A 57,671-nucleotide genomic window follows, 5' to 3' on the forward strand; every position below is an offset into this window, starting at 1 on the left:
GCCCTTTTTGTCCACTCGGAGTTTGTGGACAAAAAGGGCTACGCCCCCAATCTGTCTCAACGAGCTCAAGCCTCAAAGCACCTGCGCTTGGCTCTCGATGCCGCCGGGCGGGGATTTCGCGGAATGATAGTTGGACAGCCCCTTAACCTGTGGTATATTGCTATGGCTTCTTTATAAACAGCGGTTCATAGCGAACTGGCACTAATGAACCGATACGAATGAACGTAAATGGAGTTGATCAAGAATGTCCAAAGTATGCGAGATCTGCGGTAAGGCACCAAGCGCTGGTCGTAACGTCAGCCACTCTCACCGCGTCACCAACCGCACCTTCCGTCCTAACATCCAAAAGGTCACCATCAAGCTCAATGGCAAGGTCAAGCGTGCTAACGTTTGCGCAAAGTGCTTGAAGGCAGGTAACGTCGAGCGCGCATAATAGATAATCTTGTCTAGTTTACGAAGACCATCCCAAGGGATGGTCTTTTTTGTGTAAGATAGTCAAGGTAAACCTGGTGTTCAGTGCTGGCTTTGCGGCCAGCTTTTGGAAAGGAAAGCCATGAATACGGAAATCCCCGGAGATCTGATCGTTTCAGAAGATGTTCTGGCAGATATCGCTGGTCATGCAGCGCTTCAGTGCTACGGTGTCGTAGGCATGGCGGTTCCTTCGGCGAACACGGGCCTTGCTAAGTTGCTCCCGCGCTCTCCATTGCGCAAGGGGGTTGTTGTTTCCGCTGATGAAGACGGCGTCCTTATCAGCCTTTATGTTGTGCTCGAGCATGGAGTGAACATCAACGCTGTTTCAACTAACCTGGTGGACCAGGTCACCTTCGCACTCGAGGAATTCCTCCAAAGCCCGCTCAAGGGCATTGATGTGCATGTCCAAGGAATCAAGGTCAGGTAAGTTCGTCCCCGCGAATCAGTTCCCACAGGAGTCTGTTCCCATGAGTAATTATTCCGCCAACGATATCATGAACGCCCTCGCTTCAGCGGCGAAGACCTTGGACGCTCGCAAGGATGAGATCAACCGCTTGAACGTCTTTCCGGTGCCCGATGGCGATACGGGTACGAACATGTCGCTCACGCTTGCCATGGTCGTCGAGAACCTAGCTGCATTGCCCATCGGCTCTTCGCTCACCGAAGTTCGTCGCGCGGTCACCAATGGCGCGCTCATGGGTGCTCGTGGCAATTCTGGCGTCATCACCTCACAGATCCTGCGTGGCATCTGCGAAGGCTTCGAAGGCCATCGTGCCTTCGATATCGATGCATGCACCGATGCGCTCCAACGTGCGGTCGAAGTAGCGTTCAATGCCGTGCGCAAGCCAGTTGAAGGCACCATCCTCACGGTGTTACGCGATACCGCAGAGGCGGCCAAGATCCCTAAGAGGAATCGTCCTGAACTGGAAGAATATCTGCAGAATATCGTGAATGCAGCGTATGCTTCGGTCCAGCGCACCCCTGATTTGCTCCCAGTGCTCAAGGAGAACGGTGTGGTGGATGCAGGTGGCTATGGTCTTGCCATCTTCTTCGACGCGTTCGTGGCAGCGCTCACGGGTCGTGCCGAAGTGCTCAGCGACGAACTTTCATCTATGCGTGCGAGCGCTCCGAAGGTAGAGATCGAGCAGATCAACGACTGGGAAGGCTCTACTTACACCTACTGCAATGAATTCCTTGTTCATTCCGATGATCTTGATACCAACGAAGCACTGGATTTCCTGCAGACCATGGGCGACTGCGAACTATGCGTCGGTTCTGCGCCAGTCTTCAAGGTGCATGTACACTCCAACACTCCAAACGAAGTGCTCGCATACTTCCTTGACAAGGGCGCTATCTCCGAAGTGCATATCCACAACATGAAGCTGCAGAGCCAGGCCCGCACGGAATCGATCGAAAAAGAATTAGAGGCCGAAAAGAAGCCCATCGGGTTTGTAGCGGTTGCTGCAGGTGAAGGCAATGCTGCGATTCTTGAAAGCTTGGGCGTTGATGTGGTGGTCTCGGGCGGTCAGACCATGAATCCTTCCACGAAGGAACTGCTCGATGCGGTGAATAAGGTCAACGCTGACGCGGTCATCATCCTGCCGAACAACAAGAACATCATCCTGGCTTCTCAAAGCTGTGCGGATGTTTCCGAAAAGCCTTGCGCTGTGGTCCCTACCACCAGCGTACCAGAGGCTTTTTCGGCCATGTTCGTCTTCGATGAGAGCGCATCGCTCGAAGACAATGTCGAAGAGATGACCGAAGCTGCAAGCGAAGTAAAGACGGGCGAAGTGACGCACGCTATCAAGGATGCGAAGGATGCCCACGGTAATCCCATCAAGGATGGCGACACCATCGGTATTGCTGAAGGCGCTATCGAAGTGGTTGCGGATAACGTCGCAGATGCCACGCTCGGTGTGCTTGCTGCCTTGGAAGCTGAAGATGCCGACACGCTTACCATCTTAGCTGGCGAAGACTTGAACCAAGACGACTTTGACGCGCTGATCGAGCGTATCGAAGAAACATATGATGACCTTGAGATCGATCCTCATCGCGGCGAGCAACCGCTCTATCCCGTGGTACTCTCGCTCGAATAAGAAGGAAGCCCGGTGAGCGAATCATCCTCACATTCTCGAAAGGCGGATCAGGCGCACCAGTCTGACCGCCTTTCTGCTACCTTGCGCTTCGATGCTCCCGTGAGCATAGTGCCGCAGGTCAGCCCTCAGCGCGCTGCCGCCTTGAAGGCCCGCGGCATCGATCGCGTACGCGATCTGCTCAACCGTTTCCCCAATCGCTACCTCGATATGTCCCAGATCGTTACCATCGCTAGTGCGCCCATTGGATTCGCCTGCACGGTGGTGGGGCGCATCCATGAATGCAAGACTAAGAAAGCACGTCAGCGTCTGTCGATCCTTGAAGTGACCGTGGTCGATGGCACCAGCACGCTCATCGTTACGTGCTTCAACCAGCCCTGGCTCGCTCAAAAGCTGAAGGCGGGGGATACGGTCAGCGTGTCGGGTAAGATCGAGTTCAACTACGGTTTCAAACGCATGACCAATCCGTTCATCGCGGTGCTCGAACAGACGGATGAAGCGCACGGCTTCGTCCAGGCTTATCATGGCACTATCAATCAGATCTCTCCTGCGCTGGTCAAACGTATGATCACCAACGCGCTCAAGGCAGTGAGCGGCATGTATGATCCGCTGCCTTTGAGCTTGCGCAAGAAATATCGCCTTTGTTCGCGCTTCCAGGCGTATCGTGGCATCCATCTGCCTCGGTCGATGGAAGACGTGGCCATGGCGCGTCGCCGCCTGCTCTATGAAGAGCTCTTGTTCCTCGAGCTTCAGTTGGTCGAAGAAGAGCGCAAGCGCGCTGAACAGGATCAGCCTTTCGAGCAGCCCTGCAGCCAAGCGCTCAAGGACTCCATAGCGCAGGTCATCCCTTTTGAGCTCACCGATGAGCAAAGAGCTGCGGTAGGGGACATCCTGGGCGACATGGCAGCCCCGCGTTCGATGGATCGCATGCTCCTTGGTGATGTGGGTACCGGCAAGACCATCGTGTCGCTCTTTGCTTTGGCTACCGCAGTTAAGAACGGCCACCAGGCGGTCATGGTCGGTCCGACCGAGATCTTGGTTCGCCAATACGGGCGCGCGCTCGGGCCGCTGCTCGATGCTCTTGGTATCTCATGGGCGGTGCTCGCGGGTACCACGCCTGATCACGAACAAGCTGCTATCCAGGATGGGCTCGCTTCTGGACAGCTATCGGTCTGTTTCGGTACCCATGCGCTCTTCGAACCTGCCATCCAGTTCGCTTCGTGCTCCTTCGTCTGCTTTGACGAGCAACAGCGATTCGGCGTTGATCAGCGTGAACGGCTGCTTAGCAAGGCGCCTGGAGCTGATGTGCTCTCTATGACCGCAACTCCCATTCCGCGCTCGTTGGCGTTGGCGCTCTACGGCACTACTGCCCTTAGCTACCTCCATGTTGCTCCGCATCGCAAAGCAACACGCACTACCAAGGTGCTCCCCTTTACGGAGGAGGCGATCGCTTATGACGCGGTCCGCTCGGCGCTTGCGCGAGGCGAGCAGGCGTATGTGGTCTGTCCGCTCATTGGCATTCCCACCCAGAACCTCGAATCTGAAGACAAGAAGGATGAAGAGCAGATCGAATATGCTTTTGTGGAATTCAGCCTGGAATCTGATTCGTTCGCGGCAGAAGAGACAATCACGACGAATAAACCCTCGATGGTCTCAGCTGCTGAACAGCACGCCCAGATCCTGCAGAACCAGGTCTTTCCTGATGCGAAGGTCGCACTGCTCCATGGTCGTCTTCCAGCCGAAGAGAAGACCGCCATCATGGAGGCATTCGTCGCTGGTCAGATAGATATCTTGGTCTCTACTACTATCGTCGAGGTCGGTGTGGATGTGCCCAATGCAACGGTGATGATCATCGAAGATGCCGACCGTTTCGGCCTTGCGCAGCTCCATCAGTTGCGTGGTCGTGTCGGACGCGGTGAAAAGCCCGGGGAGGTGTTCTTGATCACGCGCTCTAAGGCGCCTGCAGCGCTCGAGCGATTACGCGCTATGGAAACCACCGAAGATGGCTTCCAGCTTTCTGAAATGGACCTTGCTCAGCGCAAAGAGGGCGACGTATTCGGTGCGCGTCAGCACGGGCGCTCTCCGCTTCGCCTGGTGAACGTGATCCGCGACAGCGCAGTGATCGAAGCAGCTTACAACGATGCGCGCGACATCGTCCTGAATGGATCGCTCACGCAGACCGAACGAGCGATCCTTGATCGAGAGTTGCTCATGGTAGAGCAAGACTGATCAAGCCTATGGCAAGGAGGGCCAGGGCCGTAGCAAGGAGGGCCAAGGCCGTGGCAAGGCGGGTCAAGTCGGATCAAGTCAAGCCGAGCCGAGCAAAGTCAAGCCGCATTAAGCTAAGTCAAGCTAAGCTAATGCTAACGAAGGCCCAATGATGCATCCTGGAAGAAGAGGGAAGGAGAGCCGAAGCAATGCGTGTTGTAGCTGGTCGATACAAAGGCCATAATCTAAAGACCCTGAAAGGCGAAGCCACGCGCCCCACCACTATGCGCGTGAAAGAATCGCTGTTCAGTAGCCTCACCAGCATGCTCGGTTCTTTTGAGGGGCTGAACGTGTTGGATGCGTTTGCAGGCTCAGGCGCGCTCGGGATCGAAGCGCTCTCGCGTGGCGCAGACCATGTGGTCTTCTTCGAGAAGTCGCGGCAAGCTGCTCAGGTGGTGAGCGAGAATCTGAAGAAGGTGAATGCTCCTCAGGATTCATATGTGATCGAGTTGGGTGACGCCTTGAGGTCGGCTGGGCGCTTTCATGCTATGAGCTTCGATCTGGTATTCCTCGATCCGCCCTATGCTATCGAACCAGCTTGCGTGCTCGAATATGTGGAGTCCCTTGCATCTGCATCAGCGCTGAACGCTGATGCGCTCATCTGTTACGAACTCGCCAAAAAGAACAAACCTGCGTGTCTGGAACAAGCCCATAGGTTAAAATGGGCTGCGGTGTCCGTCAAAGACTTCGGCGACACCTCATATGTCCTCTTAAGGAAAGGTGATTGAATGAAGCGTGCAGTAGTGCCCGGAACATTTGATCCTATCACCAACGGTCATGTTGATGTTATCGCTCGTGCCGCTCAGGTCTTCGACGAAGTCGTTGTTGCGGTTGCGGCATCCCAGAAGAAGGGTCCTATCTTCGAGCAGGAAACGCGTGTAGCTCTCGCGACGGAAGCGCTCAAGGACTATCCGAACGTGCGCGTGGAAGGCTTCAACTGTCTGCTCGTCGATTTCGTGCGTCAACAAGAAGCCCACATCGTGGTCAAGGGTTTGCGCGCTATCACTGACTTCGAATATGAATTCCAGCTCACCGCGCTCAATTACGAACTTTCCAAAGACCTTGAAACCTTCTTCATCATGTCGCCTCCGAAATATATGTATCTCTCAAGCTCTATCGTGCGTGAGATGGCATCTATGGGCGGAGATGTGAAGCGCTTCGTTCCTGAATGTGTCGAAGCAGCCTTGAAGGAATACTTCAGCCACATGTATTAGGCTCGGGCAGACTCGAGCAGACCCGAGCCGTTAACTTGGGTGTTGACGTGAGCGCAAAGCTTACAAGGGCTGCTGCTCATCCGCCTCTGCGCGGGAGCTTTTGCCGAGTCATTAGCTCGGACGAGCGGGATATTGCCGCATTTTTTATTGTGTAAGTTAACCTTATGCACTAATATAAGAACGATTATTTCGTGTGCCCGCGCACGTTTGGAAGGATATTTATGGACGAAATCGGAGTAATGAACCTTATCGAAGAGCTTTCCGTGCTCATCGAAGATTCCAAACCAGTCTTTGGCAAGAACACCATGCGTCAAGTCGACGTTCAGGCTGCGTTCGAGATCCTCGATGAGATCCGTGACACTTTTCCAAGTGAATTTGCTCAGGCTCGTCAGATCATCCGCGAGCGTCAGGCGCTGCTCGATGAAGCTGAAGCTCAGGCCTCTCGCCTTATCGAAGATGCCCGCAGCCAGGCTATCACCATCGCAAGCGAGCAAGAGATCGTTCGTATCTCCCAGCAGCAGGCAGACACCATCATGGCTGAAGCCCGTGAACTCGAGCGCGAGACTCGCGCTGGCGCTGAAGACTTCGCTGACGAGGTCTTCTCTCATGTCGAGCAAAGCCTCGACACCGCACTCAACAGCGTTCGCCGTTGTCGCGATCGCTTGAATGCGAACTCCCTGAACGCAGGACGATAAATGGAACATCAATACCTTTCGCTGCCGGAGTCTCTCTTCGAGACCTCGGCAGTTGGTGATTTTAGGGGCGAGATTCCTCTTCCAGACATCACGATGACCCCTGATGTCTATCACTTCGCAAGACCCGTCCGTTACGATCTTTTCATCACGAACACGGGTGGCGCGCTTCTCGTAACAGGCACGGTCTCTGCTGCAGCGGAAACTTCCTGCGCACGCTGCCTTGACCCTGTTACGCTCGACATGGATGCCGAAGTGGAAGCTTATTACCTCATCCCGGGCAAGGATGAGCCCATCACCGAAGATGAAGAGATCGAATACGATCAGCTCGTTGAAGGCAAGAAGATCGATCTGACCGAACTCTGTCAAGCAAGCCTTGCTTTGGCTTTTCCCTATATCACGCTTTGCAGCGACGATTGCAAGGGTCTGTGTCCGCAATGCGGCAAGAATCTTAACCACGAAACCTGTGACTGTGCGGTCGAAGAGGCCGATGACTCTACCAACCCCTTTGCTGTTCTAAAGGATCTCAAATTCGATTAGCCTGATGATCTTCTGAGCAAGCGGTGAAGCTAGAGGAGGGTAAGGGTCTCGGATTCATCCGTTCCGCTGTTCGCCTTCGGCTCATGCGCTGCACTGCCTCATGCATTCGTACACGAAAGCAACCTCAAGGGTTGCTTTCTGTATCTGAAGTTAGTGTTCAGAATGAATCTACGACCCTCACCCTCTTCTAGCTTCGCTTCTGCACCCCTTTCAACCGCTAAAGCCGCTCGTAAGCCGCGTGCGAATATGTGATTGAATTTACAAACGAGGTTTGTTAGAGTATTTTTTCGCGTCAAACGTAAGTTTCAGGTTTCACCTGTTTTTTTGTAGAAGGAGATTTCGATGGCAGTACCTAAGCGTAAGACTGGCCGTGCTCGCACCCATGCACGCCGTAGCGAAAATGATAAGATCGCAGCACCTTCTCGCTCGCTGTGCCCTCAGTGCGGCGAAGTGAAGCTGCCTCATCGCGTATGCCCTAACTGTGGTCACTATCGCGATCGCGAAGTTATCCAAACTGCGTAAACAACGCATTTCTGGCTTTATGGATCCCTCGGTCTTTGACCGAGGGATTTTTTTGTCTACGGACCTGTTCTCGCTCCGTTCAGGTTTTCTTTTAGAATGGTGATAAGACCAAGTAACGAGGTGAGATCGTGAGTGAAATGATAACCATTGCCGTAGATGCTATCGGTGGAGACTTCGGCGCGCCTGTGGTGCTCGAAGGCGTAGCCCAGGCACTAGCTGAAGACCCGAACCTTCAGGTGATCGTTTGCGGCCCTGAAGATTCTGTGGTGCCCTTCGCCAAGGATCACGACCGTTGTATCGCGCAGGTGTGCACTGAAGAGATCGCAATGGATGAACATCCAGCCCAGGCCGTTCGCAAGAAGAAGGATTCTAGCATCGTGGTGGGTTGTCGCCTCGTGAAGGAAGGCACTGCCCAAGGCTTTTTCTCGGCTGGCTCCACTGGCGCCTGCCTTACTGCTGCTACATTGGTCATGGGCCGCATCAAGGGCGTCATGCGCCCTGCTATCGCAACCATCATCCCGTCTCCTGCTAAACCAGTGGTCATGTGCGATGTGGGCGCCAACGCTGATTGCAAGCCGGCCTATCTGGTGCAGTTTGCTCAAATGGCATCGGTCTATGCTGAACAGGTCATCGGTATCGATGATCCTTCGGTAGCGCTGCTCAATATCGGCAGCGAAGACACCAAGGGCTCGCAATTCTCGCAGGAAAGCTTCGCACTGCTCAAAGAATCCGTGCCGAACTTCATCGGTAACAAGGAAGGGTGCGACATCCTTCCTGCTGGGGCAGATGTGTTCGTTACCGACGGCTTCACGGGAAATGTTTGCCTGAAGACCATCGAAGGCACTTCGAGGACGCTGCTCGCTGAACTCAAGAAGATCATGATGAAGGATCTGAAGACCAAGCTTGCTGCACTTTGCCTCAAGAGTGGTCTGGCCAACCTGAAGGAATCGATCGACCCCGACACGTACGGTGGTGCACCGCTGCTCGGTGTGGATGGCGCATGTCTCATCGGCCATGGCTCTTCAAGCTCGACCGCTATCAAGAACGGTATCGCCATGACCGCAAAGACGGTTCGTTTGGATGTTTCAGGAATAATTGCCCGCACTGTTAAAAAAGACGAGCAGCTCGGGTAAACTTAATCTGTTTGTCCACATGAGCATGAATAAGGAATGCGCTTGAGCAATGTTGAGGAACATAGGGAGCTCTTGACTCGTGTCGAGCAGTCGCTCGGCTATGAATTCAAGGACCCCACGCTCTTGCTGGCAGCGCTCACGCATCCTTCAGCAGCTGAAGGTCGCTCGCTCTCAGATTCGTATGAGCGCCTTGAATTTTTAGGCGATAGCATCCTTGGAGCTATCGTGGCTGACCGTGCTTTTCATGCGTTCCAAAACGTTGACGAAGGTGGTCTCACGCGTATCAAGGTGGCGCTCGTTTCGGGTGCATCCCTGTCCAAGACCGCTGACGAACTTGGTTTCGCTGATTTCATCATCTTCGGTTCTTCTGAGACCGGTACGGGCAAACGAGGGCTCCACTCAGCGCTTGAGAACGTCTATGAATCCATCGTTGCGGCACTCTATCTTGATGGTGGTTGGCAGGCAGCATGCGATTTCGTCGATCGCACGCTCGTTGTGAAGATGAATATCGACATGGCACGCGAACCGGAGAACCCCAAGAGCGTGCTGCAGGAAAAACTGCAAGAAGACGGCATCACGCCAACGTATCGCTTGGTCGAGACCCAGGGCCCGCCCCATAATCGCACCTTCATCACGCAGGTGTTCGTAGGGGTGAATTCGCTTGCAAAGGGCGTGGGTCGAACCAAGAAGGAATCAGAGAGCAATGCCGCCGAATCGGCTCTGAAAGCGCTCACGTCGTTCTTCGATGCGAAGGATTCGAAGGACAAGAAGCGTCAGGCCGATGCTAAGGCAGCAGTGAAGGCTGCCAAAGCGGAAGAGAAGGCTCGTCGTAGGGCTGAAAACGCGCGAAAGAAAAAGCAATAAGGGGCTTTGAGTGTATCTTAAGTCGTTGAATTTGAAAGGATTCAAGTCCTTTGCTGACCGTACGGTCATGCGCTTCGAACCAGGACTTGCTGCTATCGTCGGTCCGAACGGGTCGGGCAAATCGAATATCTCTGACGCGGTCTTGTGGGTGCTGGGCGAGCGCAATGCGAAGAGCTTGCGCGGTCAGTCCATGGAAGATGTCATCTTCTCGGGCTCTTCGGCGCGAAAGCCCGTGGGCGTGGCAGAAGTTGAGCTGGTGTTGGACAATTCCGATGGCACGCTCCCTGTTGATTTCTCTGAAGTTTCCATTGGCCGCCGCATGTATCGCAACGGTGAGAGCGAATACCTCATCAATGGCGCGTTGGTGCGCCGTATGGACGTGCTCGATATCCTGCATGATAGCGGTCTGGGTTCTGGCACGAATTCTATCATCTCTCAGGGTAACCTCGATTCAATCCTGTCTTCACGCCCCGAAGATCGTCGTGAATTGATCGAGGAAGCTGCAGGCATTCTGAAGCACAAGGAACGTCGCAAGAAGAGCGAGCGCAAGCTTGCCCAGATGGATGCTCATCTGGCACGCGTGAACGACATCACTGCTGAAGTCGAGCGTCAACTGAAGCCGCTCGAACGCAAGGCGAAGAAGGCGATCACGTACAAGCAGCTCAACGAAGAATATCAGAAATACCGTCTGGACCTTGCTGTCGATGACTTGCGCACGCTCCAGGGTAGATGGAACAACATCCTCGAACGCGAGACCGAAAGTCAGAAACAGGCGAATGCGGCACTGGCTACGCTCACCGAAGCTGAGAAGCAGCATGATGAACTGCAGAACCAGTTGCGTGTTCGCGGCGAGAGCGAATCAGCACTTGGTCAGGACTATCAACGTGCTCGCAAGGTCTCTGAGGACATCAACTCCCAGTGCTTGGTGTTGCGCGAACGACGTAAGGCCTATGAGCAGGAGCTTGACCGCGGCGTGCGCTCCTTCGAGAATGAGAAGATCCAAGCTGGTCGTGCCCGCCAAGGACTGGTCGAGCTCACCGAACAGTTCGAAGAAGTAGAGAAGAACTACAAGGCTGCTGTTTCGCGTCTTCAGAACGTGGAAGAGAATTACAACCGCCAGGTTAGCGAACGCAACGACATGAGCAAGCAGCTCGATACGGTCTTGGCCGAGCAGCGCTCGCTCACGTATCGTACTGAGACCATCCAGGGTACGCTCGATTCCTTGAAGGAAGAGCTTCACGATGCTCAGGTGAATTCTCAGGTGGCCGATGCGCAGGTGGCCGACTCGCAGAGTCGCCTGACCGCGCTCGAGCAGAAGTGCACGAACTTGCAGCTGCAAGTCGATAATCTTGATGGTGCGCTGCTTGAAGCTGAGCAGGCAGAGCAAGAAGCTCGCGAGGCACTGAACACGGCGCTGCGCAACCGAGAGACCACGCGTGAGGAAATGGATGAGGTTCGTGAAACGCTCACGCAGGTGAGCGCTCAGCGTAAGGCCCTTGAAGAACTAGAGCGTGCGAACGAGGCGTCGAATCCTGTGCTCTCTTGGCTCATGGATGACGAACGTGACCTTGGTTCGTGGCGTGCGCTCACTCACGAGATCACCGTTCCGGGAGATCTGGATATGGTGGTTGAAGAGCTGCTCGGGTCGAACATGCATGGCTTGTTCGTTGAGGACATGGAGAGCGTGAAGCACTTCTTCGCACAGCTGGATGCCAGTGGCGAAACAGGTGATGTGGTCCTGTTGCCCGAAAAGGCCATGATCAACATCCCCACCGATGAAGCCTTCGATAGGGAAGAGCACGCCCATCGCTTGCTCGACCAGATCGAATTCTCGCCCACTTATCGCCAGGGTTTCGAAACCCTGCTCGGACGTGTGTATCTATACGACTCCAGCAACGAACTGTTCGAAGTATGGAATCGCGCCCCAAAGGGTATCACGTTGGTCAGTCGTGATGGCTGTATCGTGGATACGAACGGTCGTGCGCGCTTCTTCCGCAAGTCCGAAGAAGATCGCGCCAACAGTGCGCTCATGCGTCGCCGCAATCTTACCGACCTTCGCAAGCAGGAATCCAAGCTCACCGATCAGCTTGCCTCTATTCGCGAATCCTATGATGCGCTGGAGAATTCCCTGAAAGAACTCCAGGTCACTTCATTGCAGTCTTCTGAAAAGACCGCGACCGTCCGTGGTCAGCGCGAGTCCACTTCGAAGGACCTTGAGAGTGAACGCTCAACGCTTGCGATGCTGCGCGAGAGCCACGAGAAGCTCATCGCAGAACAGCAGCGATATCATACCTACCTCGATCAGGCTCAACCCGATTCGGATAAGCTCAAGGAAGAGCTCGCTGAAGTGCAAGTTCAGCTCCAGGATAACAAGAAGCAGGTCGATGAGATGCGCAAGCGTCTTGGTCCTGTGCAGAATCAAGTCATCACGCTTGGTGAAGAGCTCTCCGATGCGCGTTTGGAGAAAGCAAGGCTTCAGGAAGCGTATGCTTATAACGAACGCATGGTCGCATCGCGTAAGCAAGAGATTCACAACCTAGAGGTGCGTTCGCGCACTTCAGAGGCGCGTTTCAATACGCTCAAAGGGGCATCGGCGCGTGTCGAACCACTGGTGAAGACCTTGGAGCTACTCCATGAATCCATCCAGCATCGTGTCACCGATCTTGAGCTGAAGACGCGCAAGACCCAGGAATCGTCCCAAGAGCTGCATCAGCAGATCTCGGCAGCAACTCAGCGTGTGCGCGAGCTGCGCCAAGCGGTCGATGGGTACAATGCGGCTTCGAGCGAGATCCGCGTGGAGAAGAGCCGCTTGGAGATCATGGTCGATGCTGCTATCCAAGCCATCATCGAAGAATGCGATACGCCGCTCGAAACAGCCTTGGCGCTTCCCAAGATCGAAGATCGCGCAACCTGCGAGCAAGAGGCCGAACGTCTAGCCCGTCGCATCAAGAACTTGGGTACGGTGAACCCTGATGCTGCGATCGAGTTCGAACAGGTCAACGAGCGCTATAATTATCTGCTCTCGCAGCTGCAAGATATGCGCACCGCCCGCGGCGCACTCAGCCGCATCGTCTCGTTGATCGATGAACGCATGAAGGACGACTTCGTGAAGACCTTCGAACAGGTGAACGCCAATTTCTCAGAGATCTTCGCTACCTTATTCCCGGGTGGTCAGGCGCATCTCTCGCTCGTCGATCCTGATGATCTTGAGAACACGGGCGTGGATGTGAACGCGCAGCCAGTAGGCAAGACGGTCAAGAAGATGTCGCTGCTCTCAGGTGGCGAGAAATCGATGACGGCAATGGCGCTGCTCTTCGCGGTCTATCGCATCCGTCAGACTCCGTTCTATATCCTCGACGAGATCGAGGCTGCGCTCGACGACTCGAATCTGCGCCGCCTTATGAATTATCTTGCTACCGTGCGCAACGACGCACAATTCATCATGATCACGCATCAACGCCGTACCATGGAATCAGCCGACATCCTCTATGGTGTGTCCATGCAGGCTGACGGCGTTACGAAGGTCTTGAGCCAGCGCATCGATCAAGCGCGCTCCAAGGAGGACGAATAATGGGTTTCTTTTCCAAGATCTCAGATGGCCTCAATCGCTCCCGCGACAAGTTCAAGGAGTCGATGAATGTCCTGCTCGACCGCGGGCCGGATGTTGACGAGGAATTTTGGGATGAGCTCGAAGAGACGCTCATCCTGAGCGACTTCGGAGCACCCGCGGCCGATGCCATCGTTGAAGAGCTGCGCGATGAAGCTACGCGCAAGGCGCTTCCTGATGCGTATGCGGTGCTCGATCTTTTGGCAGAGAAGATCGCAGACCAGTTCATCGAGGTGGATGGTTCGATCTTCGATGATGAAGCAGTGGTGTTGTTCGTGGGCGTTAATGGCTCTGGCAAGACCACCACGGTGGGCAAGCTCGCTGCTGAAGCTCACAGCAAGGGGCGAAAGGTGCTCTTGGGCAGTGCTGATACGTTTCGTGCGGCTGCTATCGAACAGCTGGAAGTGTGGGCGGATCGCGCCGATGTCGAGATCGTGAGCCGCGAGCGCGGTGCCGATCCAGCCAGCGTCTGCTATGAGACGCTCGAGCGTGCTGAAAAGAATGGCTCCGATCTGGTCCTGATCGATACAGCGGGCCGTCTGCATACTTCTGATGATCTTATGCGCGAGCTGAAGAAGGTCGTTGATGTAGTGCGCAAGCGCTCGGAATTGCCAGTCTATACGCTGCTCGTCATCGATGCCACCACAGGCCAGAACGGCCTACAGCAGGCACGCGAATTCAACAAGGCACTCGACTTGGACGGCATCATCGTTACCAAGCTCGATGGCACTGCTAAAGGTGGCATCTCGGTCGCTATCGCCCATGAATTGGAACTGCCGCTCTATAAGATCGGAGTAGGAGAGAGCGTGGATGACCTGCAAGATTTCGATGCCCTCGATTTCGCAAACGCACTGATCGGAGAATTACGCGATGCTGGATAGTCTTTCAGATAAACTACAATCCATCTTCTCGGGCCTGCGCTCGAAAGGTCGCCTTACCGAAGAAGATATCAATTCCGCTATGCGTGAGATCCGCATGGCTCTGCTCGAAGCGGACGTCAACTTCAAAGTGGTCAAGCAATTCATCAAGACCACCAAGGAACGCTGTCTTGATGCAGAGATCCTCGATTCGCTCACACCTGGCCAAAATGTTGTCAAGGTGGTGCTCGAAGAACTGACCGTGCTGCTGGGCGGGGAAGACTCCGAGCTCAAGCTCTCTTCGCGCATCCCTAACGTCATCATGCTGGTTGGCTTGCAGGGCTCTGGTAAGACCACTGCTGCTGCGAAGCTCGCTTACTTGCTGAAGAAGCAGAATCACAATCCGCTCCTTGTTGCCTGCGACGTGTATCGTCCCGCTGCGGCTGATCAGCTCCAAACGCTTGGTGAAGAGATCGGCGTGCGTGTTTATCGCGGCGAAGGCAAGGATCCTGTGAAGATCGCGAAAGAAGGCGTTCGCGATGCGGTCGATTCTTTGCGCGATGTGGTCATCATCGACACGGCGGGTCGTTTGCATGTCGACGAAGAGATGATGGATGAAGCCAAGAACATTCGCGATGCGGTGAACCCCGATGAGATCTTGATGGTCGTCGATGCGATGACCGGTCAGGATGTGGTGAATGTGGCATCGGCCTTTGCTGAACAGGTCGATTTCGATGGTGTCATCATGTCCAAGATGGACGGCGATGCTCGTGGTGGTGGTGCGCTTTCCATCAAGCAGGTCACTGGCAAGCCCATCAAGTTCATCTCCATGGGCGAAAAACCTGACTCGCTCGAAGAATTCCATCCCGACCGCATGGCTAAGCGCATCCTTGGCATGGGTGACGTGGTCAGCCTTATCGAGGCGGCTTCCCAGATCCACGCCGAAGAGCTCGAGGCTGAAGAGACCGAGCGCATGCTGCGCGCAGACTTGAACTTGAACGACTTCCTTACCATCAACAAGCAGGTGCGCAAGATCGGCGGTGTGCAGAAGCTGGTGGCGGCGCTCCCTGGTGGCGACAAGGCCCTGAAAGAGGGCACCGTGAATGAGAATGCGCTTGACGATATGGAAGTGATCATCAATTCCATGACCAAAGAAGAGCGCGAGCGCCCGCAGGTGCTCAACGGTTCACGCCGCGCACGTGTCGCGGCTGGTGCTGGTGTTTCGGTCACGCAGGTCAATCAGATGATGAAGCGCTACAACGATACGCGCAAGATGATGAAGCAGGTCATGGCCCAACAAGAGCTCGATGCGGTCTCGCGCAAGGGCAAGAAGGGCAAGAAGAAGCGCAAGCGTCGCGGCGGCATCCCTGGTATGGGCGGGCTCGGCATGGGAGACCTCAAGCGCCTTCAAGAGATGATCGACCAATAACGGGGACGGGTTCAAATCTGTCCCGGACACTTTGGGGACAGGTTCAGGCGTCCGAACAGACGATCGCGCAAAAGCAAGCAACCCCAGTGGTTTCTCTTTGCCAGCCGTTCGGGTTTTTCGCTGCTTGCAAAAGCGCACGCTTCACCCTATTATTGGTAATTGCTGTTTTCTCAGGCAACTGAGTTGAGTATAAAATGTAAAAAGGAGTTCACCTTCATGGCAGTAAAAATTCGTCTCGCACGTCATGGCGCACACAAGGCACCTTACTACCGTATCGTCGTTGCAGATTCTCGCGCACGTCGCGATGGTCGTTATATCGAGCAGGTTGGCACCTACAACCCACTCACCGATCCTAAGCAGGTCACCATGGATCTTGAGAAGATCGATCAGTGGATCGCTCAGGGTGCAAAGCCCACTGAGACTGTCGAGCGTCTTATCAAAGATCAGCGTCAGAACGGCTAAACATGTCTGATTCCAATACCAACATCGCTGGTCTTGTTGAAGAATTGGTCACACCACTGGTCGAGTTTCCTGATGAAGTGGTAACCACCACTACGGAGACCGAAGACGGCTCTACCCTCATCGAGGTCCAGGTCAATCCTGAAGACGTGGGTCGTGTCATCGGTCGCCAGGGTCGCGTGATCAAATCCATCCGCACGCTGTGTCGCGCTGCGGGTTCCCGCCATGGAATGAACATCGAAGTCGAGCTCATCGACTAATGAGCGCTTGGGCTAATGTAGCCACCATCGGCAAAGCCAAGAACCTCAAAGGAGGACTTCTCGCCTACGCACGCGAGGGTCTTCCTTTTTTATTGGAAGAAGGCTTGGAGGTGGTCTTCGTCCCGCCTGTGCTGAAGGTGCCTCGCATGGGTCGCGTTGTTTCGGCAGTGCCACAAGGAGGGGGCGCTTACCTGGTCCACTTCGACACCATCGATTCGATCGATCTTGCTGAAAAGCTTCAGGATCATAGCTGCTTGGTACGTCGTGCTGACGTAGACGAAGAAGCACTCGAAGGTGCTGCTGACCTGGTAGGATTCGCAGTGCAGCAGATCAGGGGAGAGGTGGTCGGCAAAGTGATCGCCTTGGAGGAGAATCCTGCACATGCCTTGTTAGTGGTCGAACTTGATACAGCGGAAAGCGAACCAGACGATGAACGATCGCACCGAACCTCGCATCAGCCTATGAGCCAACCCGCGAACGATCCCGCAGGCAAACCTTCAAGCGAATCTGGATCAGATTCCAGAGTAGCCCGCATCCCACTGGTCGATGCCTTCATCATCGATATCGACCCAGATGAGAACCTTATCACGGTCGACCTTCCTGAAGGCTTGCTCGACCTTTAGCCCCACCTGCAGGAGCACGCATCCTTGTTATCCCCATCCGCGACCTGAAAGTGAACGCCATGCTCATCGAAACGCTCTCAGTCTTCCCTCAGTGTTACGACTCGGTCATGAACGAATCGATCATGAAGCGCGCCCAAGAAAAGGGCATCCTTGAGTTTCGTGCTCATGACCTGCGTGATTGGACACACGACAAGCATCGCACTACCGACGATGAACCATACGGCGGCGGTCAGGGCCTGGTCATGAAATGCGAACCCATCTTCGAAGCGACCGACGAACTGTTCGCCGCTGCCCCTGAAAAGCCCTACACTATCTTTCTTTCACCAACAGGGGAGCGTTTCAGTGAAGCGCTCACGCTCGAATTGGCTCAGAAGGATCACCTCTTCTTCATCTGTGGCCACTACGAAGGTATCGATGAGCGCGCTTATACCCTTGCAGATAAGACCATCTCGCTGGGTGATTATGTCCTGACCAGTGGTGAACTGGCATCCATGGTGGTCATCGATGCGGTGGTGCGCCGGCTCGATGGCGTGCTCGGCGATGAGGGCAGCTCGGTGGACGAGAGCTTCTATGATGGGCTGCTCGAATACCCCCAGTACACCCGCCCTGCATCGTATCGTGGCATGGACGTGCCCGAAGTGCTCCTTTCGGGTCATCATAAGAACATCGAAGCATGGCGTCACGAACAGAGCCTTCTGCGCACCCGCGCTTTGCGCCCTGATCTACTCGAAGCTGCCGACCTTTCGGAGGCTGATCGCTTGTTTTTGAGCAGTCGATCGTAACCATCTGCGTACACTTCGCATTTGCCTGTTTCGCCCGCGCCAAACTTTGTTTAATATAGAAGCATCATCGCTTGCGCACCGTATTCGGTTGTCTGGACCGCTCGTGTTGCGCGACCCGCTAACACATGAACCAAGGAAGGAAGACCGTGGATTCTGGCCTCCATGCAGACGAGCACAAGCCCAGCGTATTCAGGCGTTTCATAAGTTTTTTGGTGATGCTGGCCATCGTCGTCGCGGGCGCTTGGGTCCTCCGTACGTTCGTGGTCGAACCCTTCCAGATTCCTTCCGCTTCCATGGAAGAGACCATCATGACCGGCGATATGGTCTTCGCCGAAAAGGTCTCGTACCAATTCTCAGAGCCCGTCCAGGGCGACATCGTGGTATTCTCCGATCCCTTGGTCCCTTCACGAACCTTGATCAAGCGCATCATCGCGCTTGAGGGCCAGACCATCGACCTGCGTGATGGCAAGGTCTACGTCGATGGGGTCGAGCTTGATGAACCCTACACGGATGGCTTGCCTACCTATCCGCTCAGCACCGTTGCGAACGTGAATATCGAATATCCCTACAAGGTTCCACAAGGTACCGTATGGGTGATGGGCGACAACCGCACCAATTCATCGGATTCGCGCTACTTCGGCCCTATCGAAGAGAGCTCGGTCTTCGGCAAGGCTTTCGCCATCTACTGGCCGCTTGACAGCATCGCGCTGCTCTAGCCCAGCTAACTACTAAGAAGTGGACGGGCTGGGGTAGAGCCCTTGTCCATGCATGAGATAAGGAGACGCATGACCACGAACGTCAGCACGAATGCGCGCCCCGATGCGCTCAGTTTCCAAGAGATGATCTTAAGGCTCCAACAGTATTGGGCCGATCAGGGCTGCGTCATCCTGCAGCCTTACGATAACGAAGTGGGTGCAGGCACCTTCCATACTGCAACCACCTTGCGCAGTCTTGGTCCCGACACCTGGCGTGCAGCGTATGTGCAACCGTGCCGTCGTCCCACAGACGGGCGCTATGGCGAAAACCCGAACCGCATGCAGCATTACTACCAATTCCAGGTCATCCTGAAGCCTTCACCCGATAATGTGCAGGATCTGTATCTGAACTCACTGCGCACCATCGGTATCGACGTGGAAAAGCACGATATCCGTTTCGTCGAAGACGACTGGGAAAGCCCGACGCTTGGTGCATGGGGCCTTGGTTGGGAAGTTTGGCTCAACGGCATGGAAGTTACGCAGTTCACCTATTTCCAGCAGGTCGGCGGCTTCGAATGCGACCCCGTTCCTGCTGAGATCACCTATGGCCTAGAGCGTTTGGCTATGTATATCCAAGGCGTTGACTCGGTCTACGACCTGGTGTGGGCTCGAAGTGCTGACGGAACGGTCTTCACGTATGGAGATGTTTTCCTAGAGAACGAGCGTGAATTCTCTGCCTACAACTTCGAAGTAGCGGATACCGATCTGCTCTTTGGTGAATTCGATCGCTACGAAGCAGAGTGCATCCGCACCTTGGAGGCTGGCTTGCCGCTTCCTGCATACGATTATGTCTTGAAATGTTCGCATGCTTTCAACTTGCTCGATGCACGCGGCGTCATCAGTGCGACCGAGCGCATGGGCTACATCCTGCGCGTTCGCACCATTGCGAAAGCATGTTGCGCATCCTATTTGGAACACGTGGTCGGCATCACGCCCGACGCAGGGGAAGGTGAATAGACCATGACGCAAACACGTACGCTCGCTTTTGAGATCGGTGTTGAAGAGATCCCTGCGTTCGACCTGGTCGATGCTGTCAAGCAGCTTGAGAAGAAGGTTCCGGGTATTTTGGATGAGGCCCGCATCCCTCATGGTGAAGTGCAGGTGTTCGACTCGCCGCGTCGCTTGATCGTGCTGGTGTCCAAGGTGGCCGATAAGACCGAAGCAGAGACCGAAGTTTTCAAGGGTCCTGCGGTCAAGATCGCCTTCGATGAGAGCGGCGCACCTACGAAGGCCGCTGAAGGCTTCGCTCGCGGCAAGGGCCTTACCGTGGACGATCTCTATCGCGAAGAGCAGGACGGCACGGAATACGTGTTTGCCAAACGCGAAGTGCCCGAGGTTCAGGTGGCGACGCTGCTTCCTGGCGTGCTCGAATCCATCATCAAATGCATCGCATGGCCGAAATCACAGCGCTGGGGTTCGCGCCATGAATACTTCTCTCGTCCTGTTCGTTGGCTCGTCGCCCTCTTCGGTGATGAAGTGATCGACTTCGAATTCGCAGGCTTGCAGGCAGGCGCTCAGTCCCATGGACATCGCTTCCTGGCACCTGGCCCATTCGAGGTTGCAAACGCTGATGCGCTGCTCGATGTAGTGCGCGCGGCGAAGGTCGTGCCGTTGCATGCAGAACGTGAAGCGATCATCCGTGATCAAGTAGCTGCTATCGAGGTCAAAACAGGCTTGAAGGCAGAATTGCCCCCGAAGACGTTGGTCGAGGTCATCAACTTGGCTGAATTCCCGACTGCGATGGTGGGCACCTTCGACGAGGAATTCCTTGCCGTACCTGAAGAGATCATCGTTGATGCCATGCTCATGCATCAGCGCTATTTCCCCCTCTATGACACCAGTGGGAAGCTCACCAACAAGTTCATCGTCGTTTCCAATGGCGATCCTGCCTATACCGAAACCATCGTGGACGGCAATGAGCGCGTGGTGCGCGCTCGCCTCTACGATGCGAAGTTCTTCTACGATGAGGACTTGAAGCAGCCCCTCGAGGCATATGTACCCGCGCTTGCTGATGTGGTCTTCCAGGAAAAGCTGGGCACGGTGCTCGACAAGACCCAACGCATCGAGAATATCGTCGATCACTTGGCTGCGGTTGCTGAACTGTCTGCCGAAGATGCGCGTGACGCGAAGCGTGCAGCGTATCTAGCGAAAGCGGACCTGGTCACGGGTGCAGTAGTGGAATTCACTTCCGTTCAGGGTATCATGGGCTCTTACTATGCTGAAGCGGCGGGGGAGACCCCTCAGGTAGCGCAGGCTATCGCTCAGCACTATCAGCCGAAGTTCGCAGGCGATGCGCTGCCTGAAACAGTGGTTGGTCAGTTGGTCGCTTTTGCTGACAAGCTCGATACTATCTGCGGTCTGTTCGCTATCGGTCAAGGCCCTAGCGGCTCGTCCGACCCCTTCGCTATTCGCCGCAGCGCTATCGGCATCGTCAACATGCTCAACGCTGGCCTGCCCGTTTCGCTCTCTGACGCGATCTCGGTGGCGCTCGATAACTTCACGAACATCGAATTTGACAAAGCCGCAGTCCAACAAGAGATCGAGGAATTCTTCATCACGCGTGCGCGCGTCATGGCTCAAGATGCTGGTCATTCCCAAGACGTGATCGAAGCGGTACTTGCAGGCGGCGTGAAAGAACCTGCAGAGTTCGCTAAGCGTGTCGCCGTGCTCGAACAGTTCCGTTCCACGAATACCGAAGCGCTCCAAGATCTTTCTACCGCATTCGCCCGTGCGTATAACCTGCGCGATGAAGCAGTGGGAACCGATCTGAATGAAGCGATCCTCGAAGCGGTCGAGACCGAACTGCGTGATGCGATCGTGGCGGCTGATGCGGCGGTCAATGAAGCCTTGGCTCAGGAAAGCTACGAAGAAGCGCTTCATGGTCTTGCAGCTCTGCGCGAACCGATCGATGGTTTCTTCGAAGCGGTCATGGTCATGGACGAAGACCCCACCAAGCGCGCGAATCGTCTTGCGCTGCTCAACCGCTTCGTTGATGTCTTCGCTTCAGTAGCGGACTTCTCACACTTGGCAAAATAAGAAGGTTCCGCCTAGAGTGGACAAAATGGGGGCGGGTACCTTTTTGTCCATTCGACCAGAGGAAGATCGAAGGTCCCTCAAGGCTCTTTGTCCTCCCGTTAGAACGTGGACAAAAAGGTACCCGCCCCCATTTTGTCCACACCTAGAGAAGGGAACGCCTCATGCAGAAGTGGATCGTTCAGGGCAGCCGCCCCACGAAGCTCCCTACCATCCATGTGGTCTCCGACTCCACGGGTATCACGGGCAAAGCCATCGCCCGTGCTGCCAGTGCAAGCTTCGGCGAGGTGAACCCCTACATCGAAACGCTCCCCAGCATGAAAACACCCCAGGAGCTCACCGAAGAGCTCACGCGTCATCTAGCGCATCATCGTCAGACTCAGGTCCCTGGAACGTTCATCATCTTCTATACCCTTGTTGATGAAGAGCTGCGAAACGCCATGCATCGCTTCGTTGAAGAGGCGGGCGAAGATCCTGAAAACCCTGAGGTGATCGCAGTCGATGCGCTTGCGCAAGCCCATCAGGCGCTCTCAAAGGCAACTAACCGCAAGCCCGTGCCGCATCCCGGTGCGCTCTATTCGGTCAACGACCAGTACTTCAAGCGTGTTGCTGCTATCGATTTCACCATCAATCACGATGACGGGCGCAACCCCCAAGACCTCACCAAGGCCGATATCGTGCTGGTGGGTGTTTCTCGTTCTGGCAAGACACCGCTTTCGATCTATCTTTCGCAGCTCGGTTATAAGGTTGCCAACGTCCCGCTCGATGGCGTGACCGAACCACCCAAAGAGCTTTTCGACGTGGACCCTTCACGTCTGTTCGGCCTGATGATCTCTCCTGAGCTGCTCGCACAAGTTCGAAGCCGACGTATGTCGAAGGCCGCAGGCAAGGACGCCTACGTCGCTGCGTCCTATTCAGAGCTCGAATCGGTCTATTCTGAACTCGAGACCGCGCGTGACCTCATGCGCAAGCTTGGATGCATCATCATCCGCACCGACAATCGCGCAATTGAAGAAACCGCGCAGGAGATTTTGCGGTATTATGAGAACTATCATCCGCAGTTTTGATTGCGGGGGAGAGGGTTCAGTATTCGTTTAAGGAGATAATGGTGACTGACCAAGTAAAACGCGTCTACGCTTTTGGTAAAGATGCACAGGGTAACAACGTTACCGAGGGTAATACCAACATGAAGGCGATCCTCGGTGGCAAAGGTGCGAACCTTGCTGAAATGGCAAACATCGGCCTTCCGGTGCCTCCCGGCTTTACTATTTCTTGTCAGACCTGCATGGAATATGCCAACGCAGACAACACGTGGCCTGAAGGCGTGCTCGACACCATTCAGGAATACCGTGAAGACCTTGAAACGCGTATTGGCAAGAAGATCGGCGATGCAGAAGATCCGCTGCTCGTCTCCGTTCGCTCTGGTGCTCCCATGTCCATGCCAGGCATGATGGACACGGTCCTGAACCTTGGTCTGAACGATGAATCCATCAATGGTCTTATCAAGCAGACCGAAAACCCCCGTTTTGCATGGGACTCCTACCGCCGCTTCATCCAGATGTTCTCTAACGTGGTCATGGACCTTGACGGCGACCTGTTCGAGAACGCTATCAATGTTATGAAGCGCGACCGCGGCGTGGAATCCGACACCGACCTTACTGCAGAAGACCTGCAGGAGCTCGTAGCTGAATTCAAGCGCATCTTCACCGAGAATGTTGACGCGAACGAATATCCTTCCCTCGTAGTTGACGGCGTTGTTCAATTCCCACAGGATCCTGATGTTCAGCTTCAGCTGGCCATCGAAGCGGTCTTCGGCAGCTGGAACAACCCACGTGCAACGCTCTATCGTAAGCAGAACAAGATCTCTGACGATCTGGGCACCGCTGTTAACGTTCAGTCCATGATCTTCGGCAACAAGGGCGACACGTCTGCAACTGGCGTTGCCTTCACCCGTAACCCCGCTAATGGCGATAAGGAATTCTATGGCGACTACCTGGTCAACGCCCAGGGCGAAGACGTTGTTGCTGGTATCCGTAACACTTCACCTATCGCAGAGCTCAAGAACACTCCAGGTCTGGAAGAAGCAGGCAAGGAACTTGAAGGCGTCTTCACGCTGCTGGAGAACCACTTCCGTGATATGTGTGACATCGAATTCACCATCGAGCAGGGCAAGCTCTGGATGCTCCAGACGCGCGTTGGTAAGCGTACCGCTGCTGCTGCACTGCACATCGCTATCGAAATGGTGGAAGAAGGTCTTATCACCAAGGAAGAAGCGGTCATGCGTGTCGATCCTGAACAGCTCGACCAGCTGCTTCACCCTCAGTTCGATGCAGATGCTGAATACGATGTTGTGGCAACCGGCCTGAATGCTTCTCCTGGTGCTGCTGTGGGCGAAGCGGTCTTCTCTGCTGAAGCTGCAGTTGCTGCAGAGGCTGAAGGTCGCAAGACCGTTCTGGTCCGTTGGGAAACCACCCCAGACGACCTTGCTGGCATGATCGCTGCTGAAGGCATCCTCACCTCGCATGGCGGCAAGACCTCCCACGCTGCGGTCATCGCTCGTGGCATGGGCGCACCTTGCGTTTGTGGTGTCGATGCTCTGAAGATCGATGCTGAAGCTAAGCAGGCAACCATCGCTGGCACCGACATCGTCATCAAAGAAGGCGACATGATCTCCCTCGACGGTACCACTGGTATCGTGGTCCTGGGCGCGGTCGATCTGGTTCAGCCTGAGCTCGCAGGTGACCTGGACACCATCCTTGAATGGGCTGACGAAGTTCGCACCATGGGTGTTCGCGCTAATGCCGACAATCCCGAAGATGCTCAGCTCGCTCGCTCCTTCGGTGCTCAGGGCATTGGCCTGTGCCGTACCGAGCACATGTTCCTGGGTGATCGCAAGCAGATCATCCAAACCTTCATCCTGAATGAAAATGAGACCGTCCGCGAAAAGGCAGTGAACGATCTGTTCGCCGCTCAGACTGGCGACTTCCTGGGCATGTTCGAAGCAATGGACGGCCTGCCTGTTATCGTTCGCTTGCTCGACCCTCCGCTGCATGAGTTCCTGGAAAGCCCTCGCGCGCTCGATGTTGAGATCGCTCGTATGGAAGCAACCGGTGCAGATCCTGCCGCTATCGCTCAGAAGCGCCAGCTCATGGAGCAGATCGACTCTTTCGCTGAGCAGAACCCCATGCTCGGTATGCGCGGTGTTCGCCTGGCTATTATGTATCCGGTCCTGCCTCGCATGCAGGTTCGTGCCATCGCAACCGCTATGGCTCAGCTGAAGAAGAAGGGCCTGAACCCCAAGCCCGAGATCATGATCCCGTTGGTTTCCGTGAAGCCTGAGCTTGAGAAGCTTCGTGCTATCGCACAGGAAGTTATCGCGGAAGTTGCTGCTGAAGAGGGCGTAGAGCTGGAGATTCCTATCGGAACCATGATCGAGCTTCCTCGTGCTGCTGTTACGGCTGATGAGATCGCTCAGGCTGCTGATTTCTTCTCCTTCGGTACCAACGACCTTACGCAGACCACCTTTGGCTTCTCGCGTGACGACGTTGAATCTGAATTCGTCCCGCAGTACCTGGCTGAGCGCCTGCTGCCTTACAACCCGTTCGCAACCGTCGATCCTGGCGTTGCGAAGCTGGTGAAGATGGGTGTTGAACTTGGTCACGAAGGTAATCCCGACCTGGTTTGCGGCGTTTGCGGCGAGCACGGTGGCGATCCTGATTCCGTGAAGATCTTCTACGGTATCGGCCTGGACTACGTCAGCTGCTCTCCCTATCGCGTGCCTCTGGCTCGTCTCGCAGCTGCTCAGGCAGCCCTGGCTGACAAGTAAGTCGAGTGTCCAACATACAACCAAAAGAGGCACCCGAGGGTGCCTCTTTTTATCTTCGCAGATGTCTGAATGATCCCGGACACTTTGACCCCGGCCTCAAACTGTCTCGGACAGAATGGGGCTGGCCCCGAAGTATCCAAGACAGTTTTGCCCCCGGCCCGGAGTGAAGCGACTGGAACCTGTCGAGTATCTTTCTCTTTCATAACGCCTGTTTAGAGATGAATTTGTAGTAATAATATTCCCGAATAGGAATATGCTTGAATATAATATATAAAACCTCCCGATTGGGAATATCATGTGACGATGATGAAGCTGGACCACCTTGGGGCTGGTTCTAGGAGTGCCTTCGATTTGACAGAATGCGCTAGGCGCGTAAAATGGATGCTCCCTGTCAGGGAATTTTGGGACACTGAGGGTCAGACCCTTGCTGTCCCAGTGGGTACTTTGAAAACATGCAACTTGCATCATGGCCGTATGCTTGCGACATTGGTGCGACCAGGCATGCTGGCAACCCATTTGGGGGCGACTGGTTTCGACATGGTAGGTTGGATATGAAGAGCAGGTCGTGGTCTCCTCACCACGTTAAACAGGGGTACCGTCAAATTTAATTGGCAAAACTAACACTCAGAGCGCACCTGCGCTCGCCATGGCTGCTTAATTTAAGCCAGGCTGTCTAACCGAGGCTTGCTTTCGGCTTCGGGGCGATATTATCTTCAGGAAGCTGCTCCTTGGTACGTCGTTGGTATGACCAAGGCTAAGATCGAACCAGCTAGGGCAAGCTATTGTGTGTCAATGCACGCGGCTTACCCGAAACCGAATCATTGACTAAGCTTGTAGTGCTTCATTGATGGTCTAGTATGGACCGGAGTTCGATTCTCCGCGCCTCCACCAAGAACCAACGAAGGCGGATTCTCTTGTTCAGAGGGTCCGCCTTTTTGTTTTGTTGGGACACTTTGGGGACGGAGGCAAAAGTGTCCGCGGGACAGGGGCGAGAGCGTCCCAGTGTGATCATGCGATCTTTTTCGTCTTGCTCGTACTCCTGCATAGGATCGCGCAGGCGCATAACGCCATGTCGCCTGTTTCGCAACCGTGACAATTGAAACGCTTCGGCAACGTAGCCAACGCTCCATTCACGAAACGAACAATGTTGCCTTTGAAGGTGGCATTCTATAGCCAGGGAAAAAGGAGCTGCTTGTGTGCAGCGCGATAGAGGAAAGGGGTGAACGAAAATGAGTGATCCAAAAACATCAGGAGTACCCACTCAAACCTCTAGTGCTGCACCGGCAGCTCAGGGTAAGCAAGCGCTGAAGACGCTTGGCTTCTTCGGCTTCTTTGCTATGACTGCATCCATGGTCATGACGGTATACGCCTATCCTAACTTCGCGTCGTCCGGTTTGCATCTGATCTTCTTCTTGATCCTTGGCGGTGTGTTCTGGTTCTTGCCAGTCGCATTGGTAGCTGCAGAGATGGCTACGGTCAAAGGATGGGAAAACGGCGGGATCTATGCATGGGTCGGCAATACGCTTGGTAAGCGCTGGGGCTTCGCGGCACTCTTCTACCAATGGTTCCAGATCACGGTTGGATTTGTGACCATGGCATTCTTCGTATTGGCAGCTATCTCATTCATCGTTGGATGGGATGCACTCTACAACAACCCACTCGTTATGTTCATCGGAGTTGCGATCATCGTATGGGGCCTTACCCTCACGCAACTCGGCGGTACGAAATTAACGGCACGAATCGCTAAGGTTGGTTTCTTTGGCGGCGTATTGATCCCAGCAGTTGTTCTGCTGATCGGCCTGATTGCCTATCTGGCAACGGGCGGTATCTCTCAGCTGCAGTTCAGCTGGGACGGTCTGGTTCCTGACTTCAGTAATGTCAGCACGCTCGTTATCTTCGCATCGTTCATCTTGGCCTTTGCGGGCGTTGAGGCAAGCGCTTCGCATGTTAACGAGTTGAAGAATCCCGGCAAGATCTACCCGATGGTAATGATCGCCATCTGTGTTCTCACTATCGTGCTCGACACGCTCGGTGGCCTCGCGGTCGCAATGACCATGACCGAGGCGCAGCTCGATGCGAACCTGAGCACCGGCGTTGTCAACGCGTTCGCGAACATCTTTGACGCTCATTTCCACTGCGGTTGGGTGGTCTATGTGATCGCATTCCTGCTGGCAGCAGGCGTGCTCGCAGAGATCTCTTCCTGGATCGTTGGTCCGTCGCGCGCACTGCTCGATACCGCAAAGGAAGGTATCATCCCACGCAGTTTCGCAAAGACAAACAAGCACGGTGTCTCTGTGAAGACCGTTGTCATCCAAGGGATCATCGTCACCATTTGGGATGCGGTCCTCTGCGGATCCATGGCGCTCTCGGGTGGTTCAGGATCGTCCATCTCGTACCTGACAGCGGTCGGCTTGACCGTGGTCATCTACCTGGTCGGTTATGTCCTGTTCTTCCTGGCTTATTTCAAGCTGGTGTTCAAAGGTAAGGATCACCAGCGCGTATTCAGCATATTCGGCGGTACGGTGGGCAAGTGTATTGTGGCAGGCTTTGGCCTGGCGCTCACGATCATGGCGCTGGTCGTATCGTTCTTCCCGCCGAGCCAGTTGGATGCAACTTCGGGCATGGTATACGTCGCAACGCTCCTCGTTTGCTGGATCGTTTCAGTAGCTATCCCGTTCGTGATATACGCACTTCGCCATCATTGGAACGGCGGCATCGATCATGACCCGCCGACCATAGCGAAGACCGCGAAGAAGGAAAGAAGTTCGTAAGGGAAAAGTTATCGCATCTGTCACAGGGAAAAGGGCTTCGGCTCGTCCGGGCTGGGGTTCGCAAAAGGAGGAGATCATCATGACGGACAAAGATGCAAACTTGGTTTCAACGGAACAGCTCTCAGAGATGACAGGTAAGACCACCTATGCAACACCGATCTTCGGCTCCTACGCCGCCGACGTTGAAATGCCGGAAACCAAGCTGAACAACGATCCGATCGAACCGCGCATTGCCAAGGAAATGATCAGTGAATACCTTTCCACTGAGGGCAACGCCCACCAGAACCTTTGCACGTTCGTTCAGACCTACATGGAGCCTGAAGCAACCCAGCTGATGGCAGACACCCTCGAGAAGAACGCGATCGACAAGGACGAATATCCTATGACCGCAGACCTCGAGAACCGCTGCGTGGCTATCATCGAGAACCTTTGGCACGCTGACCAGAACGAACAGCCCATGGGTACGTCTACGGTCGGTTCTTCCGAAGCTTGTATGCTCGGTGGTTTGGCGGCACTGTTCCGCTGGAAGGCACTAGCGAAGAAGGCTGGCATCGACATCTACAGCGAACATCGACCCAACCTGGTCATCAGCTCTGGCTACCAGGTCTGCTGGGAGAAGTTCTGCCGCTATTGGGACATCGAGATGCGCCTCGTTCCTATGGACAAGGATCACCTCTATCTGAACCCCGATGAGGCGATGAAGTATGTCGACGATCACACCATCTGCGTGGTCACCATCCTCGGCATCACCTACACCGGTCGTTACGACGACGTCAAGGGTATGGACGCAGCGCTGACCGAGTACAACAAGACGGCTGCAGTGCCTGTCCGTATCCATGTTGACGCAGCTTCCGGTGGCTTCATTGCTCCGTTCATCGAGCCTGATCTGGAATGGGACTTCCGCCTTGAGAATGTCTGGTCCATTTCGACCTCTGGTCACAAGTACGGCCTGGTCTACCCAGGTATCGGCTGGATCATCTGGCGTTCCAAGGAGGCACTGCCCGAGGATCTGATCTTCTGGGTAAGCTACCTGGGTGGTCAGGAAGCAACGATGGCTATCAACTTCAGCCGCTCCGCTTCCCAGATCGTGGGCCAGTATTACGTGTTCATGCGTAATGGCTTCGAAGGTTACAAGGAGATCCAGATGCGCACCATGGATGTGGCGCACCACCTGGTCGAGGGCATCAAGGAAATGGGACTCTTCGAAATGTACGAAGAGGCTACCGAGTGCCCGATCTTGTGCTGGTCTCTGAAGGAAGACGCTGGCAAGAAATGGACGCTGTATGACCTGGACGATCGTCTGCGTATGCATGGTTGGCAGGTTCCTGCTTACCCGCTGCCGGTCGACATGGAGGACATCACCTGCCAGCGCATCGTGTGCCGCGCAGACCTCTCGATGACCATGGCGGACAAGTTCCTGAAGGATATGGCTGCCGAGATCAAGAACCTTGACAACGCAACGGTCATCGGCTCTGCTGATACCAACATCTCGAACAAGAAGTTCGATCATTCGGGCCGCTAAGCCGCACCGCTCGAGGTGTGCGCAACGGTTACGCGAGCGCGTACCGTAAGCGCTACGGCTAACGGATCGAACCGATCGATAGCTCTTGAGCCGACCTTCCGCAAGGAGGGTCGGCTTTCTTTTTGTGCCGCGCTCGCGAAGCCAAGGTTCGGACAGATTTGAGTCCGGACACTTTTGCCCCTGGCCTGAGGAGTGGGGCCGGGGGTGAAGCTGTCCCACCCAAACTATGCAGGATAGGAAAGGTTCGGAGCGGTATAATTTTCTTGGTTAAGAAAGGAAACTCATGGCCGAATCGCTCATCACGCAGATCGCGGATACCGCTGATATTTTGAAGCGCTTCTTAGGAGAGCGTCATCCTGTTTGTGCGCTGGTGTTGGGTAGTGGCCTGAATTTCTATGCGGATACCCTAGAGGATCGTAGCGTGCTTCCGTATAAGGATGTGCCCCATATGAAGGTCTCCACTGCAGTGGGTCACAAAGGCCAATTCGTCCTAGGCAAGGTACCTAGGACTGAAGTATGGGTGATATGCATGCAGGGCAGGCTTCACGGGTATGAAGGGGTCACGGCCCAGGATGTTGCGCTTCCTGTGTGGGCGCTTCATGAAGCAGGCATCGATACGCTCGTTACTACCAACGCGGCAGGAGCGCTGAATCCTGCTTTCAAGGTGGGCTCTTTCTGCGCGATGACCGACCATATCAACATGACCGGGCGCAACCCCGTTGCTCACACTGAAGCTAACCAGATAGCTGAGCGCTTCGTTCCTATGCTCGATGCCTACGACCCGCACCTGCGCGCGTTGCTGCTCGATGTTGCAGCAGCTGAACAAGTCGACGTGAACGAAGGCGTATACCTCGGGCTGCTCGGTCCTAGCTTTGAAACCCCTGCCGAGATCCGCGTGTTCTCGCAATGGGCGGACACCGTCGCCATGAGCGTGGTCGAAGAGGTCATCGCGGCACGGCATGTTGGCATGCGCGTGGTGGGGCTATCGCTCGTATCGAATATGGGGTGCGGCATAGAAGGCGCGAGCCCGAACTCTGATGAGGTCATGGACGTTGCCGAGACCGTGAAACCAGCGTTCAAGGCGCTGATGGATGGTTTCATCGTACGAATCGCTGAAGCGCCGGTAGCGGAATAGCGGGCAGACCGTGTTCGATCGCGAACTTCTCAACCTTCCGAATATTCGCAGCACGCTTGTAGTGCTGGTCGTCTGGTCACTGCTTGAAGCGACCTGCATCGTAGGCCAAGCAGCTGGGTTGTCCCTTGCGCTGGTAGGGCTTTGGGAGGGAGCTCGATTCGAGCAGGTGATAGGCGCTTTCAGTGGCTTTTCATGCTCATTCATCGCAGTACGCTTGGTGCTGAACGCGCGCGAGCGATTCATCGACGGTTATGCAACGCGTGTGGCATCTACAATGCGCGCAGATCTGTTCGATTCTATCTTCCGCACGGGTGCGCCAGCGGTTCAAGCCTTCGGTACAGGCACTACGGCAACCATGTTGCTCGAAGGTGTGGACAAGGTTCAGGACTACGTGAAGCTCGTGCTGCCGAAGTTCGTGAATATGGCGGTGCTCCCTGTTGTGTTCGCGCTGTCCATTTGGATTGCCGATTGGGTTTCGGGTGTTGTAGTGGTTATCTTGCTACCATCTATGATCTTGTTGATGCAGCTCATCGGTAAGACCACGGCTGAACGTAGTCGCGCCCAGCATGCTGCATTCAAGGTGATGTCCAATCATTTCGTAGATTCAGTGCGCGGCGTTTCGACGTTGTCGACCTTCGAGGTGTCGAAGACCTATGCCAGCCGTGTCTTTGCAGTGAGCGAACGCTTTCGTGAAGCAACCATGCGCATGTTGAAGACCGCCACGCTCTCTGGTTCGGTACTGGATCTTTTCGCTACCTTAGCTATCGCGGCGGTATCGATCATGCTGGGTCTTCGTCTCATCGATGGATCGCTGGTGTTGCTCCCTGCGCTCTTCGTGCTCATCCTGGTCCCTGAATACTTTCGTCCCATCCGCGAATTCGCTTCGGACTATCACGCTTCGCTCGATGGCGTGAATTCGCTTCGCACTATCCGCACCATGCTCGCGGCAACGAATGACGTTCCGCCCGAGGTCGATCTTCCTCGGTGGGAAAGAACGAGTGTCTTGCAGGTGCGCCATCTGAGCAAGCGCTATGACGGCGTATCTGCTCTAGTGGACGACTCCTTCACGCTGCAGGGATTCGAATGCATAGGCGTCATCGGTGTGAGCGGCTCGGGCAAGAGCACGTTGCTGCGTATCTTGGCAGGACTTGAAGATCCCAGCTCGGGGACGTTCGTATTCGATCAAACCCAGACTACCAGTACCGCTCAAAGCCATGGAACGCTGCGCCAGGCTAGTTGGCAACAGCAGATCGCCTATATCCCGCAGGATCCTTATATCTTCCGGGGGACTTTGCGCGAGAATCTGACCCTCTATAACCCACACGCTTCGGATGCGCGTATCGATGAGGTTATCGACCAGTTAGGCCTTCGTGCGCTGGTCGATGAACTGCCAGCAGGTTTGCTCTCCATCATCGGCGAAGGTGGTCGCGGCCTTTCAGGTGGTCAAGCGCAGCGTATCGCTTTGGCACGCGTGCTCTTGGATGAAGGGCGCACCATCTTGCTCTTTGACGAACCCACTGCTCATCTTGATATCGAGATGGAATATGAGCTCAAACAGATCATGCTCGAAGTGATGAAGGATAAGCTTGTGATCTTCGCGACCCATCGCTTACACTGGCTCGATAGTTTCGACCGCGTTATGGTCCTTGAAGCAGGATCGATCGTCGAGGAGGGTAGCGTGAACGCGCTGTTCGAACAAGATGCTCACCTCACGCGTTTGGTCTCTGCGCTGCGAGGCGGTGATGCTTCATGATGGCGAGCATCCGTTCCTATTTGAGCTCATCTAAGAAGCTGCTTGCGCTCATCCTTGCGCTGGGTACCACTACGGTGGTGTTCGCAGTGGGCCTTATGTTCGTAGCGGGATACCTGATCAGCGCCTCGGCAGATAACGCGTTTTCTTTGCTCATGCTCAATATCCCGCTTGCCTTCGTGCAGATATTCGGGCTTGGTAAGCCGATCGTGCGTTATATCGAGCGCTTGAAGAGCCATGAATGGGTGCTTCGCTTGACCTCTGACCTGCGCTATAAGCTCTTTCGCGCTGTGCAGGCACACGAACGAAACCACCGTCGTTTCATGACCGGAGAGCTGCTGGGCTCGCTTGCTAGCGATATCGAACACGTGCAAAACCTCTACCTTCGAACGGTCTTCCCAGTGTTAATTGCTTGGATAGCGGGCTTATTGCTCACGGTCATCGCAGGGGTGTGCTCGCTTGCTCTAGGAGCCTTCGCATTAGGCATGTTGGTAGTGCTCTGTGTGCTCTTGCCGCTGCTCGCTCTTGCGATCAACCGCGCGCGCATCGAAGGCACTCAGCAGATGCGCGCGAATCTATACGCGAGCGTTACCGATCTCGTGCTCGGAGCACAAGATATCGCCATCGCAGGCCGCGGAAGCGAGATGCGCGCACGCTTCATGGATCGCTTCGGTCTTCTCCGTAGCCAGCAGCGCGTGATCGAGAGCCGTGATCGTCTCCGTTTGATGCTCGTGCAGTTCTTACTGCTGATAAGCCTTACGGTGCTCATTGCGTGGGCGACCAGCGCATTTGGTGGAGGCCGTGGGGGAGCGTCAGACTGGATCGTAGCAGTTGCGCTTGGATTCTTTCCGATCATCGAGGTGTTCGCTCCGCTCTCGCAGCAGTTCGAAGAAGGGTTAGGGCATCTTGATGCCCTGAAGCGCCTGGATCAACGCGATCTGCTTGACTTCCAAGAAGACATCAGCGAAGGATCAGCAGCTCCTAACGCTCCCTTCGATGTGCGGATAGGGTCCCTTACGTTTGCTTATGAGCAGGGAAAGCCTGCTCTTGGATCGCTCTCGCTCACTATTCCTTATGGCCAGAAAGTTGCTGTGCTCGGCAAGAGCGGCTCGGGTAAATCAACGCTCGCCCGTTTGCTTCACGGAGATATCGATCCCACTCAAGGAACTATCGAGATCGCGGAAGTGCCGCTGAGCGATCTGCGGCCTGCCATCTGGGACTATGTTGGTTTCGTTGCTCAGGATAGCTATATCTTCGCCATGAGCATCTTCGATAATCTGCGCATCGGAAAGCCCGATCTTAGTGAAGAGGAAGCCTGGCATGCTCTTGATCTGGTAGGGCTCGAAGCACATGTTCGTTCGTTGCCTGATGGTCTTGAGACGCTTGCTAGTGAAGCAGGTCTTAACTTCTCGGGCGGTCAGCGTCAACGCTTGGTGCTTGCGCGCGTGCTGCTCCAAGACCCGCCCATCGTAGTGCTCGATGAACCAACGGTAGGGCTCGATCCGCTGACCGAACAGCGCGTGCTCGACACCATCTTCACGCTGTTCGCCTCGAAGACCATCGTGATGATCACGCACCACCTGCAGGGGATCGATGCCTTCGATCGCGTGCTCTTCATAGAAGGCGGCGCGCTTGAAATGGACGGAACCCCCGATATGCTCGAACACACGAATGAGCGCTATCGACAACTTCGTGCATTTGATAGGGGATTTCTCGCGTAGTTCGCCCTAAGAGAGGGTAGAATTAGTCCCGTGTGTAAAACGGCGCGAAGCTTGCAGCGTTGCGTCGTAAGAGAAAAGGTTCTTGAAAGGGGGATTTGTATGGATTTCTTATCTGATCCGGTCTTCTTGGCCCGTATGCAGTTCGCATTCACGGCCATGTACCATTTCTTGCTCGTACCGATTTCCATCGGACTTGGTTTGATCGTGGCCATTTATGAAACGCGCGCATACAGATCAGGCAAAGAAGAAGATGCTGCGGCGTCAAGATTTTGGATCAAGATCTTCACCGCAACATTTGCTTTGGGTGTTGCCACTGGCATCACGATGGAATTCTCGTTCGGCACGAACTGGGCGGACTATTCTCGCTTCGTGGGTGACATCTTCGGCGCACCACTGGCAGCTGAAGCGTTGCTGGCGTTCTTCTTGGAATCCACGTTCCTGGGCGTGCTGCTCTTCGGACGCAATCATGTGTCCAAGCGCTTCTATCTCATCTCCGCATGGCTGGTGTTCTTCGGTTCGGCGCTCTCCGCACTGTGGATCATCATCGCGAATTCTTGGATGCAGACCCCAGGCGGTGCAGAGCTTTCTGCGTCGGGTACTCAGGCGGTGCTCACGAACTTCTTCGCTGCTGCCTTCAATCCCTCTACGCTCACGCGCTATTCGCATGTCATCTGTGCGGTCCTTATCATGGGCGCGTTCGGCACCATGGCTGTGGCTGCATGGTATATGCACAAGAAGGACCACGAGAAGTTCGCGCTGCGTGCTATGAAGATCGGCTCGGTGGTGGCTACCATCAGCTGCGCAGCAATGCTCGTCACGGCTCACTCTTCAGCGGTGGTCGTTTCTGAAGAGCAGCCTACGAAGTTCGCCATGATGGAAGGTATGTACGAATCCGAGGTTCCGCCGCTCTACGCCTTTGGTTGGGTGGATGAAGAATCTCAGGAAGTACTTGCTCCCTTCGCTATCCCTGGAGGCACCAGCTTCCTGGCTAATGGCACATGGGATACCGAATATGATGGCCTGAACGCACTTTCCAACACTGAACAGTACGGAGCTATCGATCCTGAAGATGCGCCTGTTAACTTGGTGTTCCAAAGCTATCATCTTATGGTTGCCATGTTCGGTCTTATGGCGCTCACGCTGTTGCTCGCGCTCATCTTCACGTTCAAGGGTGGCTCCATTAAGCGCATGAAGTGGCTCCAGTGGATCATCATCATCTCGCCGCTGTTCGCAGTGCTGGCTATCCAGTCTGGTTGGGCTACCGCTGAATTCGGTCGCCAGCCTTGGGTTGTCTATCCGTCGGTCACGGGCCCCGAAGGCGTGTCCCTGCTCACTGCTGATGGTGTCTCGCTTGCCGTCTCAGGTCCAGAGCTCATCATCACGCTCACGCTCTTCGCGCTGGTCTACCTAGTCCTGTTCATCGCATGGGCGCGCATCGTATCGCGCTTCATCAAGCAAGGACCAGTCGAACCTGTTGCAGACAAGGTCGCTGGTGCTCAGACCTCATTCATGGCTGAGCCCGCAAAGCCTGAAAAGGCCGAAGGTGCTGCTGGCTCTGATGATGCAACTTCGAGCAAGGAAGGGGAGTAGTCATGGATATCACCATTCTCCAAGGACTTTGGTTCTTTCTCATCGCGGTTCTCATCGCGGTGTACTTCATGCTCGATGGTTTCGACCTCGGTATCGGTGTGCTCTATCCCATCCTAGGTATGAACGAACAAGAGAAGGCGGTCCTGCGCCGCAGTGTAGGCCCTGTTTGGGACGGCAATGAAGTATGGTTGCTCACTGCAGGTGGCGCGCTCTTCGCCGCATTCCCGTTGGCATACGCCACCACGTTCTCGGGCTTCTATCTGGCGGTCATGTTGGTGCTGTTCGGCCTGATCGTACGTGCGGTCTCGTTGGAGTATCGCTCTCACGACAATTCCTGGCGAGGCCTTTGGGACTGGTGCTTCTGCATCGGTTCGTTGCTGCCAGCTTTGCTCTTCGGTGTGGCTATCGGCTGCATCTACGAAGGCATCCCGATGACGGCTAATGGCGACTATTCTGGTGTGCCGCTGCTCGGCCTTATCACCCCCTTCACGCTGCTCTGCGGTGTTATGGGCTTGGTGCTCTGCCTCACGCAGGGCTTGGCTTGGGAGTGCGCGAAGGCTCCGCTCGGTAGCGACCTGTACAAGCGTTGCACCAAGCTTCGTCCTATCTTCCAGATCGTCTCGCTGGTAGTGTTCATCGTGCTCACCATCGTGGCGCTCACGGTGGTCCAGCCCCAGATGCATGATGCCCTTGGTTGGGTACGTATCGTGCTGGCTGTGCTCGTTGGACTGCTGTTGCTGGTCTCGCTCTTCGCGGGCGCCCAGAAGAAGGATACGCTGTGCGTGGTTGTTCAGTGCGCAGCTATCTTCATGTTCATTATGCTCTTCGCTACCTCGATGTTCCCGAACCTTGTTGTGGCATCCCCCGACAGCGTTGGCGGCACCATCACAGCTATGAATGCTGCATCATCCGAGCTCACGCTCACCTGGATGACTGGCATCACCTGCGTGGGTCTGCCGCTCGTTCTGCTCTATCACGTGCTCATCTACCGTGCGTTCCGTGGCAGGGTGGACGTGAACGACCTGAACTATTAGGTTGCCTGAACGCGATCCAAAACGAACCGCCTGTTCGCCACAAACGAAAGGGGCTGCAACCATGCGGCCCCTTTTTTATGGAATCATCTTGCATGTGCGCATGCGAGCGTTATAATAGGTGCACTTGAAAAGCTGTGATGAGGAAAAGTAGGGACGAATCCTTCTTCAGAGAGCCAACGGTCGCTGGAAGTTGGTGGAGGACGGTCTGAAAGGCGCCTCGGAGCTGTTCATCTGAAATCTTTTCGCTGATTGGAACGATCTTCCATGCGGCGCGAAGTCGGTAAGTTGAATCGGAGCCAAACCGTCAGTTGGTAGCTAAGCGCTTGTTTGGGCGAGCGTTTTCCTTTGGTCCTGATGCAACTTGCTGCACAGGATTTTTTTATGCCCCGAAAGGCCGGACGCTCCATGGCTGGACGTCCTGTTCAAGCCTCCAGGCTCGGGCCATGAAGCGAAGGCCAGAAGGCCAGAAGAAGGAGTGATGCCCATGCGTAGCGATTCTATCAAGAAAGGTCTCGCGCGTGCGCCCCATCGCAGCTTGCTGAAAGCTGACGGGTTCACCGACGAAGAGCTCGACCGCCCCCTTGTTGCAGTCGTTTCTTCACAGAACGAGATCATCCCTGGACACATCCATTTGCAGACCATCGCTGACGCGGTGAAGGCGGGCGTTCGCACCGCGGGCGGCACTCCAGTCCAGATGACCACCATCGGCGTGTGCGATGGCATTGCCATGAATCACGAAGGCATGCGCTATTCGCTCACCAGCCGTGAAGTCATCGCTGACTCGGTCGAATGTGCGGTGCAAGGCCATCAGTTCGATGCGATGGTGCTCATTCCTAGTTGTGACAAGGTCGTTCCTGGTATGCTCATCGCAGCGTGCCGCTTGAACATTTCCACCATCCTCATCTCGGGTGGCCCCATGCTGGCAGGTGAAGACAAGAACAGCTGCCAGACTGACCTCAACACGCTCTTCGATGCAGTTGGCCAGGTAACAGCAGGCACCATGGATGAATCCGAGCTGAAGTTCTTCGAGAATACGGCATGTCCCACCTGTGGCAGCTGCTCGGGTATGTTCACCGCGAACTCCATCGCATGCTTGGCTGAAGGCCTTGGCATCGCGCTTCCTGGTAATGGCACCATCCCGGCAGTCTATTCTGAGCGCGTGCGTTTGGCTAAACATGCTGGTATGAAGATCATGGACCTGATCGAGAAGGACATCACTGCGCTCGACATTATCAACGCGGCTTCCATCCATAACGGCATGGCGCTCGATATGGCTTTTGGTGGTTCCACTAATACCATGCTGCACCTCACTGCTATCTCGCATGCTGCGGGCTGCCCAGTTACCATGGCTGATTGGGACAAGACCTGCTCAGAGATCCCGAACATCACGCGCATCGCGCCTGCTGGTTCGTTGCACATCCAAGACCTGAACAAGGTCGGTGGCGTTTCGGCTATCATCGGTGAGCTGGGCCGTCATGGTCTGCTCGACGAATCTGCGCTCACATGCCACGGTACGATGAAGGACTGGATCGCTTCGATCCCGCCCGTTGACGGGGAAGTGGTCCGCACGGTCGAGAATGCGTATTCGCAGGTAGGCGGTTTGCGTGTCATGCAGGGCAATCTTGCTCCTCACTATGGCGTGGTCAAGCAGTCTGCGGTTGCCGACGACATGCGTCAGCATCGCGGTCCCGCACGCGTGTTCAATAGCGAAGAAGAAGCTTGTGAAGCTATCTTCGGTGGCAAGATCAACAAGGGCGACGTGGTGGTCATCCGCTACGAAGGTCCTGCTGGTGGTCCGGGCATGCGTGAGATGCTCACGCCTACTTCAGCTATTTGCGGCATGGGTCTCGACCACGATGTTGCACTCATCACCGACGGCCGATTCTCGGGCGCTACCAAGGGCCCGGCTATCGGACACGTGAGCCCCGAAGCTTATGCGGGCGGTCCCATCGCGCTCATCGAAGAAGGCGACATCATCGATATCGACATCGACAAGGGTACGCTTAACCTCGAAGTTTCTGAAGATGAACTGGTCGAGCGCCTGAAGCATTGGGAAAAGCCCGATCCCAAGTACACCACAGGTGTGCTCGCTCGTTACGCAAAACTGGTCTCCAGCGCTGATAAGGGGGCATATTTCGGATGATCATCGACAACGAATACGAAAAAGCCAACAATCTTGGGCCCTACACTGAAAAGCAGGGCACTACGATGACCGGTGCTCAGGCCATCATCGCTTCGCTCGAAGCTGAAGGCGTTGATACGGTCTTCGGTTATCCCGGCGGCCAGGCCATCAAGATCTACGATGCACTCTACGACTCGAAGAAGATAAAGCACATCCTTTCGCGTCATGAACAGGGCTCTACGCACGAAGCTGATGGCTATGCACGTGCCACTGGCAAGACGGGCGTGGTCATCGTTACGAGTGGCCCGGGTGCTACCAATACGGTCACGGGCATCGCAACGGCCTATATGGACAGCGTTCCCATGGTGGTCATCACTGGCCAGGTTCCGCGCAGCATCATCGGCACTGACGCATTCCAGGAATCGGATATCGTCGGTATCACCATGCCAGTCGTGAAGCACAGCTACTTGCTGCAGGACATCAACGAGCTTACCAACACCTTCCGTGAGGCGTTCTATATCGCTAATTCGGGCCGTCCAGGCCCCGTCCTCATCGACGTGCCTTCCGATTTGTGCGGCATGGAGATGGTCTTCGACTATCCGGCCGATGTGCAGCTTCCTTCCTACAAGCCAACGGTGAAAGGCAACGCTCGTCAGATCCGCCAAGCAGTGGACATGATCAAGAGTGCTAAGCGCCCGGTCCTCTACGTTGGAGGCGGCATCATTGCTTCTCATTCTGAAGACGAATTGCTGGCGGTAGCAGAAGCGCTGCAGATCCCAGTGGTGACCACGCTCATGGCAAAGGGCGCCTTCCCTGCATCGAATCCGCTCAATTTGGGTCATGTGGGCATGCATGGTTCCTACTATGCGAACCACGCGGTGACCAATGCCGATCTGCTCATCGCCATCGGCGCTCGCTTCTCCGATCGCGTTACGGGCAAGTTGGCCGATTTCGCACCTGACGCGAAGGTGATCCATGTGGATATCGACCCTGCCGAGATCGGCAAGAATCGCCTGCCGCAGATCCCCGTTGTAGGCGATGCGAAGGTCGTGCTCGAAGGCATGAAGGACCTCATCGAGCAGGACGGTGATTTCCAGCCCATCACAGGGGAGTGGCTTACCCAGATCAACGAATGGCGCGACGACCATCCGTTCTATAGCCCTGGTGTTGCCACGGAAAACGGCACCATCTCGCCTGAGGGTGCACTCGATCTGCTCTCGGAAATGCTCGATCCTGCTGACAGCATCGTTACCACGGAAGTGGGCCAGCATCAGATGTGGGCAGCTCAGCACATCGACCGTGATATTCCGCGTACGTTCCTTTCGAGCGGCGGCCTAGGCACCATGGGCTTCGGTTTCCCTGCAGCTATCGGCGCTAAGGTTGGCTGTCCTGGTAAGGAAGTGGTTTGTGTTGCGGGCGATGGTTCTTTCCAGATGAACATCCAGGAAATGACCACCGCTTCTTACTACGGCATCAACGTGAAGGTGCTGATCTTGAACAACTCTCGTTTGGGTATGGTCCATCAGTGGCAGAATCTCTTCTACGACGAGCGCTACAGCGAGACCATCCTGCCCGATCTGCCAGACTTCGTGAAAGTGGCGCAAGCTTACGGTTGGCAGGCTGAACGCGTTGAAAAGCCCGAGGATCTTGAAGGAGCGTTCAAGCGCTTGTTAGAGGCGGATAAACCCGCACTGCTTGATATGCGCATCGACCCGACCGAGAATGTCTTCCCGATGGTCCCAGCTGGTGCTCCGCTCTCTGATATGTTCGGCTACATCAAGGTCGGGCCCAATGGCGAACTGATCGACGAGCGCAAGGAGGAGAAGTAATCATGAGACATGTCCTTTCTGTACTCGTAGAGAACAAATCTGGTGTCTTGAGCCGCGTGGCGGGCCTCATCTCTCGTCGCGGTTTCAACATCGAAAGTCTGTCGGTCGGTCCGACTGAAGATCCTACGATGTCGCGCATCACCATCACCATGGAAGCTGATGATATCGCCTACGAGCAGATCACCAAACAGCTTCACAAGCTCATTTCGGTCCACAAGATCACCGACCTTACCCAGACCGCTGCTATCGAGCGCGAGCTGGTATTGTTCAAGGTCCACGTGGTGCCTGAAAAGCGCAATGAAGTGATCGAGATCGCCAATATCTTCCGCGGTAATGTGGTCGATGTGGGCAAGACGTCGCTCACCATCGAGATAACGGGCAGCGAAGACAAGCTCAAGGGTATCGAAGACTTGCTTCGCGCTTACGGTATCAAAGAGATCATCCGTACGGGACTTATCGCAATGTCGCGCGGATCGAAGGTAAGTTAAGACTATAATGTTCAAATAATGTTCTCGGCATTCGATGCGCTTGGGAACAACAGCATTGAAACATCAGTCATTAGAAGAAGGGAAATAATATGGCTGTAACTATCTATCATGAGCAGGACGCTAATCCCGAGCTGATCCAGGGCAAGAAGATCGCCATCATCGGCTACGGTTCTCAGGGCCATGCACACGCACTCAACCTCAAGGATTCCGGCTGCGACGTTCGTATTGGCCTTCGTGAAGGCTCCAAGTCTTGGAAAGAGGCTGAAGAAGCGGGTCTCAAGGTCATGACCGTTCCCGAGGCTGCAAAGGAAGCGGACCTTATCATGATCCTTGCTCCCGACGAGAAGCAGGCAGAGATCTATGAAGAGAGCATCGCTCCTAACCTGAACCCTGGTGATACGCTCGCATTCGCTCATGGCTTCAACATCCACTATGGCTTCATCGAGCCCCCTGCTGATGTTGACGTCATCATGGTTGCTCCTAAGAGCCCGGGCCACATGGTTCGTCGCGTCTACACTGAAGGTGCTGGCGTTCCTTGCCTGATCTGCGTATATCAGGACGCTTCTGGCCAGGCTAAGGAAGTTGCGCTTTCTTATGCATGGGGCATCGGCGGCGCTCGTGCTGGCGTTATCGAGACCACCTTCAAAGATGAGACCGAGACCGACCTCTTCGGCGAGCAGGCTGTTCTCTGCGGCGGCCTTACCTCCCTTATCCAGGCTGGCTTCGACACGCTCGTTGAAGCAGGCTATCCGCCCGAGATGGCATACTTCGAGTGCTTCAATGAGGTCAAGCTCATTGTTGACATGATGTATGAGGGCGGCTTGAAGAACATGCGTGAATCCATCTCCAACACCGCTGAATATGGTGACTACTATGCAGGCGATCAAGTGATCACCGAAGCTTCCCGTGAAGCTATGAAGAAGATCCTTGGCCGCATTCAGGATGGTTCCTTCGCAAACGAGTTCATGGAAGATTCCAAGAACGGCCAGAAGTGGCTGCTCGAGAAGCGCGAGAGCGAAAACGCTTCCCAGATCGAACAGGTTGGCGACAAGATTCGCTCCATGTTCAGCTGGATCAAGAAATAGTCTGTATTTCTTATCATCCCAAAAGGCCCCTTGTTCTTCGAGCAGGGGGCCTTTTCGTTTATGATTAAGAAAGATAAGAGCACTTGAGTGCAGGCCTATTAACAAGGAGTCTTCATGGCTGAAAAGATCCTAGTGACCGAAGAGATCGTTCCCGCGGGTATCGAGATACTGCGCGATAAGGGATATCAGGTCGACTGCATGTTCGATCTGAGTCGTGAGGACCTGTTGCGCGTGATCAAAGATTACGATGCGTTGATCGTGCGTTCTGCTACCAAGGTCGACCGCGAAATTTTCGATGTAGCGAAGAAGCTGCGCATCGTCGGACGTGCGGGCGTGGGCATCGATAACATCGATATCGAAGCTGCGAATGCTTATGGCGTTATCGTTTGCAACGCACCAGTGTCCAATACAGTTTCCGCAGCTGAGCATGCTTTTGCGCTCATGCTGGCGGCGGCGCGCAACATCGCTGCTGCAGATGCCTGCATGAAGAAAGGCGGGTGGAATCGCCGTGATTTCACGGGTACCGAGCTCTACCATAAGACGCTGGCTATCTTCGGCCTGGGTCGTATCGGTGGCTTGGTGGCGGACCGCGCTCGTGCATTCGGTATGAACGTGATCGCCTATGATCCCTATTGCTCGCGTGAACGAGCTGCTCAGTTGGGTGTGACCTTGTACGATTCCATCGAAGAGGTTCTGCCTATCGCCGACTTCATCACGGTGCATCTGCCTGCTACTGACGAGACCATCGGTATGTTCGGTCCTGAAGAATTTGCGATGATGAAGGACGGCGTCATCCTGGTGAATGCGGCGCGTGGCGGCATCTACGACGTGAAGGCGCTTTCTGATTTCATCGCTGCAGGCAAGGTGGCAGCGTGCGGCATCGATGAATGGGAGGAGCAGCCCTGTTATAGCAGCCCGCTCCATGAATTCGAACAGGCTACGCTCACACCGCATCTTGGCGCGCTCACGCGTGAGGCGCAGTATCGCGCTGGCACGCAGATCGCCGAATATGTTGCCGATGGACTTTCTGGCTCGGTCGTGGCCACATCGGTGAATTCGTCCTACATCCCCAGCGAAGTGCTCGAGCTCTTGGCTCCGTATGCGCCTGTTTGCAAGTTGATGGGTGCCATGCTCTCTCAGGTGAACAGGGGAGAGCTTCCTGCAGTGCTCTCGCTTACCACGGCTGGTGCTCTTGCGGGACTTGATACGGGCTTTCTTGCCGCAGCAGCGCTCGATGGCTATCTGTCGTCCCAAGAGAAGCTCGTTCGCGTTACGCCCACCAATGTTGATACCATTGCGCAACGTCATGGCATTCGTATCGAAACGCATTCCATCGCTGATGCGCTCGAGTATTCTTCGAGCGTGAAGCTCTCCGCCGACGATAAGTCGATCATCGGTACGGTCTCCGGGCTTGCTCAAACCCCGCGCATCGTTTCGTTCATGGGATATCAGTGCGATATCGCTCCAGGTGATCACTGCCTTATCATGAAGTACGTCGATTCTCCTGGTCGCGTTGGGAGCATCGGTACCATCCTTGGCGATGCGAACGTCAACATCACCACCATGCAGGTGAGCACCAAGCAGGATAGCGATCAGGTGCTGGTCTTCATGAACATAGAGTCCGATCTAACAGATGAAGTGATCGCGCAGCTCAGAGATACCGTCGATCTTCAAGATCTCTGGGTGCTGAACCTCTAGCTAAAAGCAATGCGTAAGCGATGAAGGTGTAGGTTTGGGGGTCGTAGATTCACTCTGAACACTAGCTTGAATAGACAGAAGGAGCCTAAAAAGGCTCCTTCGTGTATGAAGGCATGAGGCAGTGCAGCGCATGAGCCGAAGGCGAACAGCGAAACGGGTGAATCCGAGACCCCATTCCTGCGCCTTCATCGCTTGTGGAGATCGCTCCAACATTTCACAAGTTTCCTTGTGGTTCGTACAGGCAGCTGTGCTATACTAACCCAGTCTGTCTGGACGGGCAGATGGTAAGTATTGGACCCGAGACATGTTTGTTGTAAGCGCCCGCTTGCGAGCGCGACATACATGGTAAATGTAACTGCAATCATGAGCAAAGGTCCCCGTATTTGAAAGGGGTCCGTTTTGACCGAAATCAAGAACACGTCCGTCATTGAATTCGAAGACATTTCAGATGATGAAATGAACAAGATGATCGATGGAACGCTGACCGAATTTGACGAAGGCGACCTGATCAACGGTACTGTTGTCAAGATCGAGCATGATGAAGTGCTCGTAGACATCGGATTCAAGAGCGAAGGTGTCATCCCTGCTCGTGAGCTTTCTATCCGCAAAGATGCCGATCCTTCCGAGGTTGTGAACCTGGGCGACAAGCTCGAGGCTCTGGTCCTTCAAAAGGAAGACAAGGACGGTCGTCTCATCCTCTCCAAAAAGCGTGCTGAATACGAGCGTGCATGGATCCAGGTCGAAGATAAGTTCAAGGCTGGCGAAGTGGTCACTGGTGAAGTCATCGAAGTGGTCAAGGGCGGCCTCATCCTCGATATCGGCCTGCGTGGCTTCTTGCCTGCATCCCTGGTCGACCTTCGTCGCGTCAAGGATCTTACTGCATATCTGGGCACGGAGATCGAAGCACGCGTCATCGAGATGGATCGCAATCGCAACAACGTCGTTCTTTCTCGCCGCGTTCTTCTGGAAGAAGGCCGCAAGAACGAGCGTGCAGAGATCCTCGAGAAGCTCTCGAAGGGCATGCGTCTCAAGGGCACCGTTTCCTCCATCGTCGACTTCGGCGCATTCGTCGACCTCGGCGGTATCGATGGTCTTATTCACATCTCCGAGCTCTCCTGGAGCCACGTCAATCATCCTTCTGAGGTCGTCAAGGTCAACGAAGAGGTTGAAGTTGAGGTTCTGGATGTCGATCTGCAGCGCGAGCGCATCTCGCTCGGTCTTAAGCAGACCACGGAAGATCCCTGGATCAAGCTCGTCGAGGTTTACCCAGTCGACACCATCGTTGATGGTCGCGTGACCAAGATCGTTCCGTTCGGCGCATTCGTCGAGCTGGGCGACAATGTTGAGGGTCTGGTTCATATCTCCGAGATGGCTCTGAAGCACATCGATTCGCCTGCTCAGGTTGTCAGCGTTGGCGATGATGTCAAGGTCAAGGTCATGGACGTGAACACCGACCGCCGTCGTATCTCCCTGTCTATGAAGGCAGCTGCTGAAGACCTCGGTATCGAGATCGACGTTGAAGAGCCCGAGCCCAAGGAAGAAGCTGAAGCTACTGAATAGTGCTCGTACACACATTGCGCTAGGTTTGAGCGGCGGGGTTGATAGCGCAACCTCTGCCGCTCTTCTTTTGTCCGAAGGCTATCGAGTCACGGGGGTCACGTGCGTCTTCCATGACGACGAGGCTTCCCTTGCGGCAGTAGCAGCGGCTGAAGACGTATGTCGTTTTCTTGGTATCGACCATGTGGTCTATGAAGCCCAGCAAGCTTTCGACGAAGTGGTGGTGCAGCCATTCATCAACGATTGCTGTGCTGGCCTGACACCGAGCCCTTGCGTTACCTGCAACCGATTCTGCAAGATCCCCGTGCTGTGCCAGGCTGCAGACGACCTGGGCTGCGAGAAGATCGCAACAGGTCATTATGCGCGCGTGGTGGAAGACTTGGATACGGGGCGCCTCACGCTCAAGCGCGCGCTCGACGAGACCAAGGATCAGACCTATATGTTAAGCCTGCTCACCCAAGAGCAGCTCTCGCGTTTGGTGCTCCCGCTTGGCGGCTTCACCAAGGCCGAGGTGCGCCACTATGCTGAAGAGCAGGGGATACCAGTCGCGCATCGTCCTGAAAGCCAAGACCTCTGCTTCATCGCAGGGGATTATCGCGACTTCCTGTTGGATGTTGGCGTTCAAGACGATCCAGGCCCCATTCGTACGCTTGATGGAGTAGAAGTGGGCACCCACGAAGGTCTGCATCGCTACACGCTGGGGCAGCGTAAGGGTTTAGGGGTTGCGCTCGGCGAGCCGCAGTTCGTGGTGGACAAGGATGTTGAAGACAATGCTGTTATCATCGCGCCCAAAGAACGTGCATTCATCTCGGCGTTTGAGGTGGGCGATCTGAACTGGATGCTTGCCATGCCGAAAGCAGACGAGACTTGTACCGTGAAGATTCGCTATCGCTCGGCACCTGTGGTGGCGCGAGTCGAACCTTTAGTAGACGGTCGCGTGCGCGCGGTCTTCAATGAACCGCAATCACTCACGGCTCCTGGCCAATGTTGTGCTTTTTATCAGAGCAATGTGCTTCTGGGTGGCGGTATCATTGACAAGGTCGTTTTCAGCGCCTAAGTTTGGAGCACATGTTCGCTTCCTTACCGAAGGAGACCATTGAATGGCAAAGAGAATCTTCATCACTGGAGGCATTGGGTCGGGCAAGTCAACCTTGCTCGAGTTCTTGCGCAGCCACGGTGCTGGCACGGTCGAGGCCGATAAGGTGGGCCATGAAGTGCTCACGTTCGACGATACTAAGGCGGAGCTGAGCGAAAAGTTTGGCACGGATATCTTCGATGAAGCGGGTAACGTCATGCGTCCTGCACTGGCGGCTAAAGCCTTCGTTTCCCCTGAAGCTACCGCGCTACTCGATTCGGTCACGTTGAAGCGTGTCTACGCAGAATCACTCCGTCAACTTGATGAACTTGCCAAGACACACGATGTGGTCGCCCTTGAGATGGCTATCCTTGATGGTCGCGACGATTTCTATAAGAATGCCGATGTGGTCATCGCGGTGGTCACTTCGCCTGAAGTGCGCATCCAGCGCTTGGTAGAGCGCGGTCTTACCGAAGAGGACGCGCGCAATCGCTTGAAGAATCAAGTTCCTGATGAGCGCCGCGAAGCGATCGCGGATGTGGTGTTCGTCAACGATGGCACTATCGATGAATTCCAGCAGACCATCGATCAGTGGTGGGAATCTTTCACGGGTGGGGAAGAGCGATGAGCCACCTCGCAAGCCTTGAAGGGACCTCTATGGAGGGCAAGCTGCCTGTTGCGCGCTTGGCCACTCAGCCACTTGAGGTAGTTTCCGAATTCGAACCTGCAGGCGACCAGCCAGAAGCCATCGCCCAGCTTGCTGCCAATATCGAATCGGGCATGCGCTATCAAACGTTGTTGGGCGTCACGGGTTCGGGCAAGACCTACACCATGGCAAAAGCCATAGAGGCTGTTCAGCGCCCTACTCTCATCTTGGCGCCGAACAAGACGCTTGCCGCCCAGCTTGCTGCTGAGCTCAAAGAGTTCTTCCCGAACAATGCGGTGGTCTATTTCGTTTCCTACTACGATTATTACCAGCCTGAAGCTTATGTTCCCACTACCGATACCTTCATCGAGAAGGATGCGTCCATCAACGAAGAGGTGGAGAAGCTGCGTCATGCTGCAACGGCTGCGTTGCTGTCTCGCCGTGACGTGATCGTAGTTGCTTCGGTCTCTTGCATCTACGGTATCGGCTCTCCTGCGGAATACGCAGGCTTAGCGGTATTTTTGGATAAAGAGGTGGAACAAGATAGAGATGAGCTCATCCTCAAGCTCATCGACATCCAATACGACCGTAACGACTACGATCTGCAGCGTGGAACATTCCGCGTGCGCGGAGATGCACTCGATATCTTCCCGCCCTATGCAGATAACCCGTTGCGTGTGGAATTCTGGGGCGATGAGATCGAGACCATCGCAGAAGTGGATAAGGTAACAGGCGAGGTCATCAACGAATATGAAGCGTTGCCCATCTGGCCTGCAACACATTATGTGGCTTCTCGCCCCGCGCTTCAAAGGGCGCTCGATTCCATTCGAACCGAGCTTCAGGCGCGCCTTGAAGAATTCAAGAAGGAAGGAAAACTGCTTGAGGCCCAGCGTCTTGAGATGCGCACTTCCTATGACCTTGAGATGATCGAGACCATGGGCTTTTGCTCGGGCATTGAGAATTATTCGCGTCATATCGATGGCCGTGCGCCTGGTGTGCCGCCCTATACATTGATCGACTATTTCCCTGAAGATTTCGTCTGCTTCATCGACGAAAGCCACGTTACCGTGCCGCAGGTGCGCGGCATGTACGAAGGCGACCGTTCGCGCAAGATCACCCTGGCAGAACATGGTTTTCGTTTGCCATCGTGTTTGGATAATCGTCCGCTGCGCTTCGATGAATTCGAGGCGCGTATCCCGCAATTCGTCTACACGTCTGCTACTCCTGGCGACTACGAGGAACGTGTGAGCGAAGCGAAGGTCGAGCAGATCATTCGCCCCACGGGCTTGCTCGATCCCAAGATCGATGTGCGTCCTACGAAATCCCAGATCGACGACATCGTAGACGAGGCTCGCATTCGTGTGGAGAAGAAGGAGCGCGTGCTCATCACCACGCTCACTAAGCGCATGGCTGAAGACCTTACGGAATATCTGCTCGATCAAGGCATCAAAGCACGCTACATGCATTCTGATATCGGCACTATCGAGCGTGTTGAGATCTTGCGTGACCTGCGTCTTGGCGAATTCGATGTGCTTGTTGGCATCAACTTGTTGCGCGAGGGCTTGGACCTTCCAGAAGTGTCCCTTGTGGCTATCTTGGACGCCGATAAAGAGGGCTTTTTGCGCAATCATCGTTCGCTTATCCAGACCATTGGCCGCGCCGCGCGTAACGCTGAAGGTGAAGTGATCATGTATGCCGATGTCATTACCGACTCCATGGACCGCGCGATCAAGGAGACCGAGCGTCGCCGTTCCCTTCAGATGGCCTTCAATGAAGAGCACGGCATCACGCCTAAGACCATTCGTAAGAACATCACCGATATCACCGATCAGTTGGCAGATACCGAAGGTAAATCCGCTGATGAGGTGAATCGTGAACTTGCAAGTCTTTCCCGTACTGAAGTGTTGCGCGTCATCTCCGATATGGAAACAGAGATGATCAGCGCCTCTCAGGCTATGGATTTCGAAAAAGCAGCTGCTTTGCGTGATGAGATCGTCGCCCTTCGCATCCAGCTAGAAGGCAAATCAGAATCCGACGTAATGGGCGAACTCAAGAAGACTGCCCGCAAAGGCTCTGCCTACGGTCGCCGCAAACGCTAAAAGGGGACAGGACACTTTGGGGACGGGTTCAATTCTGTCCCGGACCCTTTGGGGACAGAATTGATTGGCGCGAGGTGATCAAGATGCACTCTGCAGCTCAGAGTTCAGTGGCGATATAGCAGCATCGGCCAACTGCCTTAACAGCTTTACATGAAAAAAGAAGGCAACCCTAGTGGGTTGCCTTCGTGTAAGTAGATCCGTTCTTGTGCCATCTTAGAAGTGGCCAGTGAAGAGGAACTTGAGACGCTTCCAGAAGTTAGGCTTCTTGGGGAACTGCTCGATAAGCTGGATCTCTACTTTCTGAGCAGGCTCTTCACGGGGGAGCATCTCGATGTCTTCAGGTTCGATCACGGTAGCCGCGTCTTTTTCCTGTTCGATCACTTCGACTTCAGGGGCAGGCACTTCAGATTCGACCGCAGTCTCTGCTGTAGTCTCGCCCTTGGATTCATCAGCTTCGCCCGCGTTTGTCTCCGCTTCTGCTGCAGAACCCGCAGTGATCGCCTCCTCGCTCTTGGCAATGGGCGCGTTGAAACTTAATTCAGCATCTTCGGGTGCTTCACTTGCAACTTTGCTACCGATATTGAGCACGACTTCTTCAGGGGCGATACCGCTTGCAGCATGCGCTTCTGCAACAGGGGTGTTGTTCAGCGGCTCTCCTTCAGTGGACTTCATCAGGTCGACTTCGTCGTCGAGTGATACGACTACATGGTCGATGTCGCGAATAACAGGAGCGTCACTTGCCGTCCTGGCCCCATCTGAAGCATCCTGCGCTTTAGTGTGATCGTCAGCCTCAGAAGCGAAATTAGTCACAACGCCTGGTTCGCCTTCTTCGAGCGGCACCGAATACGGCACCTCCAGCGAGATGCTCTCCTTAGCGTTGCCCACCGCATCTTCGCGTACGGTCGAAACTGGTGCAGAGATGATATGGTTCACGTGCGAACGTGCAGCGCGCGAAATGGCTTCTTCTTCATTCAGCAGTGCAGACTCTTCGTAGTCCACTTCCGCCTTGTGGATGAGGAAAGCCTGAGAGTCGAAGGATTCGATCTTGCCAGAAGCGGTCTCTTCCGAGAAATAACCGAGCGGAGTGTATTCGAGGTTGTTCTCCAGCATGCGCAACTTCGCGGTATCAGAGAGGGAAACATCGAGGTAATTCAGGACGATGTCCTTCAGCTCCTGATTGAAGATGGGCCATGCGATCTCAACGCGTTTGTCCATGTTACGTGTCATCAGATCAGCACTAGAAAGGTAGATCTCCATGTCTTCCTGCACGCCGAAGCCATAGATGCGGCTGTGCTCGAGCAAGCGACCGACGATGGAAACTACCTCGACGTTTTCGGTGTAGCCCTTGATGCCTGGAACGATGCAAGAGATACCGCGTACGAATAGCGTGGTATGAACCCCCGCCTGAGAAGCTTCCACGATCTTATCGATAGTGTCCTTGTCGGTGATGGAATTGGTCTTGAACACAAGGCCATTGGGAAGGCCCGCATTCGCACGCGCTATCTGCTCATCGATCTTCTCTAAGATCATGGGTTTGATCTGCAGTGGCGCAACCGAAAGGGTGGAATAGTTGGTCGAGATGTTCTCAAGGCTCATATTCTTGAAGAATTCAGCCGCATCCTGGCCGATGCGCGGATCGGCGGTCATGAAGCTGAAGTCCGTATAGAGCTTCGAGGTCTTTTCGTTGTAGTTGCCAGTGCCCAGCTGCGTGATGCGCTGCAGGCCGTTGTCGGTCATGCGCGTGATGACGCAGATCTTCGAATGCACCTTGTAGTCGCGGAAACCGTAGATGACGTGAGCACCTGCTTGTTCGAAACGCTGGGACCACTCGATGTTGTTCGACTCATCGAAGCGAGCGCGCAATTCGAACAGGGCGGTAACCTCTTTGCCGTTCTCTGCTGCCGCGAGCAGCGCTTCTGCCAGATGAGACTGGCTTGCCAAGCGATAGAGCGTGATCTTGATGGAAAGGACCGAGGGGTCGTTAGCTGCTTCACGCAGCAAGTTGATGAACGGATCCATGCTCTGGTAAGGATACGAGAGCAGCTTGTCGTGCTCGATGACCTGTTGCATGATCGACTGGTTGCGGTCCAGGCATGCTGGCCATGCAGGCGAGAAGGGGTCGTTGGTGAGCTTAGCAGCGGTTTCTGGGTCGACTAGATCCGGAAGGCTCCATGCATAGCTCATGTCGAGCGGAACGTTGGTAACGAACACTTGATCTTGCGTGATATCCAAACGCGGCAGCAAGAACTGCTCGGTCACTGAAGAAAGTGCCGTGTCGGTCTCCAGGCGCACTGGAGTAAGACGAGCGCGCTTCTTCAGGATGCGCTTCATGTGTTCGCGATAGTCGTAATCGATCTCGTCGATATCGGTATTAGGATCGATGTCAGCGTTGCGCGTAACGCAGATAACGCTCGCTCGCTTAGTGCTGTACATCGAGAAGACCTCATCCACGATCAGCTTCAGTGCGTTTTCCAGCAGGATGAACTGCGTACCTTCACCAGGCAGCAGGATGAGGCGCTTGGCTTGGCGCGGCAGTGGGATAAGTCCGAAGGTCGCGTCTTCAGCACCGAGGTTCTTCGGCTTCTTCTTCGATTTGGAGTCGCTATCGTCCGAAGAGCTCTTCGGCAGTTCTTCGTTCAGGCGCAACAGGATGTAGAGCTTACCGTTCTCGAAATGCGGGAAGGGGTGACGCGCATTGATGATCTGAGGCGAAAGGTAGGGGACTACCTGGTCTTCCAGATAGCCATGAAGCCATTCGCGCTGCTCATCGGAAAGATCTTTCACTTGCAGGTTGCGAATGCCGTATTCTGCCAGCTGATCTTGGATGTTCATGAAGATGCGCTCTTGATCGGGGTAGAGCTCGTGGCAACGCTGGTAGATAGCGTTGAGCTGCTCTTCGGGGGTCATGAGCGTCTTGTTGTCGCGGATCTCTTTCTTGATCAATGAAAGGTCGGTCAAGCTGCCAACGCGCACCATGAAGAATTCTTGCAAGTTGCTAGAGAAGATCGACACGAAAGTAAGGCGCTCTAGCAGCGGAACGTTTTGGTCCTCACCTTGATCGAGCACGCGCTTGTTGAAGTTGAGCCAAGAGAGCTCACGATTCTGCATGTAGGGCAGGCGTTCGAGCTTCTTCTTGGAAGAATCGTTCTTGACCTGGGTCTTCTTGCCCTTGGTTTCGGTGTTTGAAGCGTCAGAAGATTTGGACGACTGAGCCGAACTGTTGTCCTTTTTCGCTACCATGATTGCTCTAGATCCCCTTCAAGGTCAACTACGGTTGGTTCTGTAGGGTCCGTGCAGAGAGCACAGACGTAATCATTGTACCAATCTTTAGGCGTAGTTCGGGGTATTTTTGGGCAATTAACTGGTGATTTTTCCAAGTACTTGCTCGATCAAGAAGCCTTCGCGAACACCATGTTTTGCGATGGTCAGTTTTCGGGCACCAGTGTGTTCGAAAACCTGCAAGATGATCGAGCATCCAGCAATGAAGGTGTGGATGCGGTCAGGGATGGTCTTGATAGCACGATGCATCAGATCGCCAGGGTCTTTGCGATAAGCCGCGAGCATCTCTTCAAGCTGCTCAGGAAGCAAGATGCTCGAGCGTTTGCCGCCGTTGAAGACATCGCCGTAGACCTTCGCCGCTGCACGGATGGCCCCGCCGATACCGATAAGATTCTTGCGCACGAAAGCCTTCTGGTCTTCTCGCGCGTAAAGATCATCGAAGCTCCGAGCGATCTGCTTCATCTCGCCAGAAGTAGGCAAGACTCCTTTGACGAACTGGCTGAACGAAGAAAGAGAGCCCTGGGGGATGCTGGTGGCAGCCTTCTCAGACCCGCGGGAAAGAGCGGTCAGCTCCGTCGATCCGCCGCCGATATCAACCACGGTCGCATTGGCCAGCGTGCAGTCAAGCCGCGCACCTACCACCCCAAGATGCGCTTCCTCTTCATTCGATAGCAACGTGATCGAAAGCCCACAAGCCTTCTCGATGGCGCGCTTTGCGCTCTTGCTATTCTTGCAGTTGCGAAGCACGGCGGTAGCGAAGACTTGGACTTGGTCACAATCGAAGAACGACGCGCACTCCTGCTGTTCGCGGATGATGCGCGCGGCTTTCTTGATGCCTTTGGGTTGGAGCGTGCCATCTTGGATGTAGGAAGAGATGCCCGCCATCTCTTTGTAGTTGAGCAGCATGGTGATGTTCTTGCGCGTAAGGGGTTCATCGCGTTGTATATCCACACTGTAAACGCACAAACGGATCGTATTCGATCCGAAATCTATGACTGCATAGCGGCTCATGCTCACTCCTTCATCTTCTGCAACCACTATTATCCATGTCTCGTGTCCTCTTCATCAAATAAGTACGAATCTTCTTTTCGCAGTTAAAAAGTATTATCCTAGAAAGGCAAGGTCGCACGCTATTTGCGACCCTGTGCTAGCGAAGGGGGAGATACACGTGTCAATGCTCGAATCCAGCGATCTGAAGGAGCCGAAGCTTCCGAAAGATGAATATAAGCCCTATCACGATGCGCTCGTCGACCGTTTGGTGGTCTTGCAGCAAGATGCTAAGAAGGCTGGCACGGGTGTGGTCGTCTTGTTTGAAGGCTGGAAGGGTGCTGGCAAGGGTAGCCGCATATCCGATCTTATCTATCATCTTGATGCGCGTGGTGTTTCGGTCCATGTTACCGAAGATTTCGATGCCACCGAAGCTGAGAAGACCAGATCCCCTGAATTCGGCGCGACCAGCTATTACCCTGCGATGCAACAATTCTGGAAAGCGCTCGGTCCGCGTGATTCCATCACGTTCTTCGATCGCGGTTGGTATTCGGTATTGATCGACCATCTTGAGAACGAGATGCATCTTGCTCCTTCGAAGAGTCGTAAGAAGATCAAGAAGCGCGCACAAAAGACCCTGAAGGTTGCCATCGAAGAGATCCGCGCATTCGAGAAGCAGCTGGTCGATGATGGCTATATCGTGGTGAAGTTCTTCCTGCACATCAGCGAAGCGACCCAGCGCAAGCGATTGCTGAAGCTTCATAACGACCCTGCTACTACTTGGCGCGTTTCCGATTATGACCTGCGTCAGATGCTGAATTACCCCGAATCGTTCGACCTCTACGCTCAGCTGCTCGAAGCGACCGACTTCGAGGACGCCCCGTGGATGGTGCTTCCTGCTGAAGACAAGCGTCGCGTCAATCTTGCGGTCGCGCGCAAGTTGGTCGATGTGCTCGAAACCGTTACCACGGCGGAAAAGGACCCCGCAGCGCTTGAAGCCGAAGAGAAGGCCAAGGCGAACTCTGCAGCTCAGGGCGAAGAGCAGGTCTATCATGATGAACGTAAGCGCACCCCTGAAGAGAATCATAAGTTGCTGCTCGAAGCGCAAGAGCGAGTGCGTGTGGCAGAGCTTGAAGCTCCGCTCGCTTCGAGCTTCCTGATAGAGAAGGACTATCCGCGTTTGGACGAGGTTGACCACAGCCTCATGCTCACGCGCGAAGACTACAAGCGGGAGCTGAAAGAGCAGCAAGCGCTCCTGCATGAACTGGAGCTGCAGATGTACATCCATCGTGTTCCCATGATGATCATGTACGAAGGCTGGGATGCTGCTGGAAAGGGTGGCAGCATCAAGCGTGTCGCCCAGGCGCTCGATGCGCGTTCCTATACCATCTTCACGTCACCGGCACCTACCAAGGCCGACCTGGCTCATCCGTTCCTCTGGCGCTACTGGACGCGTCTTCCTAAGGCGGGCCACGTGGGCATCTACGACCGTAGTTGGTATGGTCGCGTCTTGGTCGAGCGTGTTGAAGGCTTTGCCAGCCCCGACCAATGGGCTCGTGCGTACGATGAGATCAACGAATTCGAACGCTCGATGGTGAACTGGGGTGCCATCCTCTTGAAATTCTGGGTGGATATCTCGCCCGAGACCCAGCTCGAGCGTTTCGAAGCCCGAGAGAACAATCCTGACAAGCAGTGGAAGATCACTGCGGAAGATTGGCGCAACCGCGATCGATATCCTGAATATTATGCAGCCATTCAGGATATGTTCCGTTTGACATCGACACCCGAAGCGCCCTGGATTATTCTTGAGAGCGACAACAAGTATTACGCGCGCGTGAAGGCATTGAAGACCATCAACCGCGCGCTCAAAGAACGCCTCAAAGAATTCTAGGCTTCGCGAAGAAAGGGTTCCTAAATGGCTAAGACCGATAAGACCTCGAAGACCGATCAAGCTAAGAACAACAACAAGACCAGCGATGCTGCTAAAAAAGCCCCTCGCAAGGGCCGTAAAGCGCTCATCATCGGCATCATCTTGCTGCTCATCGCATTGGTGGCAGCTGGCGTGTTCGTCTATCGCTATTGGTCTCAGCAGCAGGCTTATAGCGAACTCGAGTCCTACGTTGAAGTAAAGGATCCTAACGTGGTCGAGCTGGCGGACCTTACGGCTGACTGGGACGAATTGAATAAGATCAATCCAGACATCGTGGCCTGGATCTATATCCCTGATAGTCCCATCAATTACCCTGTGGTGCAGGGCACTGACAATAACAAGTACCTGCATACGTCCTTCGATGGTTCTGATGGTTGGTTCTCTTCGGCAGGCACCATCTTCATCGATGCGAAGAACAACGCCGAATTGCTCGATCGCAACACCTTCTTCTATGGCCATCACATGCGCGATGGCTCGATGTTCGCCGCCTTTGATGACTGGACCAATACCGCTGATTTCAATGAGCATCGCGACGTATACATCCTCACGCCCAACGGCAACTACTATGCCAAGATGTTCGCGGCAGTGAAGACCAACGGCTCGGAAGCTATCGTGGTCACTGAATTTGGCAGCGACAAATCCTTCCAGGAATATATCCAGAAGATGCTCAATCGCAATATCGTCGAACAAGAGGGCGAAGTGTTCACAGCCGAGCAGATCAAGCAAACGTTTGCCTTCTGCACCTGCGAATACACGCACAACGATGGCCGCGATCTGTTCTTCGCTACTGTTGTTGCTACAACGGTTCCTGATGATCCCTGGGTTGCTTATGACCCGCACGCAGAGACAGGTCTTGGCAAGGATCAGTCGACCACTTTCGGAACCGACTGATCGGGCGCGCTCTATTTACCGTGCTCGCCCAGTTTTGATGCACTTTTGAATTACAATGGTTATTCGTTCGTGAAACTGAGTGCGAGCGAACATCCACAAGAATCGGAGCAGATAAGGGAACCCTATGACAGACCGTGTTCAAGTTGCGATCACCGATGGCGAGACGAAATGGCCAAGCTGGACCTCGCAGGGCGGCGGGACCACCTACGCTGAAGCAGGTGTTGATACTGCAGAAGGTGCTCGTGCGGTCGATGCGATCAAAGATGCGGTCCATCGCACCTATCGCAGCGAAGTGCGTGGCGACATCGGCGGATTCGGCGGTCTGTTCTCCATTGGCGCTGCCAAGCAGATGGCAGATCCTATCTTGGTCTCTGGCACCGATGGCGTGGGCACGAAGATCCAGCTTGCTAAACTAGCTAATAAGCACAACACGGTGGGTATCGACCTGGTGGCAATGTGCGTGAACGATATTCTGGCTACGGGCGCAGAACCCCTGTTCTTCCTCGACTATATTGCTGTTGGTAAGCTGAAGAGCGACGCGGTCGCCGAGATCGTCAGTGGTATCGCTGATGGTTGCGAGATGGCGGGTTGTGCGCTCATCGGTGGCGAAATGGCTGAACATCCTGGTGTCATGGATCCGAACGAATACGATCTTTCGGGCTTCACGGTGGGCATCGTCGATCGTCCCGCGATGATCGGCCCCGAACGCGTGCAAGATGGCGATGTGCTGATCGGGCTGGCTTCTTCTGGTCTGCATTCCAACGGTTATTCGTTGGCGCGCAAGGTATGCACCGAAGGCAAGACGCTCTATGAATTGACCATCGCTCAAGACGAACTCGAAGGCGACAGCGTGCTTGACGCCCTGCTCGAACCAACGCGCATCTACGTAAGATCAATCCGTGCTGCATTGCTCCAGTGCCCAGGTGCTATTCATTCGCTGGCTCACATCACCGGTGGCGGTATCACGGAAAACTTGAATCGCGCACTTCCCAATACGCTCGATGCTGAAGTTCGCGTAGGTAGCTGGAACATGC

General features: G+C 54.8%; 44 protein-coding genes and 1 other RNA gene (1 of these 45 running past the window's edge). 43 read left to right on the forward strand and 2 right to left on the reverse strand.

The window, feature by feature from the left end; translation table 11 throughout:
• Positions 1-244 precede the first annotated feature (244 nt).
• The 40 genes from rpmB to uvrB all read left to right on the forward strand — a co-directional run bounded on the left by rpmB (position 245) and on the right by uvrB (position 49,550).
• Positions 245-433 carry a 50S ribosomal protein L28 gene (gene rpmB, locus NFR25_RS03160; protein ID WP_251197807.1) on the forward strand — a complete coding sequence of 63 codons (189 nt, stop codon included), beginning with the start codon at positions 245-247 and terminating at the stop codon, positions 431-433.
• A gap of 120 nt (positions 434-553) precedes the next feature.
• Complete coding sequence (locus NFR25_RS03165; RefSeq protein ID WP_251197808.1) at positions 554-898, forward strand: Asp23/Gls24 family envelope stress response protein; 345 nt, start codon at positions 554-556, stop codon at positions 896-898.
• Positions 899-938: 40 nt separating this feature from the next.
• Positions 939-2,567 carry a DAK2 domain-containing protein gene (locus NFR25_RS03170; RefSeq protein ID WP_251197809.1) on the forward strand — a complete coding sequence of 543 codons (1,629 nt, stop codon included), beginning with the start codon at positions 939-941 and terminating at the stop codon, positions 2,565-2,567.
• A gap of 12 nt (positions 2,568-2,579) precedes the next feature.
• Positions 2,580-4,793: an ATP-dependent DNA helicase RecG gene (locus NFR25_RS03175; protein WP_251197810.1), complete on the forward strand. Its 2,214-nt coding sequence runs from the start codon at positions 2,580-2,582 to the stop codon at positions 4,791-4,793.
• A gap of 188 nt (positions 4,794-4,981) precedes the next feature.
• The gene (gene rsmD, locus NFR25_RS03180; RefSeq protein ID WP_251197811.1) at positions 4,982-5,560 is read left to right on the forward strand and encodes a 16S rRNA (guanine(966)-N(2))-methyltransferase RsmD; all 579 of its coding nucleotides are present in this window, start codon (positions 4,982-4,984) and stop codon (positions 5,558-5,560) included.
• Positions 5,561-6,046, forward strand: a complete 486-nt coding sequence (gene coaD / locus NFR25_RS03185; protein WP_251197812.1) for a pantetheine-phosphate adenylyltransferase — start codon at positions 5,561-5,563, stop codon at positions 6,044-6,046. It begins immediately after the preceding gene.
• A 221-nt stretch (positions 6,047-6,267) separates the two neighbouring features.
• On the forward strand, positions 6,268-6,741 hold the full coding sequence (locus NFR25_RS03190; RefSeq protein WP_251197813.1) for an ATP synthase subunit B family protein: 474 nt from the start codon (positions 6,268-6,270) through the stop codon (positions 6,739-6,741).
• Entirely contained in the window at positions 6,742-7,278 is a 537-nt protein-coding gene (locus NFR25_RS03195; RefSeq protein WP_251197814.1) for a YceD family protein, read from the forward strand.
• A 342-nt stretch (positions 7,279-7,620) separates the two neighbouring features.
• Complete coding sequence (rpmF, locus tag NFR25_RS03200; RefSeq protein WP_251197815.1) at positions 7,621-7,800, forward strand: 50S ribosomal protein L32; 180 nt, start codon at positions 7,621-7,623, stop codon at positions 7,798-7,800.
• Between the two features lie 137 nt (positions 7,801-7,937).
• Complete coding sequence (gene plsX / locus NFR25_RS03205; protein ID WP_420840605.1) at positions 7,938-8,933, forward strand: phosphate acyltransferase PlsX; 996 nt, start codon at positions 7,938-7,940, stop codon at positions 8,931-8,933.
• Positions 8,934-8,975: 42 nt separating this feature from the next.
• Complete coding sequence (rnc, locus tag NFR25_RS03210) at positions 8,976-9,797, forward strand: ribonuclease III (RefSeq protein ID WP_251197816.1); 822 nt, start codon at positions 8,976-8,978, stop codon at positions 9,795-9,797.
• A 10-nt stretch (positions 9,798-9,807) separates the two neighbouring features.
• Positions 9,808-13,368: a chromosome segregation protein SMC gene (gene smc, locus NFR25_RS03215; protein WP_251197817.1), complete on the forward strand. Its 3,561-nt coding sequence runs from the start codon at positions 9,808-9,810 to the stop codon at positions 13,366-13,368.
• Entirely contained in the window at positions 13,368-14,285 is a 918-nt protein-coding gene (gene ftsY, locus NFR25_RS03220) for a signal recognition particle-docking protein FtsY (RefSeq protein WP_251197818.1), read from the forward strand. The genes smc and ftsY overlap by 1 nt, the downstream gene beginning before the upstream one ends.
• Entirely contained in the window at positions 14,275-15,690 is a 1,416-nt protein-coding gene (gene ffh, locus NFR25_RS03225; RefSeq protein ID WP_251197819.1) for a signal recognition particle protein, read from the forward strand. The genes ftsY and ffh overlap by 11 nt, the downstream gene beginning before the upstream one ends.
• Positions 15,691-15,906: 216 nt before the next feature.
• Complete coding sequence (rpsP, locus tag NFR25_RS03230) at positions 15,907-16,152, forward strand: 30S ribosomal protein S16 (RefSeq protein WP_251197820.1); 246 nt, start codon at positions 15,907-15,909, stop codon at positions 16,150-16,152.
• 2 nt (positions 16,153-16,154) lie between these two features.
• Positions 16,155-16,409, forward strand: coding sequence for a KH domain-containing protein (locus tag NFR25_RS03235; RefSeq protein WP_251197821.1), 255 nt, complete (start codon positions 16,155-16,157; stop codon positions 16,407-16,409).
• Positions 16,409-17,032 carry a ribosome maturation factor RimM gene (locus NFR25_RS03240; RefSeq protein ID WP_251197822.1) on the forward strand — a complete coding sequence of 208 codons (624 nt, stop codon included), beginning with the start codon at positions 16,409-16,411 and terminating at the stop codon, positions 17,030-17,032. The genes NFR25_RS03235 and NFR25_RS03240 overlap by 1 nt, the downstream gene beginning before the upstream one ends.
• Before the next feature lie 59 nt (positions 17,033-17,091).
• Positions 17,092-17,814 (forward strand): tRNA (guanosine(37)-N1)-methyltransferase TrmD, encoded by a 723-nt coding sequence (trmD, locus tag NFR25_RS03245; RefSeq protein WP_251197823.1) that lies wholly within the window; start codon positions 17,092-17,094, stop codon positions 17,812-17,814.
• Between the two features lie 146 nt (positions 17,815-17,960).
• Positions 17,961-18,530 carry a signal peptidase I gene (lepB, locus tag NFR25_RS03250; protein ID WP_251197824.1) on the forward strand — a complete coding sequence of 190 codons (570 nt, stop codon included), beginning with the start codon at positions 17,961-17,963 and terminating at the stop codon, positions 18,528-18,530.
• A 69-nt stretch (positions 18,531-18,599) separates the two neighbouring features.
• Positions 18,600-19,526 (forward strand): glycine--tRNA ligase subunit alpha, encoded by a 927-nt coding sequence (locus NFR25_RS03255; protein ID WP_251197825.1) that lies wholly within the window; start codon positions 18,600-18,602, stop codon positions 19,524-19,526.
• A gap of 3 nt (positions 19,527-19,529) precedes the next feature.
• Entirely contained in the window at positions 19,530-21,605 is a 2,076-nt protein-coding gene (gene glyS / locus NFR25_RS03260; RefSeq protein ID WP_251197826.1) for a glycine--tRNA ligase subunit beta, read from the forward strand.
• 161 nt (positions 21,606-21,766) lie between these two features.
• Entirely contained in the window at positions 21,767-22,669 is a 903-nt protein-coding gene (locus tag NFR25_RS03265) for a pyruvate, water dikinase regulatory protein (protein WP_251197827.1), read from the forward strand.
• A gap of 41 nt (positions 22,670-22,710) precedes the next feature.
• On the forward strand, positions 22,711-25,428 hold the full coding sequence (gene ppdK, locus NFR25_RS03270) for a pyruvate, phosphate dikinase (protein ID WP_251197828.1): 2,718 nt from the start codon (positions 22,711-22,713) through the stop codon (positions 25,426-25,428).
• Between the two features lie 518 nt (positions 25,429-25,946).
• Positions 25,947-26,319: a transfer-messenger RNA gene (ssrA, locus tag NFR25_RS03275) on the forward strand.
• Between the two features lie 338 nt (positions 26,320-26,657).
• Positions 26,658-28,199: an amino acid permease gene (locus NFR25_RS03280; RefSeq protein ID WP_251197829.1), complete on the forward strand. Its 1,542-nt coding sequence runs from the start codon at positions 26,658-26,660 to the stop codon at positions 28,197-28,199.
• A gap of 79 nt (positions 28,200-28,278) precedes the next feature.
• The gene (gad, locus tag NFR25_RS03285) at positions 28,279-29,721 is read left to right on the forward strand and encodes a glutamate decarboxylase (protein ID WP_251197830.1); all 1,443 of its coding nucleotides are present in this window, start codon (positions 28,279-28,281) and stop codon (positions 29,719-29,721) included.
• Positions 29,722-30,004: 283 nt separating this feature from the next.
• On the forward strand, positions 30,005-30,856 hold the full coding sequence (locus NFR25_RS03290; RefSeq protein WP_251197831.1) for a purine-nucleoside phosphorylase: 852 nt from the start codon (positions 30,005-30,007) through the stop codon (positions 30,854-30,856).
• A gap of 10 nt (positions 30,857-30,866) precedes the next feature.
• The gene (gene cydD / locus NFR25_RS03295) at positions 30,867-32,609 is read left to right on the forward strand and encodes a thiol reductant ABC exporter subunit CydD (protein ID WP_251197832.1); all 1,743 of its coding nucleotides are present in this window, start codon (positions 30,867-30,869) and stop codon (positions 32,607-32,609) included.
• Positions 32,606-34,327, forward strand: coding sequence for a thiol reductant ABC exporter subunit CydC (gene cydC / locus NFR25_RS03300; protein ID WP_251197833.1), 1,722 nt, complete (start codon positions 32,606-32,608; stop codon positions 34,325-34,327). The genes cydD and cydC overlap by 4 nt, the downstream gene beginning before the upstream one ends.
• 99 nt (positions 34,328-34,426) lie before the next feature.
• Positions 34,427-35,917, forward strand: a complete 1,491-nt coding sequence (locus NFR25_RS03305) for a cytochrome ubiquinol oxidase subunit I (RefSeq protein WP_251197834.1) — start codon at positions 34,427-34,429, stop codon at positions 35,915-35,917.
• A gap of 2 nt (positions 35,918-35,919) precedes the next feature.
• Positions 35,920-36,951, forward strand: a complete 1,032-nt coding sequence (gene cydB, locus NFR25_RS03310; RefSeq protein ID WP_251197835.1) for a cytochrome d ubiquinol oxidase subunit II — start codon at positions 35,920-35,922, stop codon at positions 36,949-36,951.
• A 484-nt stretch (positions 36,952-37,435) separates the two neighbouring features.
• Positions 37,436-39,094, forward strand: coding sequence for a dihydroxy-acid dehydratase (gene ilvD, locus NFR25_RS03315; protein ID WP_251197836.1), 1,659 nt, complete (start codon positions 37,436-37,438; stop codon positions 39,092-39,094).
• Positions 39,091-40,902 (forward strand): biosynthetic-type acetolactate synthase large subunit, encoded by a 1,812-nt coding sequence (ilvB, locus tag NFR25_RS03320; RefSeq protein WP_338024378.1) that lies wholly within the window; start codon positions 39,091-39,093, stop codon positions 40,900-40,902. Before ilvD ends, ilvB begins: the two co-directional genes overlap by 4 nt.
• A 2-nt stretch (positions 40,903-40,904) precedes the next feature.
• A complete protein-coding gene (gene ilvN / locus NFR25_RS03325; protein WP_251197837.1) occupies positions 40,905-41,390 on the forward strand; it encodes an acetolactate synthase small subunit in 486 nt (161 codons plus the stop codon).
• An 89-nt stretch (positions 41,391-41,479) separates the two neighbouring features.
• A complete protein-coding gene (ilvC, locus tag NFR25_RS03330) occupies positions 41,480-42,475 on the forward strand; it encodes a ketol-acid reductoisomerase (RefSeq protein WP_251197838.1) in 996 nt (331 codons plus the stop codon).
• Between the two features lie 114 nt (positions 42,476-42,589).
• Positions 42,590-44,173: a phosphoglycerate dehydrogenase gene (gene serA, locus NFR25_RS03335; RefSeq protein ID WP_251197839.1), complete on the forward strand. Its 1,584-nt coding sequence runs from the start codon at positions 42,590-42,592 to the stop codon at positions 44,171-44,173.
• A 399-nt stretch (positions 44,174-44,572) separates the two neighbouring features.
• Entirely contained in the window at positions 44,573-45,733 is a 1,161-nt protein-coding gene (gene rpsA / locus NFR25_RS03340) for a 30S ribosomal protein S1 (RefSeq protein WP_251197840.1), read from the forward strand.
• Positions 45,690-46,787, forward strand: coding sequence for a tRNA 2-thiouridine(34) synthase MnmA (gene mnmA, locus NFR25_RS03345; protein ID WP_275556934.1), 1,098 nt, complete (start codon positions 45,690-45,692; stop codon positions 46,785-46,787). Before rpsA ends, mnmA begins: the two co-directional genes overlap by 44 nt.
• A gap of 43 nt (positions 46,788-46,830) precedes the next feature.
• Positions 46,831-47,433 carry a dephospho-CoA kinase gene (gene coaE / locus NFR25_RS03350; RefSeq protein WP_251197842.1) on the forward strand — a complete coding sequence of 201 codons (603 nt, stop codon included), beginning with the start codon at positions 46,831-46,833 and terminating at the stop codon, positions 47,431-47,433.
• Positions 47,430-49,550: an excinuclease ABC subunit UvrB gene (gene uvrB, locus NFR25_RS03355; protein WP_275556935.1), complete on the forward strand. Its 2,121-nt coding sequence runs from the start codon at positions 47,430-47,432 to the stop codon at positions 49,548-49,550. Before coaE ends, uvrB begins: the two co-directional genes overlap by 4 nt.
• 213 nt (positions 49,551-49,763) lie before the next feature.
• Here the strand turns inward: uvrB and ppk1 are convergent, their stop codons facing one another.
• Both ppk1 and NFR25_RS03365 read right to left on the reverse strand, forming a co-directional pair.
• Positions 49,764-52,790 carry a polyphosphate kinase 1 gene (gene ppk1 / locus NFR25_RS03360; protein WP_251197843.1) on the reverse strand — a complete coding sequence of 1,009 codons (3,027 nt, stop codon included), beginning with the start codon at positions 52,788-52,790 and terminating at the stop codon, positions 49,764-49,766.
• Between the two features lie 117 nt (positions 52,791-52,907).
• Positions 52,908-53,840 (reverse strand): Ppx/GppA phosphatase family protein, encoded by a 933-nt coding sequence (locus NFR25_RS03365; protein WP_251197844.1) that lies wholly within the window; start codon positions 53,838-53,840, stop codon positions 52,908-52,910.
• A 163-nt stretch (positions 53,841-54,003) separates the two neighbouring features.
• Between NFR25_RS03365 and NFR25_RS03370 the strand changes: the two genes are divergently transcribed.
• The 3 genes from NFR25_RS03370 to purM all read left to right on the forward strand — a co-directional run.
• Positions 54,004-55,707 (forward strand): polyphosphate--AMP phosphotransferase, encoded by a 1,704-nt coding sequence (locus NFR25_RS03370; protein ID WP_251198007.1) that lies wholly within the window; start codon positions 54,004-54,006, stop codon positions 55,705-55,707.
• Positions 55,708-55,731: 24 nt separating this feature from the next.
• Positions 55,732-56,637 carry a class B sortase gene (gene srtB / locus NFR25_RS03375; RefSeq protein ID WP_251197845.1) on the forward strand — a complete coding sequence of 302 codons (906 nt, stop codon included), beginning with the start codon at positions 55,732-55,734 and terminating at the stop codon, positions 56,635-56,637.
• Positions 56,638-56,761: 124 nt separating this feature from the next.
• Positions 56,762-57,671, forward strand: partial view of a phosphoribosylformylglycinamidine cyclo-ligase gene (gene purM / locus NFR25_RS03380; RefSeq protein ID WP_251197846.1) — the 5' portion only. 251 nt of this gene lie beyond the right edge of the window; the window shows 910 of its 1,161 coding nt (coding positions 1-910); its start codon is at positions 56,762-56,764; its stop codon lies off the right edge, out of view.

The organism is Anaerotardibacter muris (assembly GCF_943192915.1).
Classification (GTDB): Bacteria; Actinomycetota; Coriobacteriia; order Coriobacteriales; family Eggerthellaceae; genus Anaerotardibacter; species Anaerotardibacter muris.

Coding starts and splice junctions, on each gene's coding strand:
- gad (WP_251197830.1), top strand. CDS start 28,279: ATGACGGACAAAGATGCAAACTTGGTTTCAACGGAACAGCTCTCAGAG.
- NFR25_RS03170 (WP_251197809.1), top strand. CDS start 939: ATGAGTAATTATTCCGCCAACGATATCATGAACGCCCTCGCTTCAGCG.
- plsX (WP_420840605.1), top strand. CDS start 7,938: ATGATAACCATTGCCGTAGATGCTATCGGTGGAGACTTCGGCGCGCCT.
- glyS (WP_251197826.1), top strand. CDS start 19,530: ATGACGCAAACACGTACGCTCGCTTTTGAGATCGGTGTTGAAGAGATC.
- coaD (WP_251197812.1), top strand. CDS start 5,561: ATGAAGCGTGCAGTAGTGCCCGGAACATTTGATCCTATCACCAACGGT.
- ilvN (WP_251197837.1), top strand. CDS start 40,905: ATGAGACATGTCCTTTCTGTACTCGTAGAGAACAAATCTGGTGTCTTG.
- cydB (WP_251197835.1), top strand. CDS start 35,920: ATGGATATCACCATTCTCCAAGGACTTTGGTTCTTTCTCATCGCGGTT.
- NFR25_RS03190 (WP_251197813.1), top strand. CDS start 6,268: ATGGACGAAATCGGAGTAATGAACCTTATCGAAGAGCTTTCCGTGCTC.
- srtB (WP_251197845.1), top strand. CDS start 55,732: ATGGCTAAGACCGATAAGACCTCGAAGACCGATCAAGCTAAGAACAAC.
- coaE (WP_251197842.1), top strand. CDS start 46,831: ATGGCAAAGAGAATCTTCATCACTGGAGGCATTGGGTCGGGCAAGTCA.
- NFR25_RS03365 (WP_251197844.1), bottom strand. CDS start 53,840: ATGAGCCGCTATGCAGTCATAGATTTCGGATCGAATACGATCCGTTTG.
- NFR25_RS03235 (WP_251197821.1), top strand. CDS start 16,155: ATGTCTGATTCCAATACCAACATCGCTGGTCTTGTTGAAGAATTGGTC.
- ilvD (WP_251197836.1), top strand. CDS start 37,436: ATGCGTAGCGATTCTATCAAGAAAGGTCTCGCGCGTGCGCCCCATCGC.
- rpsP (WP_251197820.1), top strand. CDS start 15,907: ATGGCAGTAAAAATTCGTCTCGCACGTCATGGCGCACACAAGGCACCT.
- uvrB (WP_275556935.1), top strand. CDS start 47,430: ATGAGCCACCTCGCAAGCCTTGAAGGGACCTCTATGGAGGGCAAGCTG.
- serA (WP_251197839.1), top strand. CDS start 42,590: ATGGCTGAAAAGATCCTAGTGACCGAAGAGATCGTTCCCGCGGGTATC.
- NFR25_RS03240 (WP_251197822.1), top strand. CDS start 16,409: ATGAGCGCTTGGGCTAATGTAGCCACCATCGGCAAAGCCAAGAACCTC.
- NFR25_RS03195 (WP_251197814.1), top strand. CDS start 6,742: ATGGAACATCAATACCTTTCGCTGCCGGAGTCTCTCTTCGAGACCTCG.
- trmD (WP_251197823.1), top strand. CDS start 17,092: ATGCTCATCGAAACGCTCTCAGTCTTCCCTCAGTGTTACGACTCGGTC.
- NFR25_RS03265 (WP_251197827.1), top strand. CDS start 21,767: ATGCAGAAGTGGATCGTTCAGGGCAGCCGCCCCACGAAGCTCCCTACC.
- ffh (WP_251197819.1), top strand. CDS start 14,275: ATGCTGGATAGTCTTTCAGATAAACTACAATCCATCTTCTCGGGCCTG.
- ilvC (WP_251197838.1), top strand. CDS start 41,480: ATGGCTGTAACTATCTATCATGAGCAGGACGCTAATCCCGAGCTGATC.
- rsmD (WP_251197811.1), top strand. CDS start 4,982: ATGCGTGTTGTAGCTGGTCGATACAAAGGCCATAATCTAAAGACCCTG.
- NFR25_RS03165 (WP_251197808.1), top strand. CDS start 554: ATGAATACGGAAATCCCCGGAGATCTGATCGTTTCAGAAGATGTTCTG.
- NFR25_RS03255 (WP_251197825.1), top strand. CDS start 18,600: ATGACCACGAACGTCAGCACGAATGCGCGCCCCGATGCGCTCAGTTTC.
- rpmB (WP_251197807.1), top strand. CDS start 245: ATGTCCAAAGTATGCGAGATCTGCGGTAAGGCACCAAGCGCTGGTCGT.
- ftsY (WP_251197818.1), top strand. CDS start 13,368: ATGGGTTTCTTTTCCAAGATCTCAGATGGCCTCAATCGCTCCCGCGAC.
- ilvB (WP_338024378.1), top strand. CDS start 39,091: ATGATCATCGACAACGAATACGAAAAAGCCAACAATCTTGGGCCCTAC.
- cydC (WP_251197833.1), top strand. CDS start 32,606: ATGATGGCGAGCATCCGTTCCTATTTGAGCTCATCTAAGAAGCTGCTT.
- NFR25_RS03370 (WP_251198007.1), top strand. CDS start 54,004: ATGCTCGAATCCAGCGATCTGAAGGAGCCGAAGCTTCCGAAAGATGAA.
- ppk1 (WP_251197843.1), bottom strand. CDS start 52,790: ATGGTAGCGAAAAAGGACAACAGTTCGGCTCAGTCGTCCAAATCTTCT.
- rpmF (WP_251197815.1), top strand. CDS start 7,621: ATGGCAGTACCTAAGCGTAAGACTGGCCGTGCTCGCACCCATGCACGC.
- NFR25_RS03290 (WP_251197831.1), top strand. CDS start 30,005: ATGGCCGAATCGCTCATCACGCAGATCGCGGATACCGCTGATATTTTG.
- NFR25_RS03280 (WP_251197829.1), top strand. CDS start 26,658: ATGAGTGATCCAAAAACATCAGGAGTACCCACTCAAACCTCTAGTGCT.
- NFR25_RS03305 (WP_251197834.1), top strand. CDS start 34,427: ATGGATTTCTTATCTGATCCGGTCTTCTTGGCCCGTATGCAGTTCGCA.